53 protein-coding genes and 2 tRNA genes (1 of these 55 only partly in view) are annotated in these 56192 nt (G+C 61.6%); 26 read left to right on the top strand and 29 right to left on the bottom strand.

Annotation, left to right across the window (positions count from 1 at the left end; translation table 11 throughout):
- Genes mksF through mksB form a run of 3 tightly spaced genes read right to left on the bottom strand, consistent with a single transcriptional unit; the run spans window position 1 to window position 4797 of the window.
- Entirely contained in the window at window positions 1-2832 is a 2832-nt protein-coding gene (gene mksF, locus DM813_RS07800) for an Mks condensin complex protein MksF (RefSeq protein WP_128322827.1), read from the bottom strand.
- Window positions 2829-3530 (bottom strand): Mks condensin complex protein MksE, encoded by a 702-nt coding sequence (mksE, locus tag DM813_RS07795; RefSeq protein WP_128322826.1) that lies wholly within the window; start codon window positions 3528-3530, stop codon window positions 2829-2831. Before mksE ends, mksF begins: the two co-directional genes overlap by 4 nt.
- Window positions 3520-4797: an Mks condensin complex protein MksB gene (gene mksB / locus DM813_RS07790; protein ID WP_128322825.1), complete on the bottom strand. Its 1278-nt coding sequence runs from the start codon at window positions 4795-4797 to the stop codon at window positions 3520-3522. Before mksB ends, mksE begins: the two co-directional genes overlap by 11 nt.
- A 179-nt stretch (window positions 4798-4976) precedes the next feature.
- Here mksB and DM813_RS07785 point away from each other — a divergent pair, with 179 nt between their 5' ends.
- The 4 genes from DM813_RS07785 to DM813_RS07770 all read left to right on the top strand — a co-directional run bounded on the left by DM813_RS07785 (window position 4977) and on the right by DM813_RS07770 (window position 7582).
- Window positions 4977-5768, top strand: coding sequence for an energy transducer TonB (locus tag DM813_RS07785; protein ID WP_128322919.1), 792 nt, complete (start codon window positions 4977-4979; stop codon window positions 5766-5768).
- Window positions 5761-6213, top strand: a complete 453-nt coding sequence (gene rimI, locus DM813_RS07780; protein ID WP_128322824.1) for a ribosomal protein S18-alanine N-acetyltransferase — start codon at window positions 5761-5763, stop codon at window positions 6211-6213. The genes DM813_RS07785 and rimI overlap by 8 nt, the downstream gene beginning before the upstream one ends.
- A 47-nt stretch (window positions 6214-6260) precedes the next feature.
- Window positions 6261-6896 (top strand): carbonate dehydratase, encoded by a 636-nt coding sequence (gene can, locus DM813_RS07775; protein ID WP_128322823.1) that lies wholly within the window; start codon window positions 6261-6263, stop codon window positions 6894-6896.
- A 71-nt stretch (window positions 6897-6967) separates the two neighbouring features.
- Entirely contained in the window at window positions 6968-7582 is a 615-nt protein-coding gene (locus DM813_RS07770; protein WP_128322822.1) for a YcbK family protein, read from the top strand.
- Here DM813_RS07770 and DM813_RS07765 read toward each other — a convergent pair.
- A complete protein-coding gene (locus tag DM813_RS07765; RefSeq protein ID WP_128322821.1) occupies window positions 7570-8448 on the bottom strand; it encodes a LysR substrate-binding domain-containing protein in 879 nt (292 codons plus the stop codon). The two genes, DM813_RS07770 and DM813_RS07765, sit on opposite strands and share 13 nt — an antisense overlap.
- A 123-nt stretch (window positions 8449-8571) precedes the next feature.
- Between DM813_RS07765 and DM813_RS07760 the strand changes: the two genes are divergently transcribed.
- Window positions 8572-9189 (top strand): LysE family transporter, encoded by a 618-nt coding sequence (locus DM813_RS07760; protein ID WP_128322820.1) that lies wholly within the window; start codon window positions 8572-8574, stop codon window positions 9187-9189.
- An 83-nt stretch (window positions 9190-9272) separates the two neighbouring features.
- Here the strand turns inward: DM813_RS07760 and DM813_RS07755 are convergent.
- A tRNA-Met gene (locus DM813_RS07755) sits at window positions 9273-9349 on the bottom strand.
- Between the two features lie 124 nt (window positions 9350-9473).
- Window positions 9474-10418: a FecR family protein gene (locus tag DM813_RS07750; protein WP_128322819.1), complete on the bottom strand. Its 945-nt coding sequence runs from the start codon at window positions 10416-10418 to the stop codon at window positions 9474-9476.
- Window positions 10419-10600: 182 nt separating this feature from the next.
- Between DM813_RS07750 and DM813_RS07745 the strand changes: the two genes are divergently transcribed.
- From DM813_RS07745 to DM813_RS07735, 3 genes are all read left to right on the top strand, one after another.
- Entirely contained in the window at window positions 10601-11818 is a 1218-nt protein-coding gene (locus DM813_RS07745) for an MFS transporter (RefSeq protein WP_128322818.1), read from the top strand.
- A gap of 352 nt (window positions 11819-12170) precedes the next feature.
- On the top strand, window positions 12171-13328 hold the full coding sequence (locus DM813_RS07740; protein WP_128322817.1) for an MFS transporter: 1158 nt from the start codon (window positions 12171-12173) through the stop codon (window positions 13326-13328).
- Window positions 13329-13401: 73 nt separating this feature from the next.
- The gene (locus tag DM813_RS07735) at window positions 13402-14157 is read left to right on the top strand and encodes a FadR/GntR family transcriptional regulator (RefSeq protein ID WP_128322816.1); all 756 of its coding nucleotides are present in this window, start codon (window positions 13402-13404) and stop codon (window positions 14155-14157) included.
- Window positions 14158-14228: 71 nt separating this feature from the next.
- Here DM813_RS07735 and DM813_RS07730 read toward each other — a convergent pair whose 3' ends face one another.
- The 7 genes from DM813_RS07730 to DM813_RS07700 all read right to left on the bottom strand — a co-directional run bounded on the left by DM813_RS07730 (window position 14229) and on the right by DM813_RS07700 (window position 23597).
- Entirely contained in the window at window positions 14229-15812 is a 1584-nt protein-coding gene (locus DM813_RS07730) for an aldehyde dehydrogenase (NADP(+)) (RefSeq protein ID WP_128322815.1), read from the bottom strand.
- 107 nt (window positions 15813-15919) lie between these two features.
- Window positions 15920-17473, bottom strand: a complete 1554-nt coding sequence (gene garD / locus DM813_RS07725; protein WP_128322814.1) for a galactarate dehydratase — start codon at window positions 17471-17473, stop codon at window positions 15920-15922.
- Window positions 17474-17542: 69 nt separating this feature from the next.
- Window positions 17543-18919, bottom strand: a complete 1377-nt coding sequence (locus DM813_RS07720) for an MFS transporter (protein WP_128322813.1) — start codon at window positions 18917-18919, stop codon at window positions 17543-17545.
- A 106-nt stretch (window positions 18920-19025) separates the two neighbouring features.
- Window positions 19026-19937 carry a 5-dehydro-4-deoxyglucarate dehydratase gene (gene kdgD, locus DM813_RS07715; protein ID WP_128322812.1) on the bottom strand — a complete coding sequence of 304 codons (912 nt, stop codon included), beginning with the start codon at window positions 19935-19937 and terminating at the stop codon, window positions 19026-19028.
- 235 nt (window positions 19938-20172) lie between these two features.
- Window positions 20173-21603, bottom strand: a complete 1431-nt coding sequence (locus DM813_RS07710; RefSeq protein ID WP_128322811.1) for an aldehyde dehydrogenase family protein — start codon at window positions 21601-21603, stop codon at window positions 20173-20175.
- 13 nt (window positions 21604-21616) lie between these two features.
- Window positions 21617-23116 (bottom strand): purine-cytosine permease family protein, encoded by a 1500-nt coding sequence (locus DM813_RS07705; protein WP_128322810.1) that lies wholly within the window; start codon window positions 23114-23116, stop codon window positions 21617-21619.
- Between the two features lie 94 nt (window positions 23117-23210).
- Window positions 23211-23597 carry a nuclear transport factor 2 family protein gene (locus DM813_RS07700; protein WP_241653151.1) on the bottom strand — a complete coding sequence of 129 codons (387 nt, stop codon included), beginning with the start codon at window positions 23595-23597 and terminating at the stop codon, window positions 23211-23213.
- 231 nt (window positions 23598-23828) lie between these two features.
- On the opposite strand from DM813_RS07700, the gene metE reads away from it, so the two are divergent.
- Complete coding sequence (metE, locus tag DM813_RS07695) at window positions 23829-26117, top strand: 5-methyltetrahydropteroyltriglutamate--homocysteine S-methyltransferase (protein ID WP_128322809.1); 2289 nt, start codon at window positions 23829-23831, stop codon at window positions 26115-26117.
- Here metE and DM813_RS07690 read toward each other — a convergent pair.
- Entirely contained in the window at window positions 26080-27210 is a 1131-nt protein-coding gene (locus DM813_RS07690; RefSeq protein ID WP_128322808.1) for an LLM class flavin-dependent oxidoreductase, read from the bottom strand. The two genes, metE and DM813_RS07690, sit on opposite strands and share 38 nt — an antisense overlap.
- 293 nt (window positions 27211-27503) lie before the next feature.
- On the opposite strand from DM813_RS07690, the gene DM813_RS07685 reads away from it, so the two are divergent.
- Genes DM813_RS07685 through DM813_RS07665 form a run of 5 tightly spaced genes read left to right on the top strand, consistent with a single transcriptional unit; the run spans window position 27504 to window position 31937 of the window.
- The gene (locus DM813_RS07685; protein ID WP_128322807.1) at window positions 27504-28394 is read left to right on the top strand and encodes a transporter; all 891 of its coding nucleotides are present in this window, start codon (window positions 27504-27506) and stop codon (window positions 28392-28394) included.
- Window positions 28395-28410: 16 nt separating this feature from the next.
- A complete protein-coding gene (thiM, locus tag DM813_RS07680) occupies window positions 28411-29244 on the top strand; it encodes a hydroxyethylthiazole kinase (protein WP_128322806.1) in 834 nt (277 codons plus the stop codon).
- The gene (locus DM813_RS07675; protein WP_128322805.1) at window positions 29241-30101 is read left to right on the top strand and encodes a sulfurtransferase; all 861 of its coding nucleotides are present in this window, start codon (window positions 29241-29243) and stop codon (window positions 30099-30101) included. Before thiM ends, DM813_RS07675 begins: the two co-directional genes overlap by 4 nt.
- A gap of 35 nt (window positions 30102-30136) precedes the next feature.
- Window positions 30137-31267, top strand: a complete 1131-nt coding sequence (locus DM813_RS07670; protein WP_128322804.1) for an LLM class flavin-dependent oxidoreductase — start codon at window positions 30137-30139, stop codon at window positions 31265-31267.
- Window positions 31257-31937, top strand: coding sequence for an HAD-IA family hydrolase (locus tag DM813_RS07665; protein WP_128322803.1), 681 nt, complete (start codon window positions 31257-31259; stop codon window positions 31935-31937). Before DM813_RS07670 ends, DM813_RS07665 begins: the two co-directional genes overlap by 11 nt.
- A gap of 94 nt (window positions 31938-32031) precedes the next feature.
- Here the strand turns inward: DM813_RS07665 and DM813_RS07660 are convergent, their stop codons facing one another.
- Window positions 32032-32829, bottom strand: coding sequence for an EcsC family protein (locus tag DM813_RS07660; protein ID WP_128322802.1), 798 nt, complete (start codon window positions 32827-32829; stop codon window positions 32032-32034).
- A gap of 179 nt (window positions 32830-33008) precedes the next feature.
- On the opposite strand from DM813_RS07660, the gene DM813_RS07655 reads away from it, so the two are divergent.
- Window positions 33009-33587, top strand: coding sequence for a hypothetical protein (locus tag DM813_RS07655; protein ID WP_128322801.1), 579 nt, complete (start codon window positions 33009-33011; stop codon window positions 33585-33587).
- Between the two features lie 141 nt (window positions 33588-33728).
- On the opposite strand, the gene ychF is transcribed toward DM813_RS07655, so the two are convergent.
- From ychF to DM813_RS07615, 8 genes are all read right to left on the bottom strand, one after another.
- On the bottom strand, window positions 33729-34829 hold the full coding sequence (ychF, locus tag DM813_RS07650) for a redox-regulated ATPase YchF (protein WP_128322800.1): 1101 nt from the start codon (window positions 34827-34829) through the stop codon (window positions 33729-33731).
- Window positions 34830-34850: 21 nt separating this feature from the next.
- Window positions 34851-35435 carry an aminoacyl-tRNA hydrolase gene (gene pth / locus DM813_RS07645; protein WP_128322799.1) on the bottom strand — a complete coding sequence of 195 codons (585 nt, stop codon included), beginning with the start codon at window positions 35433-35435 and terminating at the stop codon, window positions 34851-34853.
- Window positions 35436-35512: 77 nt separating this feature from the next.
- Entirely contained in the window at window positions 35513-36112 is a 600-nt protein-coding gene (locus DM813_RS07640) for a 50S ribosomal protein L25/general stress protein Ctc (RefSeq protein WP_128322798.1), read from the bottom strand.
- Between the two features lie 138 nt (window positions 36113-36250).
- Complete coding sequence (locus DM813_RS07635; RefSeq protein WP_009405962.1) at window positions 36251-37192, bottom strand: ribose-phosphate pyrophosphokinase; 942 nt, start codon at window positions 37190-37192, stop codon at window positions 36251-36253.
- 47 nt (window positions 37193-37239) lie between these two features.
- Window positions 37240-37314 (bottom strand) — tRNA-Gln (locus DM813_RS07630).
- A gap of 34 nt (window positions 37315-37348) precedes the next feature.
- The gene (gene ispE, locus DM813_RS07625; RefSeq protein ID WP_128322797.1) at window positions 37349-38194 is read right to left on the bottom strand and encodes a 4-(cytidine 5'-diphospho)-2-C-methyl-D-erythritol kinase; all 846 of its coding nucleotides are present in this window, start codon (window positions 38192-38194) and stop codon (window positions 37349-37351) included.
- Window position 38195: 1 nt separating this feature from the next.
- Window positions 38196-38813 carry a lipoprotein insertase outer membrane protein LolB gene (gene lolB, locus DM813_RS07620; RefSeq protein WP_128322796.1) on the bottom strand — a complete coding sequence of 206 codons (618 nt, stop codon included), beginning with the start codon at window positions 38811-38813 and terminating at the stop codon, window positions 38196-38198.
- Between the two features lie 4 nt (window positions 38814-38817).
- Complete coding sequence (locus tag DM813_RS07615; protein ID WP_128322795.1) at window positions 38818-40545, bottom strand: tetratricopeptide repeat protein; 1728 nt, start codon at window positions 40543-40545, stop codon at window positions 38818-38820.
- A gap of 176 nt (window positions 40546-40721) precedes the next feature.
- Between DM813_RS07615 and hemA the strand changes: the two genes are divergently transcribed.
- The 6 genes from hemA to DM813_RS07585 all read left to right on the top strand — a co-directional run bounded on the left by hemA (window position 40722) and on the right by DM813_RS07585 (window position 46084).
- Window positions 40722-41999, top strand: a complete 1278-nt coding sequence (gene hemA, locus DM813_RS07610) for a glutamyl-tRNA reductase (protein ID WP_128322794.1) — start codon at window positions 40722-40724, stop codon at window positions 41997-41999.
- The gene (gene prfA / locus DM813_RS07605; protein WP_128322793.1) at window positions 41996-43078 is read left to right on the top strand and encodes a peptide chain release factor 1; all 1083 of its coding nucleotides are present in this window, start codon (window positions 41996-41998) and stop codon (window positions 43076-43078) included. The genes hemA and prfA overlap by 4 nt, the downstream gene beginning before the upstream one ends.
- Window positions 43079-43909 carry a peptide chain release factor N(5)-glutamine methyltransferase gene (prmC, locus tag DM813_RS07600; RefSeq protein ID WP_128322792.1) on the top strand — a complete coding sequence of 277 codons (831 nt, stop codon included), beginning with the start codon at window positions 43079-43081 and terminating at the stop codon, window positions 43907-43909. It abuts the gene before it with no gap.
- Window positions 43903-44658 carry a molybdopterin-synthase adenylyltransferase MoeB gene (locus DM813_RS07595; RefSeq protein WP_128322791.1) on the top strand — a complete coding sequence of 252 codons (756 nt, stop codon included), beginning with the start codon at window positions 43903-43905 and terminating at the stop codon, window positions 44656-44658. The genes prmC and DM813_RS07595 overlap by 7 nt, the downstream gene beginning before the upstream one ends.
- Window positions 44651-45451 carry a glutamate racemase gene (murI, locus tag DM813_RS07590; protein WP_128322790.1) on the top strand — a complete coding sequence of 267 codons (801 nt, stop codon included), beginning with the start codon at window positions 44651-44653 and terminating at the stop codon, window positions 45449-45451. Before DM813_RS07595 ends, murI begins: the two co-directional genes overlap by 8 nt.
- 114 nt (window positions 45452-45565) lie before the next feature.
- Window positions 45566-46084: an acyloxyacyl hydrolase gene (locus tag DM813_RS07585; RefSeq protein ID WP_128322789.1), complete on the top strand. Its 519-nt coding sequence runs from the start codon at window positions 45566-45568 to the stop codon at window positions 46082-46084.
- A gap of 66 nt (window positions 46085-46150) precedes the next feature.
- Here DM813_RS07585 and phrB read toward each other — a convergent pair whose 3' ends face one another.
- The 4 genes from phrB to DM813_RS07565 form a co-directional block, all read right to left on the bottom strand.
- Window positions 46151-47599, bottom strand: coding sequence for a deoxyribodipyrimidine photo-lyase (gene phrB / locus DM813_RS07580; RefSeq protein ID WP_128322788.1), 1449 nt, complete (start codon window positions 47597-47599; stop codon window positions 46151-46153).
- 25 nt (window positions 47600-47624) lie between these two features.
- Window positions 47625-48521 carry a MerR family transcriptional regulator gene (locus DM813_RS07575; protein ID WP_128322787.1) on the bottom strand — a complete coding sequence of 299 codons (897 nt, stop codon included), beginning with the start codon at window positions 48519-48521 and terminating at the stop codon, window positions 47625-47627.
- On the bottom strand, window positions 48511-49479 hold the full coding sequence (locus tag DM813_RS07570) for a YbgA family protein (protein ID WP_128322786.1): 969 nt from the start codon (window positions 49477-49479) through the stop codon (window positions 48511-48513). Before DM813_RS07570 ends, DM813_RS07575 begins: the two co-directional genes overlap by 11 nt.
- Window positions 49480-49618: 139 nt before the next feature.
- Window positions 49619-50605: an NAD(P)/FAD-dependent oxidoreductase gene (locus DM813_RS07565; protein WP_128322785.1), complete on the bottom strand. Its 987-nt coding sequence runs from the start codon at window positions 50603-50605 to the stop codon at window positions 49619-49621.
- Between the two features lie 185 nt (window positions 50606-50790).
- On the opposite strand from DM813_RS07565, the gene DM813_RS07560 reads away from it, so the two are divergent.
- Both DM813_RS07560 and hemH read left to right on the top strand, forming a co-directional pair.
- Complete coding sequence (locus tag DM813_RS07560; protein WP_128322784.1) at window positions 50791-51696, top strand: TIGR01777 family oxidoreductase; 906 nt, start codon at window positions 50791-50793, stop codon at window positions 51694-51696.
- Between the two features lie 13 nt (window positions 51697-51709).
- Complete coding sequence (hemH, locus tag DM813_RS07555; RefSeq protein ID WP_128322783.1) at window positions 51710-52726, top strand: ferrochelatase; 1017 nt, start codon at window positions 51710-51712, stop codon at window positions 52724-52726.
- 122 nt (window positions 52727-52848) lie between these two features.
- Here the strand turns inward: hemH and DM813_RS07550 are convergent, their stop codons facing one another.
- The gene (locus DM813_RS07550) at window positions 52849-54123 is read right to left on the bottom strand and encodes a uracil-xanthine permease family protein (RefSeq protein ID WP_128322782.1); all 1275 of its coding nucleotides are present in this window, start codon (window positions 54121-54123) and stop codon (window positions 52849-52851) included.
- 2 nt (window positions 54124-54125) lie between these two features.
- Window positions 54126-54764, bottom strand: coding sequence for a uracil phosphoribosyltransferase (gene upp, locus DM813_RS07545; protein WP_128322781.1), 639 nt, complete (start codon window positions 54762-54764; stop codon window positions 54126-54128).
- A gap of 163 nt (window positions 54765-54927) precedes the next feature.
- On the opposite strand from upp, the gene DM813_RS07540 reads away from it, so the two are divergent.
- The 3 genes from DM813_RS07540 to DM813_RS07530 form a co-directional block, all read left to right on the top strand.
- On the top strand, window positions 54928-55485 hold the full coding sequence (locus DM813_RS07540) for a hypoxanthine-guanine phosphoribosyltransferase (RefSeq protein ID WP_128322780.1): 558 nt from the start codon (window positions 54928-54930) through the stop codon (window positions 55483-55485).
- Between the two features lie 4 nt (window positions 55486-55489).
- Window positions 55490-55963 carry a WbuC family cupin fold metalloprotein gene (locus DM813_RS07535; protein ID WP_128322779.1) on the top strand — a complete coding sequence of 158 codons (474 nt, stop codon included), beginning with the start codon at window positions 55490-55492 and terminating at the stop codon, window positions 55961-55963.
- Window positions 55964-56068: 105 nt separating this feature from the next.
- On the top strand, window positions 56069-56192 hold the start of the coding sequence (locus DM813_RS07530; RefSeq protein ID WP_128322778.1) for a hypothetical protein. Its footprint extends 344 nt past the window's final position; the window shows 124 of its 468 coding nt (coding positions 1-124); its start codon is at window positions 56069-56071; the stop codon falls past the right edge of the window.

Here is a 56192-nt window from a genome sequence, read left to right as displayed (position 1 = left end):
TCAGACCGAAGCTTCTTCCGCTTCTTCCCGCACCACGGCCTTCTCCACATCCCGACGGCTGATGTACTTCCAGTCCGCTTCGTCGATGTAGATCCCGTTCGGCCCGCTACCGCCTTCCAGGTCGATGGCGACATGCGCCGACACCTGTGGCTTCACACTCGCCAGAATCGGCACGAAACCGAGTTGCAGGCTGGTTTCCAGCAGCGCGGCCTGGTTGCGTTCGTCGATGTCCGCCGCTTCGTCGAGGTAGTACGGCAGGCGCACACGGCCGGCCAGGTCGCGGTCCATCAGGTGCAACAACAAGTACATGTTGGTCAGCGCCTTGATGGTCATGGTGGTGCCGTTGGACGCCGCCCCGTCGATGTCGGTGTGGATGATCGGCTGACCACCGACCTTGGTGATTTCGAATGCCAGTTCGAACAGGTCCTTCAGGCCCAGCTGGTTGTGGTTGGCTGCCACCAGTCGCGCCAGGTACTCCTTGGCCTCTTCGTTCTTGTTGTCCTGTTCGGCGCTGGCGCTCAGGTCGAACACCGACAGGGTCTCGCCTTCTTCGTACTGACCTGCGCTGTGGATGATCTGGTCGATGTGCTTGAGCGCTTCCTTGTTTGGCGCCAGAACAATACGAAAGCTCTCCAGGTTGGAGACCTGGCGTTTGTTGATCTCGCGGTTGAACAGGGCCAACTGGTGCTCGAGGCTGTCGTAGTCGCTGCGGATGTTGCGCAGCGTGCGGGCGATGTCAGTCACTGCCGCGCGGCGTGCCTTGCCCAGGGTCAGGGCTTCTTCGGTACGGTGCGAGTAGGCGTTGATCAACAGTTGCAGGCGGCGTTCCATGTCGTCTTCGCTGTCGAACTTGGCCACACCCTTGAGGCGTACCTGGGCGTACAGCGCTTCGATCTGGCCGTCGACCCGCAGCAGGCCTTGCCAGCTGTCCTGGTAGTCGTTGAGCAGCGGCAGCAGGTTGTCCATGGTGTCGTCGACCGGCTCCATGAACGGGGTGCCGAACGGCAGATCGGCGGGCAGCAGCTGGCGGCGGCGCAAGGCATCGTCGAGGGTGCGCTGCTTGGCTTCCATGTCGGCGATCTGACGGCCAACCAGTTGCAGCTTGGCCGACAGTTGCTGGACGCGTTCGGTGAAGGCGTCGCTGGAGCGCTTGAGCTCGTCCTGAGCGGCTTCCATCTGCGCCAATTGTTCGAGCTTGTCGCCTTCTTCGGCAGCCAGGGTCTGGCTGCGGCGGAAGTCTTCCAGGGCCTTTTGTGCATCGAGCACCTGCTGGTACAGCGCTTCGGTCTGGGTCTTGCTGGCGGCGCGGTCAGCGGCAACCGCTTGCTGGGTCTTGAGCTGCTTGAGTTCTTTCTCCAGGCGTTCTTTCTGGTCGCGCAGGGCGGCGCGGTCGGCCAGGGCCTGCAGGGCCGGCGGCTCGATGTGCGAGAGGTCGATGGACAGGCCTGGTGCTTCGAAGCGCTCGCCCTTGAACCCGTCCAGCACCGCCTCCAGGGATTTGACCCACAGGTCGCTGTCGTCCAGCTCGATGCCGCGGTCGCCCAGCGGCAGGCTGAACAGGGCGCCGTTGAACAGACGCATAAGGCGTTCGACGTCCTGCTGCGAGAACTCTTCGCGCAGACGTGCGTAGCTGTTGTTGTCGGCGTGGTCGAGCTGCTGCTTGACCGACTTCAGGCGCTTCTCCAGGTCGCGCAGGCGTTCCTCGAGGTCTTCGGCGCTGAACTGACGGGACTGGGCCAGGGCGCCGGCCAGTTCGTCGTGGGCGTCTTTGGCGGCCAGCAGTTGCTGTTCCAGCACCTTGACGTCATCGACCAGGGCAAAGCGGTGCTTGAGCACCGACAGTTCGCCGAGCCAGCGTTGCACACCGGTGATTTCACGTTCCAGGCGCATCAGCTCCTGGGTGCCGCCTCGCTGGTCGTTCTGCAGGCTGTCCTGTTCGTTCTTGTAGTGCTCGGCCTGGATCACCAGCTCTTCCTTGCGGGCGCTGGCGTAGTCCTGCCAGGTGCCCAGCAGCGAGTCGAGCAGGGGGGAAAGGCGGTGCAGCTTGCCGCGCAGGATGTCGCGCTGGGCCACGCCGTTGGCCAGGGCCTCGACCAGCGGGCCGGCGGCCACCAGCGAGTTGTAGTCCTGCTCCATGCGCCGCACATCGCGGAACGCCTCTTCGCAGGCGGCGATGTAGTCGACGCTGCCCGAACGCAGGCTGTGCTCGAAGGCGTCGAGGAACAGCTGCTTGAGTTTCGCCGCGGTGATCTCACGCATGTGCAGGAGGTTGATGAACAGGGCGCGGAAGGTCTTCAGGCTTTGTTCGCTGGTGGAGCGCAGCGGGATCAGCGTGAGGTCCAGCGGGATCGAGGTGTGGCCACCGACCAGCAGGCGCCGCAGTTCGTCAGGCTTGAGTTCGTACGCCTTGAGGCCATTGCGTTCGAGGTTGCTGAACAGCTCTTTCTGGCGCAGGCAGGTGTCGTCTTTCTGGTAATGGGCCAGGTCCAGCTCACCTGCGTAGGCGAAGAACTGGTGACCGAAGCCGCCACCCGGGCCGCGGCCGACCACACCGATGACGTGCGGGCCATGCGGCAGGTTGACCTCGCAGAGGATGTAGCTGGTGTCGCTGGCAAAGTAGAACCGGCGCGACTGCTCCAGGCTGTACTTGCCGAAGCTCATGTCGGACATGCGCGCCAGGATCGGGAACTGCAGGGCGTTGATCGAGGCACTCTTGCCCAGGTTGTTCGCGCCATAGACCGACAGCGGGTGCTCCAGAGGGAACAGGCCAAGGCTGTAGCCGGCGGTGTTGAGCAGTGCGAAGCGGCGAATGCCGTAGCGTTCCTGGCTCATGCGTCAATCTCCTGTTGCTCTTCGGCGATGGCTCGGGCCAAGGCGTCTTCTTCGCTTTCTTCGAACGGGGTGAGGTCGAGCGGGTCGTCGGTGCGGTTCAGCTCTTCCGGGCTTTCTTCTTCGACCAGCACTGGCGTTGGCAGCGGCAGCGCGCTGTGCAGGCTGGCCGCCAGGTCGCGGTCCTGCTGGACCGACAGGCAGACGTCGAGGAAGCGGTGCATCGGCGGCAGGAAGCGGTAGATGCCATTTTCTTCATGGGCAAAGCCGAGCTGGGTCATGCGGCGCATGATCTTTTCTTCCAGCTCGTCGGCGGTTTGCACTTCGGCCTGGATGAACAGGTCGCGGTATTTCTCCAGCATCGACGGCAGTTCGTCACGACCGAGGCTGCCACCGTCAAGTACCGACATCGGGTCGCGGCCCTGGTCGGCGAGGTGCTCGACCAGGATGAAGGTGAACAGCGACAGGCGCTGGGCGGTCTTGTTGACCTGCGCAGCCGCCTGATCGGGGACGAAGTAGTAGAAACCACGGGTGTCGCAGACCAGCTCGAAGCCCAGGGCCTTGAACAGGCCGCGGTACTGGTCCTGGAAGTTCGACAGCTGGCCGTACAGCTCCGGGTCGCGGCGGCTGATATGGAAACCCTTGAACAGCTCGCGGAAGATCGGTGCGAGCTGGGACAGTTCGGAAAGATCAAGATGCATGGGCAGGGCTCACAGTAGGCTCAGGCGATGGTTCGCGGCTAGATGTCAGGGCGAAGGAGCGCAGGCTGACCTGGTGTTCGCGGGTGAGGTAGTCACGGCGCTCGAGGCGCTCGCGGGCAAAGCGTTTTTCCCGCGACAGGCGCGAGAACCAGTACAGCAACTCGTCGGTGGCGCCGTCGGGCTCCTGCTCCAGCAGCCAGACCATCAGGTCCGGCAGGGGCAGGGCGCCTTCGCAGCGCTCGAGCATTTCCTTGACCGTGCGCGGCGCCCGCGGGGCATCGCCCTTGTGGCTCTTGTGCGCCTTGGGGAATTTCGCCGGCTTGGGCTCGAAGCGGGCCAGGGCATAAACGTAGGCTTCGACCTGGCTGGCACTGCCAAGGAAGGTGCTCTGTGGCCGGGTGAACATCGGCATGGCGGCTTGCGGCACTGCGTCCAGGCCTTTGCGGCGGATCACCGAGAGCGCCAGCGCGGCGCCACGGGTCACTGCGTTGTGGCGGCGGGCTTCTTCACGCAGCGGCAGCAACAGCTCGCGGGCATGACGCAGGGTCAACTGGGCGCTGGTCTGCATTTCGAGGATCCGCGCGTGGGTGCGCAGGAGCATGTCGTCATCGACCAGGTGACCCAGGCGTGCCTGCTCGCCCAGCAGGCGCAGCAGCACGGTTTCGACCTTGCGCACGCCTTGCTCGAAGGCGCCGTCGGCGTTCACCAGTTGAATCATTGGCTCGACGTATTCATCCCAGGTCGCCAGGACTTCGGCATAGCGCTGGCGCAGGGGGATCTGCCGGTCGCTGGTCTTGGCCCGTTCGGCCACGGCCACCAGCGCCTGTTCGTCGTTGTCGAGTTTTTTCAGCACATCGCGTACGCGCATGTCGAGCAGGCGCAGCTGGCGCGCCAGGTCGTTGCCGTCGCGAATCTCGAAGGCGTCCTGGATATGCCCGGCCAAGCGCTCCAGATGGCGCAGGTAGGCTTCGATCTCGAGGCACAGGCCCAGGCGGTGCTCCCGGCGCAGGTAGGCGAGGAAGTCGTGGATCTGCGCATTGAGCTCGAAGCGGTTGGGGCTTTTTGCCACCGGTACCAGGATATCCAGGCGAATCCACACGTCGAGCAGGCTGGTAATGTCCTGGGGCGTGCTCTCCAACTGCTGGTTGGCCAGTTGCTGACGCAGTTCGGCGAGGCTCAGGGTGCCCCCGTCGAAACGCTCGCACAACGGCTCAAGCAAGGCCCAGTGTTCGGCTAGGGCGCGCAGGACGCGCTTGGGTTCGATCATTGGCGGGTCGACTCGTTGCCAAATAAAAGCGCCGATTGTACTGCATCAGGTGGCTGTCGATTCACCCCTGATCGTTTTGAGCTGCAACCGGGCGCTTTTCTGCCGATCAACAGCGGCGCGCAGCAGCGAACAACGGTAGAATGTCGACCCTGACTTATCCACAGATGGCCGATCCTTCTTTGTTAATCGAGTCCCGCCGCCGCGCTTACCTGAACGCCATGCAAGTGGTGCACTGGCTGCCGCGTACCGAACTGCCGTTCGCTGCGCCGTCGCGCCCGGAGCTGCTGCTGCCGCTGGCGCCTGTGGACGAACCGGTGTTCGATGCGCCTCCCGCGCAAGCGACGCCGGCCCCGGCCAGTGCGCCGGTAGCCCGCAGCGGTGAGCGGCCGAAGATCGAGATTCCGCGCCCTGGCAGTACCCCCAAGGTGGCGAGCAAGCCAGTGGAGGAGGCCGAAAAAGCCCCTGTGGCGGCCAAACCTGTGCCGGTTGCGCCGCCGCGCTTTGCCTTGCAGTTGCTGCGAGCCGGCAATTGCCTGCTGCTGGTGGAGCTGGCCACTGGCGAGCCGTTCCAGAGCCGCGACCCTTCCTATCTGTTGCTCAAGGACATGCTGCGCGCCGCCGGGCTGCCCGACAGCCCGCAGATCATCGGCGAGCCGGTACGCTGGCCGTTGCTGGTGCGCGGCAACCTCGACCAGGGGCCACAAGCCGCCACCGACTTTGTTCAAGGCTTTATCCAGGCGCGCCTGGAAGAAGCGCCTTGTGTCTGTCTGTGGCTGATCGGCCTGCCGGCGGTACGTTTTGCCGGTGAGGCCGATGCCCACAGTTATTACCGCGAGCTGCCGGTAGACGGCCTGGGCACTGCCTGGGCGTTGCCGGGCCTCGAATTGTTGATGGACGAGCCGCAACGCAAGGCGGACGTCTGGCAAGCCATGCGCCGGCTGATGGCGCGCTGGAAACCAAGTGATGAGTGACACGATCAGCTTCCGCCGGATGACCGAGGCGGATCTGGATGCTGTACTGAAGATCGAATATGCCGCCTTCAGCCACCCCTGGACCCGGGGCATTTTCCTCGACGGGCTCAAATCCTATGAAATCTGGCTGATGTTCGAGGGCGAGCAGCAAGTCGGCCATGGCGTGATCAACGTGATCATCGACGAGGCGCACCTGCTCAATATCACGGTCAAGCCCGAGAGCCAGGGGCGTGGGCTGGGCTTGCGCCTGCTGGAAGAACTGATGAAGCGTGCCTACGCGCTGAACGGGCGCGAGTGTTTCCTCGAGGTGCGCGCCAGCAACCAGTCGGCGTATCGCCTGTACGAGCGTTACGGTTTCAACGAGATCGGGCGTCGCCGCGATTACTACCCGGTTGCCGGTGGTCGCGAAGATGCCCTGGTCATGGCGTGTACCTTGATCGACTGAACAAGCGTCACTGTAGCCAGGCAACAAAACCCTGATGAGAAGCGACCATGCACGATCTACAAGAACTGATTGATAACAACGCGCGCTGGGCTGACTCGATCAAGCAGAAAGACCCGGACTTCTTCGCCAAACTTGCACGCCAGCAAACCCCTGAGTTCCTCTGGATTGGTTGCTCGGATGCACGGGTTCCGGCCAACGAGATCGTCGGCATGCTGCCGGGCGACCTGTTCGTTCACCGTAACGTCGCCAACGTTGTGCTGCACACCGACCTGAACTGCCTGTCGGTGATCCAGTACGCGGTGGACGTGCTCAAGGTGAAGCACATTCTGGTCACCGGACACTATGGTTGTGGCGGTGTACGGGCGTCGATGCAGGACCGTCAGCTGGGCTTGATCGATGGCTGGCTGCGCTCGATTCGCGATCTGTACTACGAGAAGCGTGACGAACTGGCAGCCCTGGAAGGCGAAGCCAAGGTCGACCGCCTCTGCGAACTCAACGTCATCCAGCAGGTGGCGAACGTCGGTCATACCAGCATTGTGCAGAACGCCTGGCACCGTGGGCAGAGCCTGTCGATCCACGGCTGCATCTATGGCATCAAGGATGGCCGCTGGAAGAGCCTGAACACCACCATCAGCGGCTTTGAACAGCTGCCACCGCAGTACCGGCTGCGTCCGCAAGACTGATGTAAGCGCCGGCTTGCCGGCGATTCATGCTTAACTCCTGATAGGCCCAAGGCAGGGAAGGAGTGAGGCTGATGGCAGCGTGGAGGGCGGTTACTGGCGTAGGGGTTCTCCTTACGCTGTTGTCCAGCGCACAGGTGTACGCCGATGAGCGTGACCTGTACCTGTTTGCCCAGTGGGCAGGCGACCATGAAACCCGAACGTTTCGCCAGATGCTGGTCGACGCGCGGCTGTACGGCATCGTGCCGATCCATCAGTTGCTGCGTTCGGCCAGTGACTGGCGCCAGTGCTCGGCGCAGCCCTTTGCGGTAGCGCCGGTCGCACAGTGGCCTGCGGTACGCTCAACTTTGCAATTGCTCAAGACCCTGACCGACCGCGGCGTGCTGCCGCGTTATGAGGTGGTCTCTGCCTATCGCAATCCAGCGCTCAACCGCTGCGCCGGAGGCGCTGTCGACAGCGCCCACACCCGGGCGTTTGCCGTCGATGTGTTGCTGCCGTCGTGGGCCGATCCCAATCCGCTGTGCCAGTTCTGGCAGACGCAAGGCAAGGCTTGGAACATGGGCCTGGGCCGTTACCCGTCGGGGCGCATTCATATCGACACGGCCGGGTTTCGCACCTGGGGTGGCGATTTCAGTGCAGGCTCATCCTTTTGCGCCTTGCCGGGCGCCGGCAGGCCTCAGAGCAAGTGAGCCAGGCAGGCTTCGGCTTGCGCGCTGACCCACGTTGCGAAGCGCTGGTAGTGCTCGTTGGCGAGCAGCGGCTGCGGGCAGATCAGGTGGTACGCCGACTGGTCCTGCACAAAGCTGCGCGGGGCGTGCAGCTGGCCGCCATCAATTTCGTCCTGAACCATCAGAAATGACGCCATTGCCACACCCAGACCGGCGGCAGCGGCCTGGATGCACAGGTAGAAATGTTCGTAATCGGCGCGGGTGGCGCCGTTGGCCGATTCGCCGGTAAGGCGCAGCCAGGTGTTCCACGCCGCTGGCCGTGAGGCGCTGTGCAGCAGGCGCATGCCCTGCAGATTGTACGTGGGCAAGGCCTGCTGTGTGCTGCACACCGGCCCCACCCATTCGTCGCAGATCTTCACGCTGTGCAGGTCGGGCCCCCAATGAAAGTCATCGCGGCGCAGGGCCAGGTCGACACCGCTGCGGGCGAAGTCGATAGGGCCGCCCGCCGCGACCAGGTGCAGCTGAATGTCCGGGTGGGCGGCATGAAACGCTGGCAGCCGGGGGATCAGCCATTTCATCGCGATGGTCGGCTCACAGGACAGCACCAGTACGTTCTCTTTGGCCTGCTGTTGCACGCGATGCACCGCGGTTTCCAGTTGTTCGAACACCGACAGGGTGGTGCCCTGCAAGGCGCGGCCCGCCGGGGTGAGGAAAATTGCGCGGTTTCGCCGCTCGAACAATTGCACGCCAAGCGACTCCTCAAGCTGGCGCACCTGGCGGCTCACGGCGCCGTGGGTGACGTTGAGCAGTTCGGCGGCGCGCACAAAGCTTTGCGTCTGGGCGGCGACGTCGAAGTAACGGAAGGCGCAAAGGGAGGGCAGCTTCATATCTGTGAGAAAAACTAGCGGATTTCGCTCACTATAAATCGCTTTTTAACCGGCATGCAGCTTTCGATAATTAGGCACTACAGAGCTATCTGTTCTTTTTCCTAGCAGATCGAGGTGCTTTACTTGAACGAACTCATTGCCGTAGCCCTATTCACGGTCCTGGCGGTCATCAGCCCGGGCGCCGACTTCGCGCTGGTCACCCGCAGCAGTTACAGCGCCGGGCGTCGCGCCGGTTTGTCTGCAGCACTGGGTATCGCGCTGGGTGTGCAGGTGCATGTGCTGTACACGGTGCTGGGTATTGCCCTGGTCATCAGCCAGACCCCGGCGCTGTTCCTGCTGATGAAGGTGCTAGGTGCGGGGTATCTGATTTACCTGGGCTACCGGTCGTTGACCAATACCACGCAGACCGCACTCACAGGCGCTGACGTCGATAGCGGAGCCGGTGTGGGTGCGGCTTTTCGTGCAGGCTTTCTGACCAATGCACTCAACCCCAAGACCATGCTGTTCGTGATCAGCGCCTATACCCAGGTGGTGCAGCCGGGCAGTGCGCTGACGACCGATTTTGCCTACGGCGCATTCATGTCCTTTGCCCATTGGCTGTGGTTCAGCCTGGTCGCGGTGTTTTTCTCTCACTCAGCGCTGCGCCGAGCCATGCTGGAGCGTCAACGGCTGGTCGATCGGGTGATTGGCGTGGCGCTCATCGGGCTCGGGCTGGCGGTGGTATTTGCCAGTGCGCGTTGAGGTGGGAATGGGGTGTGAGAGGGCGGTATAAAAACGTAGGCAAGAAAAAAGGGCTTACCTTGCGGTAAGCCCTTTTTAGTACTTGGTGGCTACACAGGGACTTGAACCCCGGACCCCAGCATTATGAATGCTATGCTCTAACCAACTGAGCTATGTAGCCAAGTGGCGCGCATTATTCGCTCGAAACGGATTGCTGTCAACACTCTTTTTCAAAAAAAATTATCGAACGATCAACCGCTTAGCCATTTCAGGGGTTCAGACGCCATTTTTCGAGGGCCGTCGTCTCAGCGAACGATGATCAGTTGTCCTGCCAGGTGGTTGGCTTTCAACTGTTGGCTGCTGATCAGGGCTTCGAACGCGGTGCTGGCCTGGTCGAGGTTGAAGCTGCCGCTGACCCGTTTTTGTCCCGCCTGGTCGTCGAGCAGCAACAGGCGTGTCCCCTGGTAGTCGGCCAGTTTCTGCAGTACTTCTCGAAGCGGCATTTCGCTGACCCGCAGTTGTCCTTCTCGCCAAGCCAGGAAGCGCTCGGCATCGACCTTTTCGACCTGATCCAGGCGGCTGCCATTGAAGGTCAGGCGCTGGCCGGCGGCGAGCAGGCGCTTGTCGCCATTGCTGCTGACCTCGACGTTGCCTTTGAGCAGGACCACTTCGTTGTGGTCGTGGCCCCGACTGACTGAAAGACGCGTACCCAGTACCTGCACCTGGGCCTCATCGATATCGACGACAAACGGCCGACCATCGCGGATAACCTCGATGTACATCTGCCCCTGGACCAGTCGCACCTTGCGCACCGGGCCGCGCAGGTCGACGTCCACGGCGCTGGCGCTATCGAGGGTCAAGCGGGAGCCGTCGGCCAACTGCACCTGCCGTCGTTCACCGGGCGCCGTTGCGACATTGCTGTTCGCCCGTTGCACCGCAGGCCACTGCGCCAGTAGCACCAGCCCACCGATCAACAGCACAGCGGCCGCTACCGCCCAACCTCGCCAGGCGCGCGCAACCGTGCGCGGCGGGGCCCGACGCGCACGGCGTGGGGGAGCCTGCAGCTGTTGCCAGAAGAGCTGGACCTCGGCAAAGGTCCGCGCGTTCGCAGGGGCCTCGAGCCAGTGTTCGAACGCCCGACGCTCGTCAGGGTTCAGGTTGTCGGCACGCAGGCGGCTGAACCAGTCGAGGGCCTGTTGTTCGCGGTCGTCTGATTCGGCAGGTTGAGCGGGAGCGGGCGATGGATTCATAGAGGATCGGTCTTGTTTCGGCGTGCAATGAGGCCGCGTCGGTGTGGTTCAATCCGAAAAGATGCTAAAGCTATTGAGAATTATTAACAAGCACGTCATCTGCACGCTTGTCGAAAAGAATAGTGCGCTTGCTAACGAATTCTGGATAATTGGATCCCAACCCACCGACGGATGTCCTAGTCATGGCTGTGAGCAGTGTCGCGTCAACTTCATCCACCCAGAGCGCCACTGCCCAGAGCAGTCCGCTGGTCATGCGGATCATTGCCGCCTGTGCCCTGGCGCACCTGATCAACGACCTGATTCAGGCGGTGCTACCGTCGATCTACCCCCTGCTCAAGGCCAACTACGGGCTGAGCTTTGCCCAAGTGGGCATGATTACTCTGACCTTCCAGATCACCGCTTCATTGCTGCAACCCTGGGTGGGCTTTTATACCGACCGCAAGCCAATGCCGAACCTGCTGCCGTTGGGCACGCTGTGCACCCTGGTGGGGATCGTCATGCTGGCGTATGTCGGCAGCTTCCCGATGATTTTGCTGGCCGCGGCGTTGGTCGGTATCGGCTCGTCGACCTTCCACCCGGAAACCTCGCGTATTGCCCGCCTGGCTTCGGGCGGACGCTACGGGCTGGCGCAGTCCTCGTTCCAGGTTGGCGGTAATGCCGGCTCGGCGCTGGGCCCGCTGCTGGCGGCGGCGATCATCATTCCGTTCGGGCAGGGCAATGTGGTCTGGTTCGGGCTGTTCGCGATCTTCGCGGTGCTGGTGACCTATGGCCTGAGCCGCTGGTACCGTGAGCACCTGAACCTGTTCAAGGCCAAAGCCGGCCAGGCGGCCACCCACGGGCTGTCGCGCGGGCGGGTTATCGGCGCCTTGGTGGTGCTGGGCCTGCTGGTATTTTCCAAATACTTCTACATGTCCAGCCTGACCAGCTATTACACCTTCTACCTGATCGAGAAGTTCGACCTGTCGGTGGGCAGCTCACAGTTGCACCTGTTCCTGTTTCTTGGCGCGGTAGCGGCGGGCACCTTCTTTGGCGGGCCGATCGGTGACCGTATCGGGCGTAAAGCGGTGATCTGGTTTTCGATTCTCGGTGTTGCCCCGTTCACCCTGGCGCTGCCTTATGCGGACCTGTTCTGGACCAGCGTCCTCAGTGTGATCATCGGCTTTATTCTGGCCTCGGCGTTCTCGGCCATCGTGGTGTATGCCCAGGAGCTGGTACCGGGCAATGTCGGCATGATCGCCGGGATATTCTTCGGCCTGATGTTCGGCTTTGGCGGTATCGGTGCGGCGTTGCTCGGCTACCTCGCTGACTTCAAGGGCATCGAGTATGTCTACAGCATTTGCTCCTATCTGCCGCTGTTCGGTCTGCTGGCCATCCTGCTACCGTCTACCGGAAAGCGCTGAGGCCTCAAGCTAGAGCTATTGACGGGTGGCATGGGTTCTCCTAGAGTGCCGCCCATTCTTTCCTGTGTAACCGACGTATGAGCCGCTTCAGCCTTACATTCGCGCAACGCCAGCCGGTCATCCTGACCCGTTGCTGCGATTGGCCGAGCGACACCGTGCTCAAGCGTCGGCGCAGCGTGCTGTTCGCCTTCACCTTCTCCCCACCCGTCCGCGCCCACTGATCAGGCTGCTGCGTGCCCGGCTTCCTGCCGTGGCCGAGCCTTTGTACATCTGAATTTTTTCGGTCGTGTTTGCGCGCGTCCGGGGCAATGTCGTCGCGATGTTGCGCCCGGGCGGCGGTTGTGGAGTGGTGATGAACAAGCGTTTTCTGGCGGGCCTGTTGTTCGCGGTGTCGGTTGTCGGTTTCAGTCTCGGTGCGAGCCTGCCCCTGGTGTCGTTGCGTCTGCTCGAGGCGGGGGCCAGTACTCTGCAGATCGGTATTCTTTCGGCCATCCCGGCAGCGGGCATGATGCTCTCGGCGTTCATGGTCGATGCCTGCTGCCGCCACCTGACCCGACGCACCATTTACCTGCTGTGCTTTGGCTTGTGCACCTTGAGCATCGGCCTGCTGGAGTGGGCGTTTTCCTCCGTCTACCTGCTCGGCCTGCTGCGCCTGGGGCTGGGGATCGGCATGGGCATCGCGATCATCCTCGGCGAATCCTGGGTCAATGAACTGAGCCCCGAGCACAACCGCGGCAAGATCATGGCGCTGTATGCCACGGCGTTCACAGGCTTCCAGATGCTTGGCCCGGCGATGCTGGCGCTGCTAGGGGCGCAGAGCATCTGGGTGACTGCGGTGGTGACCGGCTGTTATGGCCTGGCGCTGGTGTGCATCATGCTGACGGTTCCAGACGATCACGTTGAGCACGGCGAAGAAGGCGAAAAGAGCTTCTCTCTGGCCGGCTTCTTCCGCGTTGCACCTGCCTTGTGCATGGCCGTGCTGTTCTTCTCGTTCTTCGATGCGGTGGTGCTGTCGTTGATGCCGGTGTACGCCTCCAGCCATGGTTTTGCCGTGGGCGTAGCGGCGTTGATGGTGACGGTGATCCTGACCGGCGACATGCTGTTTCAGCTGCCGCTGGGCTGGTTGGCCGACCGCAGTGAGCGGACCCTGGTGCACCTGGTCTGCGGTGTGGTGGCGATGCTGATCGGCCTGGCCTTGCCCTGGCTGTTGCAGGTGCAGTGGTTGCTGTGGCCGGCACTGGTGGTGCTGGGTGCGGTGGCCGGCGGGGTTTATACCCTGGCGTTGGTGCTGATCGGGCAGCAGTTCAAAGGGCAGGACCTGGTCACCGCCAATGCCAGTGTCGGGCTATTGTGGGGTGTCGGCAGCCTGGTCGGCCCTCTGGTCAGTGGTGCAGCGATGGATGTTGCCCCGCACGGTCTGCCGATGGCGCTGGCGATCATGGCCGCACTGTTCGTGTGTTTTGCCCGCGGCGCCAATCGCAAGGCCTATCGCCTGAGGACGGCGGAATAAGCCGGGCGCATGTGATCGTACAACCAATTGCGCTATGATCCGGGTTGAAGAACATTCGGGACAAACGTTCGATATGAAAGACCAGAGCGCACTGCCACGCGCCCGCAGAAAGCCCCGTAGCCTGGCGCAGGAATTGGTGACCATCCTCACCGAACGCATCCGCGACGGGCACCTCAAGCGTGGCGACAAGCTGCCGACCGAATCGGCCATCATGGAAGAGCAAGGGGTCAGCCGCACCGTAGTGCGCGAGGCGATCTCGCGCTTGCAGGCGGCCGGCCAGGTGGAGACTCGCCACGGCATCGGCACCTTTGTGCTGGATACTCCGAGCCCGAGTGGTTTTCGCATCGACCCGGCGACCATCGTCACCCTGCGTGAAGTACTGGCGGTGCTGGAGTTACGTATCAGCCTGGAGGTCGAGTCCGCCGGCCTGGCCGCTGTGCGCCGCAGTACCGAGCAGCTGGCCGCGATGCGCGAGGCGCTCGATGCCCTTAACGACAGCGTGGCCCATGCCAGCGATGCAGTGGCGTCGGATTTCCAGTTCCACCTGCAAATCGCCATGGCCACCGGTAACCGCTACTTCACCGACATCATGACTCACCTGGGTACCAGCATCATTCCACGCACGCGGCTGAACTCGGCGCGCCTGGCCCATGATGACCAGCAACACTACATGAGCCGGCTCAGTCATGAGCATGAGGCCATCTACGAGGCCATTGCCCGCCAGGACGCCGAAGGTGCCCGTGCGGCGATGCGCCTGCACCTGACCAACAGCCGCGAGCGATTGCGCCTGGCGCATGAGCAGGCTGAAGCCCAAGAGAAGAGCGTTTGATCACCAGGCGGCGATAGGGTCAATAAAAAAGGCGCAGATCTCTCTGCGCCTTTTTGCATGCCGAGTACGCGTCAAGCGATGGCAGCTGCCGACCACTCACCATTGACCAGACGCTTGAGCCCCAGCGGATTGCTGTTGCGCAGCGCCTCAGGGAGCAAGGCCTCAGGATAGTTCTGGTAGCACACCGGACGCAGGAAACGGTCGATCGCCAAGGTGCCCACCGACGTGCCGCGGGCATCGGAGGTGGCCGGGTAAGGGCCGCCATGCACCATGGCGTCACATACCTCGACACCGGTCGGGTAACCGTTGACCAGAATGCGCCCGACCTTCTGCTCCAGCAGCGGTACCAGCCACTGATAAGCCTGGAGGTCGCCCGGCTCGCCGATCAGGGTGGCGGTCAACTGACCACGCAAGCCTTGCAGGGCCGCCTTGAGCTCGGCGTCATCACGTGCTTCGACGATGATGGTGGCGGGGCCAAAGACCTCTTCCTGCAGCAGTTCGTCGCCGCTCAGCAGTAGCGCAACGTCGGCCTTGAACAGCTGTGGGCGGGCCTGGTTGCCTTCCTGTGGTTGACCGGCGAGGTGGCTGATCCCGCTATGCCCTTGCAGGTGCTCAAGGCCTTTGCTGTAGCTGCGCAGCCCGCCGGCGTTGAGCATGGTTTGCGGCGCCTGGGCGGCCATCTGCTCTTGAAGCTGGGCCTGGAACGCGCTGAAGGCTGGCGAGCTGACGCCGAGCACCAGGCCCGGGTTGGTACAGAACTGTCCACAGCCCATGACCACCGATGCTGCCAGCTCGCGGGCGACGGTTTCGCTCCGCTGGCTCAGGGCATCCGGCAGCAGGATCACCGGGTTGATGCTCGACATCTCGGCGAATACCGGAATCGGTTGTGGACGTTCGGCAGCCATTTTACACAGGGCATTGCCGCCACTGAGCGAACCGGTGAAGCCGACGGCCTGGATTGCCGGATGTTTGACCAGGTACTCACCCACGCCAGCACCGAAAATCATGTTGAACACACCCTTGGGCATGCCGGTGCGCTCGGCGGCGCGGATTATTGCGCAGCCGACCAGGTCGGCGGTGGCCATATGCCCGCTGTGGGCCTTGAACACCACCGGGCAGCCAGCTGCCAGTGCTGCAGCGGTGTCGCCACCTGCAGTGGAAAAGGCCAGGGGGAAGTTGCTGGCGCCGAATACCGCCACCGGGCCGACGCCAATGCGCATCTGACGCAGGTCTACGCGCGGCAGGGGCTTGCGCTCGGGCAGGGCGAGGTCGATACGTGCGCCGAGAAAGTCGCCACGTTGCAGAACCTGGGCGAACAGGCGCATCTGGCCGCTGGTGCGACCGCGTTCGCCCTGGATACGGGCAGCCGGCAGGGCGGTTTCCTGGCAGACGATGGCGACAAAATCATCGCCCAGCGCATCCAGTTCGTCAGCGATGGCCAACAAAAATTCGCCGCGACGTTGCGGGCTCAGTTGCCGGTACTCGATAAAGGCCGATTCGGCGGCGCGGGCGGCGCTGTCGACTTCGTGCTCGGTGGCTTGAATGAAGGTGAAGGGCAGTGCCTGGCCCGTGCTGGCGTCGAGGCTTTTCAATGGCTGTGTACCGGCCGCGCTGCGCGTACCGGCAATGAAGTTATGACCAAGAACGGTGGGCATGGGGCTCTCCGGGTTCTGTGATTGAGGTTAGATGACGGACATCGCATGACTTTGCTGGAGCCTGTACAAATACCCCCAGCGCCGCGAGGGCGCTGGGGGGGCCGGCATCAGGTAATGGGCGCCGGGTTGAACAGGGTGATGTCGTTATGCAGTTTGTAACGTTCGGCCCAGGTCTGTTTGCGGCCGCTGGCCACGTCCAGGTAGTAGTGGAACAGCTCCCAGCCCAGTTCTTCGATGCTGGCGCGGCCAGTGGCAATGCGCCCGGCGTCGATGTCGATCAGGTCGGGCCAGCGCTCGGCCAGCTCGGTACGGGTCGAGACCTTGACCACCGGTGCCATGGCCAGCCCGTACGGCGTGCCGCGACCGGTAGTGAACACGTGCAGGTTCATCCCGGCGGCCAGTTGCAAGGTGCCGCAGACAAAGTCGCTGGCCGGGGTGGCGCAGAACACCAGGCCCTTGCTGGCCACGCGTTCGCCCGGGCCGAGTACGCCATTGATGGCGCTGCTACCGGATTTGACGATCGAACCCAGCGACTTTTCAACGATGTTGGACAGGCCGCCTTTCTTGTTCCCGGGTGTGGTGTTGGCGCTGCGGTCGGCCTCGCCGCGCTGCAGGTACTGGTCGTACCAATCCATTTCGCGGACCAGGGCGGCGGCGACTTCCGGGGTTTCGGCGCGGGAGGTGAGCATGTAGATGGCGTCACGCACTTCGGTGACTTCCGAGAACATCACCGTTGCCCCGGCGCGAATCAGCAGGTCGGAGGCATAGCCCAGGGCCGGGTTGGCGGTGATGCCGGAAAACGCATCGCTACCCCCGCACTGCATGCCTAGGATCAGCTCAGCGGCCGGGACGGTTTCGCGGCGGCGCTGGTCGAGTTTCTTCAGGCGGGTTTCGGCCAGTTCCATGATCTGCTCGACCATCTCGGCAAAGCCGTGGCTGGCGTCCTGCAGACGGTATAACCAGGGCTCGCTGAGGTCGACCGAGGCGTCGTTCTCGTGCATCACCTGGCCCGCCTGCAGCTTCTCGCAACCGAGGCTGATGACCAAGGCTTCGCCGCCCAGGTTGGGGTTGCGCGCGAGATTGCGCACGGTGCGGATCGGAATGTAGGCATCGCGGGCATTGATGGCCACGCCGCAGCCATAGCTGTGGGTCAGGGCCACCACGTCGTCGACATGCGGGTACTTGGGCAGCAGCTCGTCGCGAATGCGTTTGACGGCATGGTCGAGTACGCCGGTTACGCATTGCACGGTGGTGGTGATGCCGAGGATGTTGCGGGTACCGACCGTACCGTCGGCATTGCGGTAGCCTTCGAACGTGTAGCCCTCCAGTGGCGGCAGGGGCGCGGGGACGGCGTCGGACATCGGCAGGCTGTCCAGCGGCGGTGCCGAGGGCATGGCCAGTTGGGTTTCCTTTACCCAGCTGCCTTGTGCCAGGTCTTGCAGCGCGTAGCCGATTACCTGGCCATAGCGCACCACCTGCTCGCCCTTGGCGATGTTCACCAGGGCGACCTTGTGGCTCTGGGGGATACCTTCGGTCACCGTCAGGCCGTCGGCAAAGCGGCTGCCTTCAGCGACACCCTGATCATTCACCACGACAACAACGTTGTCCTGTTCGTGCAGGCGCACGTAGCGGGGTGAATCGGCGTGTTCGATCATGTGCATGGGGTGGCCCTTCTTGTGCTTTGTTCAGGCTGATCAGCACGCCTGCGGCCGGGGCCGCAGGCGTTTTACTCAACGGCGGGATTCGGCAAGTGCGGCAGCGCCAGGCTGTGTGTGCTCATTGCCGTTCTTGTTGGCATCTTCGCGCAATTCGATACGCTTGATCGGACCGACGATCACCAGGTAGCTGAACACCGCGACCAGGGCGTTGGCACCGACATACACCAGTGCCCATTTGAACGAGCCGGTGGCGCTGATGATGTAGCCGATGATGATCGGCGTGGTGATCGAGGCGATGTTGCCGAAGGTGTTGAACATGCCGCCGGACAGGCCGGCGATCTGCTTCGGCGATGTGTCGGAAACCACCGCCCAGCCCAGCGCACCGAGGCCTTTGCCAAAGAAGGCCAGGGCCATGATGCCCACCACCATCCATTCGGCATCGACATAGTTGCAGATGATCATCGAGGTCGACAGCAGCAGGCCGATGACGATCGGCGCCTTGCGGGCGAAAGTCAGCGAGTTGCCGCGACGCAGCAGGTGGTCGGAGATGATCCCGCCGAGGACGCCGCCGACAAAGCCGCAGATAGCCGGCAGCGAGGCGATGAAGCCGGCCTTGAGGATCGACATGCCGCGCTCCTGCACCAGATACACCGGGAACCAGGTCAGGAAGAAGTAGGTGATGGCGTTGATGCAGTACTGGCCCAGGTAGATGCCGAGCATCATGCGGCTGCTGAGCAGCTGCTTGATGTAGCCCCATTTCGGGCCGCTGCTGCCGGCCTGGCGCGGTTTGTCCATGTCGACCAGGCCGCCGTTCTGCTCGATGTGCTCAAGCTCGGCGGCACTGATCATCGGGTGTTCTTTGGGGTTGTAGATCAACTTCATCCAGGCGATGGAGAACAGGATGCCGAGCACGCCCATGACGATGAACACGTGTTCCCAGCCCCAGGCGTGGACAATCCAGCCCATCAACGGGGCGAACAGCACGGTGGCGAAGTATTGCGCGGAGTTGAAAATGGCCGATGCGGTGCCGCGTTCAGCGGTGGGAAACCACGCCGCTACGATGCGTGCATTACCGGGGAAGGACGGGGCTTCGGCGAAGCCGACCAGAAAGCGCAGCATGAACAGCGCAATGATTGCATTGGCCACCGGCAGGTAGCCGACAAAGCCTTGCAGGACGGTGAAGGCCGACCAGGTGAAGATGCTCAGTGCGTAGATTTTTTTCGAGCCGAAGCGGTCGAGCAGCCAGCCTCCGGGAATCTGCCCGAGGACATAGGCCCAGCCGAATGCGGAGAAAATATAGCCAAGGGTGATGGCATCGATGCCCAGGTCCTTCTGCAAGCTCGAGCCTGCGATGGAGATGGTCGCGCGGTCGGCATAGTTGATCGTGGTCACGACAAACAGCATGAACAGGATCAGGTAGCGTACATGCGTCTTTTTGGTCGCTTGCATGCAGGTGTACTCCCACTAATTATTTTTGTGCGGGGTTCTGTTTTTGGGGAGCCGAAGGGGCAGGCTTCGGCTCCGGCGACCTGTGGTCGCGTGGGTGCGTCAGGCGTTATTGCGCACCCTGCTTGTCCATCAGTGCCGCGAGCATTTCGTACTCGTCTGGCGTCAGGTCGGTGAGCGGCGTGCGTACCGGGCCTGCGTCGTAACCGGCGATCTTCGCCCCTGCCTTGACGATGCTGACGGCGTAGCCTGCCTTGCGGTTACGGATGTCCAGGTACGGCAGGAAGAAGTCGTCGATGATCTTGGCCACGGTGGCGTGATCGTCGCGGGCGATGGCGTGGTAGAAGTCCATCGCGGTTTTCGGGATGAAGTTGAACACCGCCGACGAGTACACCGGCACGCCCAGGGCCTTGTACGCCGCGGCATAGACTTCTGCAGTCGGCAGGCCTCCCAGGTACGAGAAGCGCTCACCCAGGCGGCGACGGATCGACACCATCAGCTCGATATCACCCAGGCCATCCTTGTAGCCGATCAGGTTCGGGCAGCGCTCGGCCAATTGCTCCAGCTGCACGGCATTGAGGCGGCAGACGTTGCGATTGTAAACCACCACGCCGATATCCACCGACTTGCACACCGCTTCAACGTGAGCGGCGACGCCGTCCTGGCTGGCTTCGGTCAGGTAATGCGGCAGTAGCAGCAGGCCTTTGGCGCCCAGGCGCTGGGCTTCCTGAGCATATTCGATGGCCTGGCGGGTCGAACCGCCGACGCCGGCGAGGATCGGTACGCTGGTGGCGCAGGTGTCGACGGCGGTCTTGATGATTTCCGAGTATTCACTGGCAGCCAGGGAGAAAAACTCGCCCGTGCCGCCAGCGGCGAACAGGGCGCTGGCGCCGTACGGGGCCAGCCATTCCAGGCGCTTGATGTAACCGGCGCGATTGAAGTCGCCTTGCGCATTGAAGTCGGTAACCGGAAACGACAGCAGGCCGTGGGAGAGGATGGATTTCAGTTCTTGTGGATTCATTGTTGTAGAACACCCTGTAAGACACATTGGAAGACGCAGCGGTACTCGAGTAGAGATACGTTATCGTACAACTTAAAAAGTGACTAGCCCCGCTTGTCCTCTTTTTTAGTGGGCGGGATATTTCCAGGGGGGCGAAGGTGTGTTCGAAAAGCTGCAGGGCGCATTGTAGGCTGCGCCAGCTTCCGATGTGGGAGCTGGCGAAGCCTGCGATCGAGCGCGTAGCGGTGGCAGGTGTTTAGCCGAGGCAGCGCGTTACATGTTTCACCGACTGGTACGACGACAACCCCCAAGGCCCGAGCTCGCGGCCGATACCGCTGCCTTTGGTGCCACCCCACGAGGTTTCGACGAACACCGCCTGGATCGAGTTGATCCAGACATGACCGACTTCCAGGGCATCGGCGACGCGCTCGGCGCGCACCAGGTCGCTGGAACAGACGGTGGCCACCAGGCCGAAACGGCTGTCGTTGGCCAGCGAAATCGCCTCTTCTTCGCTGCTGAAGCGACGGCTGCACAGTACCGGGCCAAAGATTTCCTCGGTCCACAGGCGGCTATCGGTCGGCACATCGGTGTACAGCGTCGGGCTGACGAACCAGCCTTCACGGTCCACAACCTGGCCGCCGGTGAGGCAGTGCAGGCCTTCTTCGCGAGCCACGTCGAAGTAACCGGCGACTTTGTGCCACTGCGCCTGACTGGTCAGCGGGCCCATGTCGACTTCTTCGGTCAGTGGATTACCCACGCGGAATTTTTCCAGTGCTGCTTGCAGGCGTGGCAACAGGATATCGGCAATGCCGCCCTGGACCAGCAGGCGCGAGGTCGCCGAACACATCTGCCCGGCATTCCAGGTGATGCCGGCGACGATCCAATCCACGGCCTGATCCGGGTCGCAGTCATCGAATACCAGGATCGCCGACTTGCCACCCAGTTCCAGGGTCACAGGGCGACAGTGCTCTGCAGCGCTACGCATGACCTGGCTGCCAACGCCATTGCTGCCGGTAAAGGACAGCTTGTCCAGGCCGTTATGGTTGCTCAGCGCAGCGCCGGTTTCGGCTTTGCCGTTGACGATGTTGAGCACGCCGGCAGGCAAGCCCAGGGCGTCGGCGATCTGGCCGTAGGCCTGCTCGATCAGTGGCGTGACCTCGGACGGCTTGAGTACCACGGTGCAACCTGCGGCCAGCGCCGGAGCGAGTTTCCAGGCACTGGTCACCAGCGGGAAGTTCCACGGCACGATCAGGCCGACCACGCCGACCGGCTCAAGGCGGGTGCGGGCACTGAAGCCTGGCGCGGCCAGTGCTACATCGCGGTTTTTCTGTGGCAACTGCTCGGCAAGATCGGCGTAGTAGTTGAAGGTGGCGATGGCATCATCCAGGTCGATCTCAACCTCGTGACGCGGCTTGCCGTTGTTCTGCATCTGCAGCGCAATCAGCGCTTCGCGGCGTTGCCCCAGTTGCGTGGCAAAGCCACGCAGGCAGGTGGCACGCTCGGCCGCACTGGTGCGCTTCCAGGCTGGCAGCGCCTGACGGGCAGCGGCCACGGCCTGGTCGACTTGAGCGGTACTGGCCGAGATGAGCTCGGCAAAGGGTTGGCCCAGCGACGGGTCAAAGACGGCAATGCAATCGCTGCCTTGGCCTTCGACCCAGCGGCCGTCGATGTAATGAGGAGTGGTCATGGCATAGCTCCGGTCAGGCCATCTCGGCAGTGCTCAGCGGCACGCTCGAGGCGCTTTTGCAGCGCACCCAGCGTGGACCGCGAGGGCCGTAGACACCAGCAGGTTCAGGGAAAAGGTTGAGCAGGGTCAGGTACAGCGCGCCGGCCAGGCCGAGGGTCACCGGCAGGCTCAGGTCGATGCCGCCGGCCAGGTCGCCCAGCGGGCCGACAAACTGCCCGGGCAGGTTGACGAAGCACAGGCCGACCACCGCGCTCGGGATCCAGGCGCCCATGCCACGCCAGTTCCAGCCGTGCTGGAACCAGTAGTGGCCGCCGCGTTCGCCGCGGGTGAACACTTGCAGGTCATCGGCGTGGTAAAAGCCACGGCGGGTGATCAGGCCGAGAATCATGATCACCATCCACGGGCTGGTGCAGGTAATGATCAGCACGGCGAAGGTGGACACGCTCTGCACCAGGTTGAAGGTGAAACGGCCAATGAAGATGAAGGCGATGGCCGCGACACCGATCAGCACCGTCGCGCTGGCGCGGCTGAGCAGGCGCGGGAACACGCTGGACATGTCCAGGCCGGTGCCATACAGCGCGGTGGTGCCGGTGGACATACCGCCGATGACGGCAATCAGGCATACCGGCAGGAAGAACCAGGTCGGCGAAATGGCCAGCAGGCCGCCGACATAGTTGTTCGCCTCGATGTACTGCGGTGCCTGGGTGGCCACCAGGGTGGCGGTGCACAGGCCGAACAGGAACGGAATCAGGGTACCGGCCTGGGCCGCAATGACCGCCAGCATGATCCGCGACTTGGGGGTTTGCCGCGGGATGTAGCGCGACCAGTCACCGAGGAAGGCACCGAACGAGACCGGGTTGCTCATGGCCAGAATGGCGGCGCCCATGAAGGCTGCCCAGAAGCCCGGCTGGCCGAGGTTGACGCTGCCGGCGAAGCGGGTGTCGAACGGGCCGGCAAACGCGACGATGCCCAGCAGGAACAGCAGGCTCGAGGCAGAGACGGCGACCTTGTTGACCCACAGCATGAAGCGAAAGCCGTAGATGCAGACGATCAGTACCAGGATGGCGAACAGTCCGTAGGCCAGGCCCAGGGTCAGGTCGGTTTCGGGCAGGCCGACCAGGCGCTTGGCGCCGCCGACCAGGGCGTCACCGGAACTCCACACCGACAGCGAGAAGAACGCCACAGCGGTCAGCAACGAAAGGAACGAGCCGACGATGCGCCCGTGCACGCCAAAGTGCGCACCGGACGACACCGCGTTGTTGGTGCCGTTGAGGGCACCGAACAGGCCCATCGGGGCGAGGATCAAGGCGCCGACCGCGACGCCGAGAATGATCGACCACAGGCCCGCCTCGAAAGACAGCCCGAACAATACCGGGAAGCTGCCCAGTACAGCGGTGGCGAATGTGTTGGCGCCGCCGAAGATCAGGCGGAACAGGTCGGTTGGGGTAGCGTGGCGTTGATCGTCAGGGATCTGTTCCACACCGTTGGTTTCGATACCACTCGATTGCGTCATCGTAGGGCTCCAAGCGCTATTGTTGTCGGCCGTCGCTCAGGCGCGGACCATTTTTTGGGTGCGTTGGCAGTAGCGGCAATGCCGCTGAAAAAGGTTAAGCGGGGCTGACGACCGACAGGTGCTCGTGGCAGGCCAGCCAGCGTTCGCCTTCGCGGCGGAAAACAATGGTTTCCCGTTCTTCGAGTTGGTGTTCTTCACCCGCCAGGCGAATGTGGGTGGCGACGTCGTGCATGAAGATCGCTACATCACCCTGCAGGCTGACCTGGGCGTTGCTGGAGCGGCAGCCGAGCACGGCGAAGCCTTCGGCCTGCCATTGCTGCCAGACCTGCTCATAGGCGTGGCGCGAGAGCAGCGGCTCGGGGAGGGTATGGAAGAGGAAGCTGGCGTCTTCGCTGAAACAGGCGAAGTAGCGCGCGGTGTCGTTGCTGGCAAACGCGTCGACGAGATCGGCGGCGGCTTGGCGCACCTGATTCTGGAGAATTGGGTCCACGAGGGGGCCTCACGGTTATTGTGATTATCGTGGCGCGATTCTGGTGAGGGCCAGCGGCGGGAAGAATCGCTGACTGCAAATAATCAGTTCAGAAATTTCTGAACCAATCGCCGAGGCGCTGTGCATCATGAGGAATATTTGAGTTGATCTAAAAAATAATGAGTTTGTCTCACTATCGCGACCTGCCGACAATGGCTCCATTAAACGAATTGGAGTTTTGTCATGGCATTGGCCCATTCCCTTGGATTCCCGCGCATTGGCCGCGATCGCGAACTGAAGAAAGCCCAAGAGGCGTTCTGGAAGGGCGAACTCAATGAATCGGGCCTGCGTGCGGTGGGCAGTGAACTGCGCAAAACGCACTGGGCACTGCAGAAACAGGCCGGGATCGAGCTGTTGCCGGTGGGCGATTTCGCCTGGTACGACCAGGTGTTGACCCATTCGCTGATGTTCGGCGTGATCCCTGAGCGCTTCCGTCCACACGACGGCAACGCCACCCTGCAAACGCTGTTCGGCATGGCGCGTGGCGTCAGCGACAGCTGTTGCGGTGGTGCCCATGCGCAGGAAATGACCAAGTGGTTCGACACCAACTACCACTACCTGGTACCGGAATTCAGCGCCGACCAGCAGTTCCAGCTGGGCTGGGAGCAACTGTTTGAAGAGGTTGCAGAGGCCCAGGCATTGGGCCACACGGTCAAGCCGGTGATCATCGGACCGCTGACCTACCTGTGGTTGGGCAAAGCCAAAGGCGTGGCATTCGACAAACTCGAACTGCTCGATCGTCTGTTGCCGCTGTATGGCCAGATCTTCCAGCGCCTGGCAGCCCAAGGCGTCGAGTGGGTGCAGATCGACGAGCCGATCCTGGTGCTCGACCTGCCGCAGGAATGGAAGAATGCCTTCGAGCGTGCCTACAACCAGATCCAGCGCGACCCACTGAAGAAGCTGCTGGCCACCTACTTTGGCGGCCTGGAAGAGAATCTGGGTCTGGCGGCCAACCTGCCAGTGGACGGCTTGCACATCGACCTGGTGCGTGCCCCTGATCAGTACCCGACCATCCTCGATCGCCTGCCGGCCTACAAGATTCTGTCGCTGGGGCTGGTCAACGGTCGTAACGTCTGGCGCTGCGACCTGGAAAAAGCCCTGGAGGTGCTTCAGCACGCCAACGAGCGGCTGGGCGAGCGCCTGTGGGTTGCGCCTTCCTGCTCACTACTGCATAGCCCGGTGGACCTGGGGCGTGAAGACAAGCTGGATGCCGAGCTCAAAAGCTGGCTGGCCTTTGCCGTACAGAAATGCGAAGAGGTTGCCATCCTCGCCCGCGCTGTAAACGAGCCGGAAGCGCAACCGGTGCTGGAGGCCCTGGGCCAGAGCCGTGCGGTGCAAGCCAGCCGTGCTGCCTCGACGCGTATCCACAAACCGCCAGTGCAGGCGCGTGTTGCGGCCATCACCGCCGGTGACAGCCAGCGCCACTCGGCGTTTGCCAGCCGTATCGCCACGCAGCGCGCGGGGCTGGACCTGCCGCTGTTCCCGACCACCACCATCGGCTCGTTCCCGCAAACCGCGGCAATCCGGCTGGCACGTCAGTCGTACAAGCAAGGCAAGCTGACTGAAGCTGAATACACCGAGGCGATGCACAGCGAAATCCGCCACGCCGTTGAAATCCAGGAGCGCCTCGGCCTGGACGTGCTGGTACACGGTGAAGCAGAACGCAACGACATGGTCGAGTACTTCGCCGAGCAGCTGGACGGGTACCTGTTCACCCGCTTTGGCTGGGTCCAGAGCTATGGTTCACGCTGTGTAAAACCCGCAGTGATCTTCGGCGACCTGAGCCGCCCGAAAGCCATGACCGTGGAATGGATCCGCTATGCCCAGGGCCTGACTGACAAAGTCATGAAGGGCATGCTCACGGGCCCGGTGACCATGCTGATGTGGTCGTTCCCGCGGGAAGACGTGAGCCGTGAGGTGCAGGCTCGCCAGTTGGCGCTGGCCATTCGTGATGAAGTGGTCGATCTGGAGGCGGCGGGTATCAGGATCGTGCAGATCGACGAAGCCGCTTTCCGTGAAGGCCTGCCCCTGCGCCAGGCGCAATGGCAGCCTTACCTGGACTGGGCCACCGAGGTGTTTCGCCTGTGCGCCTCTGGTGTGCGTGACGAAACCCAGATCCACACGCACATGTGCTACAGCGAGTTCAACGATGTCATCGAGGCCATTGCTGCGATGGATGCCGACGTCATCACCATTGAAACCTCGCGTTCGGACATGGAGTTGCTGGAGGCGTTCGAGGCGTTCGCCTACCCGAACGAAATCGGCCCGGGGGTCTACGACATCCACTCGCCACGGGTTCCGGATGTCGCGCAAATGGCTGATCTGTTGCGCAAAGCCACCCAGCGCATCCCCGCCGAGCGCTTGTGGGTCAACCCCGACTGCGGCCTGAAAACCCGCGGCTGGCCGGAAACCGAAGCGGCCCTGGTGCACATGGTCAATGCTGCTCGGCAACTGCGCAAAGAGTGGGCGTGAGCTCGGGTAGCAACCAGGTCGCGGTTTGACGCGCTTCGTCAATCAAGGGCCAGCCGGAGAGGATCAGGGCGCTGAGGCCAAGGTCGGCCTGATAGCCGCGGATCTGTTCGGCAATCTGCGTGCCGCTGCCGACGAAGTAGGTGGCAGAGGAGCCGTTACCGAAGATGTCCAGCGGCGCCCAGGCGGTGATGCCTGCATATAAATGGCCCTCGAGGTGCAACGCCTCGAGGCTGGGCAGGCGCCCCTTGCGCAAACTCTCCAGCCAGCCCTGACGGCGTGCATCCGGAGCCTGGAAACTAGTGAAGTCCTGGCGCCCCGCAGTACGCCGCAAAATGGTCTCGTTGAGCTTGTCGCGCAGCACATCGACGCCCGTGGTTTCGAACATGCCGTAGAAGCATTCCAGCGCTTCGGCGCAGCTTTGGCGCACGGTGACGCTGGCCAGGGCGCCCATGCCCTTGAGCGCCCGGCCGTGAATTGCGGCAGCAAGCCGGGCGTTGTCGAACTTGGGTTTGAGCACCGCCGTCTCGCGCATCATCGTCAGGTAGACATCCGCCAGCTCCGCCGTGTGGGCAACCCCGGCGGGGGAGTCGCCGGTGCCCCATAACTCCACCCCGTCTTCTTGCGAAGGCGTCAGGTGCAACGGCGTATTGGGAAACCAGGAGTGCGACCCTTGCTTGTATGAAAAACAGAATTTGCGCCAGTAGTCGATGCCCAGGGTGTAACGCTCTGCATGCGGCGTGGTGATCCCATAGGCGCGCATGATGTTGTCGCGGCCATTGATCAGGTTGAGCAACAACCGGCCGCCGCTGAGCGTGTCGAACGAGAGCATCTGCTGGGCCAGCAACTTGGGCGGCGTCATGCGCGCGTAGGTGGCAACGAGGAACTTGATGCGCCGGGTATGGCTGGCGGCGAAGGCGGCGCTCACCAGGGGATCGTTCGGCCAGGTGGCAACCATCGCGCCATAGAACCCGCAGGCTTCGATGGTTTTGGCCAGCGTTACGTAGCGTTCGCTGTCGAGGTCGAGCAGGCCGTCCGGGCACCAGGGAAAACGGCCGTCGGCGAAACTCAGGTACCAGAGGACTTTAATGGACATGGGAAAACATCAACTGAAGACGAGCCAGCAAAGCATACTGCCAGGTGCTTGATTATTTCTAGAATGTTGTAATTTATTATTTATTATTCCTTAAATGAATAACAGGCTGTAATCGCGATCTAAGCCTCTGCCGCTTATGTCTATTTAGATATGACGCAACAGTATTTTGGCTATAAGCACTTCTCCAGTAGCCTTTCCTTCGCAGCCTACTGTTACCCCTGATGGCCCTCTATCAGCCAGGACACAGCGACTGATCTCTCTGACCATCCTGTGTGCAACCAATAAGGACTGATATGGCCAAGCTACCTAAGGCCGGGGCGGCGTTCGCCCTGATAATTGCGGGAGGTGCCACTGCTTCAGGTGCCTTCGCTGCCGAAGCGGACCCGGGCGACTACGTGGCGGCACCGCCGGGGACCGACCTGGGGCTGCTGTATTATCAGCACAGTTCCGCCGATACCTACCGTGACGAACATGGCAATAAAGTGGCCGGGCACTCACGCTTTCGTTCGGACATCGGCATCTTCCGTTACGTGCATTTCGCCGAGCTGTGGGGCTACACCATCGATCCACAAGTCGTCGTGCCGTTCGGCCGCATCGATGATGCGCGCCTGGCGGGGGCCTCGATACGGGGCAACAGCGGTGTCGGCGATCCGCAGATCACTGCGACGCTGTGGCTTGTGAACGACCCGGCGCAAAAGCGCTGGTTCGGCATTTCACCCTTCGTGGTCGTGCCACTGGGTACCTACGATAAACATGAAGTGTTCAACCTGGGGGAGAATCGCTGGAAGGGGATCCTGCAGGCCGGTTACGTACAAGGGCTGGGCGAGCATTTCAGCTGGGACTGGATCGGCGACGTCACCTGGTATGGCCGCAACAACGAAGGTGGCGATGGCAGCCAGACCCTGAAGCAACAGCAGTCGTACCAGATGATCAACTGGCTGAGCTACCACATTGATGGTCGCTCGCGAGTGTCCGCTGGCTACTCGACGGTGCATGGCGGCAAGCAGGAGCTGGATGGCGTCGATACCGGCAGCCGTACACGGGTCGATCAATGGCGTGCGCTGTACGCCACTCAGGTCGGCGCGGCCAGTCAGTTCCAGGTCGCGCTGGCCAAGGACCTCAATGTGCGCGGCGGCTTCGAACGCGACTACCAGCTCAACTTCCGTATTGCCCACAGTTTCTAGTTTGAGAACACCTGCCATGACTGATCTTCATCTACTCGATGCCGTCGTTTCCGCCCATGGCGCCCTGCGCCAGAAGAAGCCGCTGGTTCAATGCCTGACCAATGCCGTTTCCAGTAACTTCATGGCCAACATCCTGCTGGCGGCCGGTGCCGCGCCGGCGATGGTCGACAACCCCGAGGAGGCCGCTGCCTTCGTTGCGGTGGCCGATGCCGTGCTGGTCAATCTCGGCACCCCTACGGCGGCACAGGTCGAGGCAATGCGCCTGGCGGTCGAGGCCGCGCAGCGCATTGGTCGGCCCTGGGTACTCGACCCGATCGGCGCAGGTGGCCTGGCCTGGCGCGGCGGTGTGGCGGCAGGGCTGCTGTCGTTCAAACCGGCAGTGATCCGTGGCAATGCCTCGGAAATAATCGGCCTGGCCGGGCTGGGCGGTGGCAACCGTGGCTTTGACAGTTCCAGCGACCCGGCTGATTCGGTGCCGGCGGCGCGTGAGTTGCTCGTGCATACCTCAGCCGTCTCGGCGTCCGGGCCGATCGATCATGTCGTGGGCGTCGACGGGCAGGGCAGCACGCAGTTGATCAAGGTCGCAGGCGGCAGTGCGCTGTTGCCTCGGGTCACCGCTACCGGCTGTTCCCTGGGAGCGCTGGTGGCTGCTTACACGGCTGTCGCAGCCACGCCATTGCTGGCTCTGGTTGCTGCGCATGTGCACTTTGCTGTGGCCGCTGAGCTGGCTGAGGAGCGGGCCAAGGGACCCGGTTCCTTCGCTGTGGCCTTCGTCGATGCGCTTGATCAGGTGGACGCTGAGGTTATTCGTGAGCGGGCCCGTATTACCCGCAGTGCCCTGTCAGCGTGAGCCTGCCCACGCCGCTTTATCCGCTGGTTTCGGTCGCCAGCCTGGCGGCCGATCCGCAACGCTACCGAATTCTCGAGGTCGCTGCGCGCAAGGCTGGAGATGTACCGCAGGCCGTGTCGGCACGCGAGGCATTTAGCCAGGGGCATATCCCCGGCAGCGCATTCGCCGACCTCTGTCAGGACTTCTCCGATCCGCACTCACCCTGGCCCTATCAGCGGCCCGGCGCGCAGGCGTTCAGCCGTGCAGCACAGGCTGCCGGCATTCGTCAGGACCAGTCCATCGTGGTCTACGACCGCAGCGATGGCATCTGGGCGGCGCGCCTGTGGTGGTTGTTCAGGGCGTACGGGCACCGGCGGGTGCAGGTGCTGGACGGCGGCCTGCAGGCTTGGTGTGCGGCCGGACTGCCGCTGGATCAGGCGCAGGACGCCATGGCTCCGGGAGACTTTGAGGCACGGGCAGACGACGAGGCGGCATTTGTCGACCGCGAACAGGTGCTGGCAGTTGTTAACGGGGAGCGCAGGGCGCAGTTGCTGAACGTATTGCGGCGGCCGGTGTTTACCGGTGCCGAACAGCGTTACGCCCGCGCCGGACACATCCCCGGCAGCCTGCATGTGGCCCACGGCACGCTACTGGATGCGCAATCGGGCCTGCTGTTGCCGGCTGCCGTTCTGCGCGAGCGCTTTGCGCTGCTCAATCCGCACGTTCCGGTCATCACCTATTGCGGCAGCGGCATTACCGCCGCCGGCACGGCGCTGGCGCTGGCCGTGGCCGGCCGTGAAGACGTCGCCGTGTACGACGGTTCACTGGTCGAGTGGTCTGCCGACCCGACACTTGCGTTGGTCACTTCAAGCGACTGACCCACCCCTTATTTTCAGATGGAGTAGAGACAAACATGGCGATCAAGGCACTGTGGTACCTGAGCATGGCGGACGGCAACTACCCGTGGATGCCGGAAGGCTTTTTCGGCGTTGACCTGGCGCGCTACCGGCGCCTGGCGCAGACCATCGACCAAGGCGGGTTCTACGGCGCCCTGGTGGCGACCTGGCCGAACGATCCGCTGGTGTCTGCCAGTTCCGTCGCCGGCTTCACCGAGCGCATGAAGTTCCTGGTAGCGGAATACGCCGGAATGACCTCGCCCAAGTTGCTGGCGGAGCAGGCGCTGACCTTCGAGGCCTACTACGGTGACCGCCTGCTGTTCAACCACATCAACGGCCGCGACGAGCGCGCCCGCACCTACGCCATCGCTACCAGCGCCGATGATCGTTACCAGCTGGGCGAGGAATACTGGAAAGCGTTCCAGGCGGCGTACCTCGCCGGCAACCCTTCGCTGTTCCCCAATACCCGCTTCGGCCTTGAGCCGAAAAGCACCGGTGGCATTCCGCTCTGGGGGACTGGCGAGTCGAGTGCGGGCGTGGTGCATGCCGGCAAGGTGGTCGATGTCTACCTGCTAATGCTGCGGGAGGTCGAGGTCATGAGCGAGAAGTTCGGCCGCGCGGTGGCCAGCGCAGCCGGACAGGGGCGCACGTTCGCCGACCTCGGTGCCTTGGCCAGTGTGACTGTGCGTGCCAACGAAGCCGAGGCGCAGAAGCACTTCTACCGGATGTTCGAACAGACCGGCGTGGAACTCCTCAAGGCAAAACTCGACGAGGTGATCGGCCGCCGCACCCAGGGTGAATCCAGCCTGGCGAATTTCACTGCGCCGGATGCCCAGCGCCAGGAGTGGGTCGACTACCTGCGCCAGGACAAGCTGCCGCCACTGGAGTCTTTGCGCCTTGAGCACAACCTCTACGCCGGTATGACCGCCTGGTCTTCGCTGGACATCTTCGGCAGCGGCTCGTCGGCGGCTTACCTGGTGGGCGACCCGGACGCCATCGCCGGCAACATCGAGCTTTACCACCAGCGCAGCGGCCTGTCGGCACTGATCCTCTCGGGCTGGCCATTGATCGAAGAGGCCCAGCACGTGGCGGACCTGTTGCTGCCGCGTCTGGCGGAAATCGGTGGGGGCGACGCGGGTGAAGAATGAACGCTGGGCACATGAGGTCGGGGGACTGCTGTTCGACCTCGATGGAACCCTGGTCTGCTCCCTGCAGTTGATCGAGCGTGTACTGGGTGGCTGGGCGAGGAAAGTGGGGCAGGATCCGGCAGCGCTGATCGCGGCCAGTCATGGTCGCCGTACGCAGGACATTGTCTGTCGTTACTGTCCTGCTGACAGGGATCCGCTGCGTGAGCGTGCCGAGCTGGATGCACAGTTTGCCGAGTCGCTGGAGGGTGTTGAAGCTATTGCAGGCGCCGCGGCTTTCATCGAGTCCCTGGGGGCTCTGCCATGGGGCATTGTGACCTCCGCGGAACGCGCGCTGACCGAGCGTCGCCTGCGGGCGGTCGGTCTGCCGATACCGCGCGTGCTGGTCGCTGCCGAGGACGTTGCCCAGGGCAAGCCGGACCCGGCTGGTTACCGGCTTGGCGCCGAGTTGCTCGGCATCCCGCCGGCGCAATTGCTGGTGTTTGAAGACGCCCCTGCCGGTATTGCCGCTGCGCAGGCGGCGGGGATGCGCGTGCTGGTGGTGGGTGAGCAGGACCCGAGTGGCTCGGGGTTGGCGTGCCTGCGCGACTACGCTCAGGTAGAGGTGGCGTTGATGCCTGGGGAATCCAGGCGGGCCATGCTGGCTTTGCGTCGGACGGCAAAGCAGGCGTAGTTTAACTTGCCAGATACAGAACCCCTCCTGAGGCGCAACACCTCAAGGGGGTATCTGTGCAGAGGAATCGCGCGGCGCCTGGTGTGCCAGGCGCTTAGCCCATCTTTGGCAGTGAGTCGTAAGCTTGCTTTACAATGTCTCTGCCATACTTTCTTTCAAGTCGCCTGACGGTGAAATGCCCTTTGGCCATGTCTTGAAAGTGATCCATGAATATGGTGTTGATAATAGCTCCGCCAGCAGCGCCAATTGCCGGTACTGCCTGTGCAGCTAATTTCTCTGTGATTTGTATGCTGAATCGCTCGGCAACACTTGCGATCAGCTTTATTAGTACTGGCGCACTTTCGTCTGCCAGTTTCTTTTTTAGTATGAATTCAGATGCTTCCGCTACGGTTCTTGCGAGCGCGGTCCGCACCGCATAGTAGGCGCTCTCTGCGCAATCATCATCCACGCTCTCGCCCCCAAGAGCGAAGACAGTGAGGCACGCTTGCTTGGTTTCCAGGTCTGAAATGGATTCGCCCTCACTTCTCGCAATGTCTGCGATGGATCGCAACATTATAGAGGTGGAAATCGGCAGCTCAATTGCCAAGGCAGCGACGCCAAAAAAACCACCGACGCCACCAGAAATGGCTACGCCAAGCTTGTGCCATATATTAGAAGACTCTTCACCCGGGACATCTTTCATTGTCAGCGTTGCCATGTCCGAGGCTTTGAGTAAAGCGCTTTGAACTACATCGCCAATATTTTTATTCCAGTCCTTCGGTAGAAGCTCAAAGCCTTTTTCAATCGGGGCGCCTAACATATTTGTAATCTTAACGGCGACGCCTGGGTTTTCCAGTAGGCTCTTTGCAGTTTGAAGGCTTTTCTGATCGACTTCCGATATTGTCACAGACATGCTCAATCTCTGGATTGGCTACACAGGGCGTGCAGGTGTGAGGTACGTTAAGTGGCTCCAAAATGATATCATGCAATATTTAATGATGAAAAATAGTTTGATTTTGGTTTAAGTTTTACTCGCTTGTAGATTCGCTATTGCCTTGGGTGGGGTTTAATCTTTCAGTCGGATGTATAACGATGTCAAAAATATCTAGAATCAGAGAGTTTATTTCCCTGTCCGCTGGGTCTTTGGGGGAGGCAATTCAGCATTATTGGCCGGTTATAAATTACGAGAAAAATGGGTTGCAAGAGTCGAATTTGACCATTCACTTTGCGGCGCATGCCATGGGGGCTGGTTTACACGCTTATCCAGAAGCTTCTAACGGAAATTATACTGACGGTCATAGTCGGGTAGATCTGCTTGTTCGCGGTTTGTTGGATCAAGACTATGTGACGATATTAATTGAATCGAAGAAGTTGTTTTCTGCCGAGAAAGCACAAGATATTTGTAGGGATTATGCAAAAATCAAAGCGTTCGAGTTTGTCAGGCGAACGAATGAAGAAACCAGTAAGAGCGAATCAACCGCCTATGGGGTCTTGTTAGCTATTACTTCTCGTGAAAGCAATGCAGCGTGGTGGCAAGAACCCTATCTGTATGATGACGGTGCTTGGGATAATCTCGGGACGATTCTCAAAGGTGCTGGCGATAGAGGTGTTTTTGAAGTGTCAGGGTTGCAGCATCAGTATATTTTGTATGCCATATACGCGCTTGACTGAGCCACGTTCTGGCAACTCAGATGTGCTGTCGTCGGTTTCCACTGGAAGAAAACAGTCGGCCCTTGAATGCAAAACCCCCGTATCGCGTGACGATGACGGGGGTTGAGGTCTATCAAGCGCCGTGGCGTTCCACGGCAACCATCAGACGTTAAAGCGGAAGTGCATCACGTCGCCGTCTTTGACGATGTAATCCTTGCCTTCCAGACGCCATTTACCGGCTTCTTTCGCGCCGCCTTCACCGTTGTATTTGATGAAGTCGTCATAGGCGACGACTTCGGCACGGATGAAGCCTTTTTCGAAGTCGGTGTGAATCACGCCGGCTGCCTGCGGTGCAGTGGCGCCAACACGTACGGTCCAGGCGCGGACTTCCTGCACGCCGGCAGTGAAGTAGGTCTGCAGGTTCAGCAGCGAGTAACCGGCACGGATGACGCGGTTCAGGCCAGGCTCTTCGAGGCCCAGGGCTTCGAGGAACATGTCTTTCTCTTCACCTTCGTCGAGCTCGGCGATTTCAGCTTCGATCTTGTTGCACACCGGCACCACGATCGCGCCTTCTTCTTCGGCGATGGCCCGTACCACGTCCAGGTGCGGGTTGTTGTCGAAGCCGTCTTCGGCAACGTTGGCGATGTACATCACAGGCTTGCTGGTCAGCAGGTGGAAGCCACGGATCACCGCCTTCTCGTCGTCGGCCATGTTCTTCATCAGGCTGCGCGCAGGCTTGCCTTCGGTGAAGTGCGGGATCAGCTTCTCGAGGATGGCTTTCTGTGCCAGGGCATCCTTGTCACCGCCCTTGGCGTTACGCGCAACCTTCTGCAGTTGTTTCTCGCAGCTGTCGAGGTCGGCGAAGATCAGTTCGAGGTCGATGATCTCGATGTCGCGCTTGGGGTCGACGCTGTTGGAGACGTGAATCACGTTCTCGTCTTCAAAGCAGCGCACCACGTGGGCGATGGCATCGGTTTCACGAATGTTGGCCAGGAACTTGTTACCCAGGCCTTCGCCTTTCGACGCACCGGCCACCAGGCCTGCGATGTCGACGAATTCCATGGTGGTCGGCAAGATCTTGTTCGGCTTGACGATGGCCGCCAGCGCATCCAGGCGCGGATCAGGCATCGGCACGATGCCGCTGTTCGGCTCGATGGTGCAGAAGGGGAAGTTCTCCGCAGCAATACCGGACTTGGTCAGGGCGTTGAACAGGGTGGACTTGCCGACGTTGGGCAGACCGACGATGCCGCAATTGAAACCCATGGTGAATCCCTCTTCGTGGAGTCAAGCCTTCTGGCTGTGCAGCTCTCTCATCGCACGCGTCCAATCACCGGCGAGGATATCCGGCAGCACGCCGAGGGCAAAATCGATACTGGCGTCCAGCTTTTCCTGTTCGGCGCGCGGCGCCTTGCCCAGGACAAAACCGGAGACCCTGCTGCTGTCACCCGGGTGGCCAATGCCAAGCCGCAGACGGTGAAAGTCGTTCTTGTTGCCGAGCTGCGCAATGATGTCGCGCAGACCGTTGTGCCCGCCATGGCCGCCACCTTTCTTGAGTTTGGCGACGCCCGGGGGCAGGTCGAGTTCGTCGTGGGCCACCAGGATGGCATCTGGCTCGATACGGAAAAAATTGGCCAGTGCAGCAACGGCCTGGCCGCTGCGGTTCATGTAGGTGGTCGGAATCAGCAGACGAACGTCGTTGCCCTGATGGCTGAACTTAGCCGTCAGGCCGAAATACTTGCGGTCAGGCGTCAAGGTGACGCGCTGGGCGCTGGCGATGCGTTCTACGAAAAGAGCCCCTGCGTTATGCCGGGTCTGTTCGTATTCGGGGCCGGGGTTTCCCAGGCCGACGATCAGTTGAATGGCGGTCACGTCAGGGGCTCTTCCTTGGAGTTGGGGGTTACAGTGCGCGGCACTGTAACCCGATCAACGCCGGCGTGCCGAGTGGATTACTCAGCAGCGCCTTCTGCAGCTTCAGGCGCAACACGCGGAGCGTGAACGTTGGCAACTGCTTTGTCATCACCGTGGGCCAGAGCAACGAACTCAACGCCTTTCGGAGCTTTGAGGTCCGACAGGTGAATGATGGTGCCGACTTCGGCTTTAGCCAGGTCAACTTCGATGAACTCAGGCAGGTCTTTGGCTTCGCAGGAAACTTCGATCTCGGCCACTACGTGGGAGATTTCGCCGCCTTTCTTGACCGGTGCTTCTTCGTTGATGAAGTGCACAGGAACGATAGCGGTCAGTTTCTGGCCAGCAACAACGCGAACGAAGTCAGCGTGCATGATGAACTGCTTGGCTGGGTGACGCTGCATGGCTTTAACAACGACGCTTTCTTTCTTGCCGTCGATGTTCAGCTCGATTACGTGGCTGAAGGCAGCTTCGTTTTCGAACAGCTTGGCAACTTCTTTAGCCAGCATGGTGATCGAAACTGGCTCTTTGTCACCGCCGTAAACTACAGCAGGAACGGAAGAGGCGAGACGACGCAGGCGGCGGCTCGCACCTTTCCCCAGGTCGGTACGCGCTTGGGCGTTCAGGATGAAATCAGTCATTTTGTATCTCCAAAATAGCCATCTCCCGCAGGCGTTTGCGACCAGCGCCAAACGGGATGGGCAAAAAAGCCCCGCCCCAACAACGGGTGTTGGGGCGGGGCGCTTTACGTCAACGTGTGAATCGCGAGGGCAGGGCCCTCAGCGGAACATCGCGCTGATCGATTCTTCATTGCTGATGCGGCGAACCGCTTCAGCAACAACCGGTGCAATATCCAGTTGACGGATACGGTCACAGGCTTGTGCAGCTGCGGACAGCGGGATGGTGTTGGTAACCACCAGCTCGTCCAGCACGGAGTTCTCGATATTCTCGATCGCCCGACCCGACAGGACAGGGTGCGTGCAGTAGGCGTAAACCTTGGCAGCGCCGTGTTCTTTCAGGGCCTTGGCCGCATGGCACAGGGTGCCGGCGGTGTCGACCATGTCGTCGACGAGAATACAGGTACGTCCTTCGACGTCGCCGATGATATGCATCACTTCGGAGTGATTGGCCTTTTCACGGCGTTTGTCGATGATACCCAGATCGACACCCAGGGACTTGGCAACAGCACGTGCACGCACGACGCCGCCGATGTCCGGGGACACGATCATGAGGTTCTCGAAACGCTGGTCTTCGATGTCATCCACCAGAACGGGGGAGCCGTAGATGTTATCTACCGGAATATCGAAGAAACCCTGGATTTGGTCAGCGTGCAGATCGACAGTGAGAACACGGTCGATACCGACGACGGTGAGCATGTCAGCGACAACTTTGGCGCTGATAGCTACACGCGCCGAACGCGGACGGCGATCCTGGCGGGCATATCCGAAGTAAGGAATCACGGCAGTGATTCGGGACGCTGAGGAGCGGCGGAAGGCATCAGCCATCACTACCAGTTCCATCAGATTATCGTTGGTTGGCGCGCAAGTCGGCTGAATAATGAAAACGTCTTTACCGCGAACATTTTCATTGATCTCAGTGCTGATTTCGCCGTCGGAGAACTTACCGACAGAAACGTCACCGAGAGGGATATGCAGCTGACGTACGACACGCCGAGCCAGATCGGGGTTAGCGTTCCCCGTAAAGACCATCATCTTGGACACGCGCAGTACCTGAAGGCTGAGGGTATACCTGGATGAGTATAGGAAAATGGCAGGGGCGGCTGGATTCGAACCAACGCATGGCAGGATCAAAACCTGCTGCCTTACCGCTTGGCGACGCCCCTGTATCTGTTGCTGCGAGTACCTTGTACTCGATTCCTAGTGCAGGCTCTGAAGCTTACGATGCAACATCGAAATGTTGCTTCCTTTTGCTACAAACCCCGTCTGGGTATCTGCAAGAAGGGCCAAAACTTTATCAGCTTCAGCTTTGCTTGGGAAGGCCCCAAACACACAACTTCCAGTTCCGGTGAGTCTAGCTTCAGTGAATTTGTTTAGCAAATTCAGTGAGTTACGTACTTCTGGGTAACTCTGCTCTACTACCGGTTGGCAGTCATTACGACTGTTTCCCTTGGGAACGGGGCGCATCTTAAGGGGCAAGGAATCACGTGTCAACTGCGGATGTGAAAAAATTTCTGCTGTACTTACAAATACTTGTGGCACCAGCACCACATACCAGGGTTCTTCCGGGTTGGCAGGGGTGAGGATTTCTCCGACACCTTCGGCGAAAGCCGCATGGCCGCGTACGAATACCGGCACGTCGGCGCCCAGGCTCAGGCCCAGCTCGGCCAGCTGGTCTTCGCTGCATCGGGTGTTCCACAGGTAATCAAGGCCGAGCAGGGTGGTGGCCGCGTCCGAGCTGCCACCGCCAATGCCGCCGCCCATGGGCAGGACTTTCTTCAACCAGATATCGGCGCCTTTGCTGCAGCCGGCCAGGGCTTGCAGTTTGCGCGCGGCTTTGACGATCAGGTTGCTGTCGTGGGGAACGCCGTCGATTGCGGTGTGCAGGCGGATTTCGCCGTCTTCGCGCACGGCAAATGACAGTTCATCGCCGTGGTCGAGAAACTGGAACAAGGTTTCCAGCAGGTGGTAGCCGTCGGCGCGGCGCCCCAGAATGTGCAGCATCAGGTTGAGTTTGGCCGGTGCGGGCAGGGTCAGCGTAGTCATGTCAGTGCCCCAGCTGGCGGGGCTGCCAGTCCTTGACCACCAGGGTCACGTCGAGATTCTGGCCGTGCAGCTTGAGGCGCTCGGGCAGCCAGTAGCCATTCTGCTCGGTATAGCTCAGGTACTCGACGTTCCAGCCATCCTGCTTGAGCGCGGACAGGCGACTATCACTGCCCAGGGTCAGCTGGCTTTTACTGTCGGGTGCCGGCAGGCCGCGCACCCACCAGACCAGGTGCGATACCGGCAGTTCCCAACCGAGCTGTTCTGCAAGCAGGGCTTCCGGGCTTTTCGCCTCGTAACGGCCCTGATTGGCGACTTCCAGCACGACGCCGCCCGGCCGCCCGGTCAGGCGTGCCGCGCCACGGCCCAGTGGGCCGGACAGGCGAATGTCGTAATAGTCCTGGCGCTGCAACCAGAACAGCGTGCCGCTGCCGGAGTCTTTCGGTGCGCGGATGCCGACTTTGCCGTTGATCTGCCAGCCGTCGAGGGTACTCAACTGCTGTTTATGCTCGCGCCACAGTTGTGGGCTGCCCTGGCCCTGAAGGGCCTCGCGGGAGCCGAAGCCGGCGCAACCTGCGAGCAGGGCGATCAGGGTGAAGGTAATGCAGTGGCGCAAAAACATAGGCTTAAAGAGTCTCGGATCCGGTCAGGCGCAGGACGGTCTTGCGCAGGATGGGGCTGTCGGGCTGGGTCTCGAAGGCCTTGGCCCAGATCTGGCGTGCTTCGCGGCGTTTGCCGTTGGCCCAGAGTACTTCACCCAGGTGGGCAGCGACTTCGTGATCGGGGAAGCGTTCCAGGGCCTGGCGCAGCAGGCGCTCGGCTTCATCGAGGTTGCCCATGCGGTAGTTGACCCAGCCCAGGCTGTCGAGCACGGCGGGATCATCCGGGTTGATCTGGTGGGCTTTTTCGATCAGCGACTTGGCTTCGGCGTAGCGCGTGGTGCGGTCGGCCAGGGTGTAGCCCAGGGCGTTGAGGGCCATGGCGTTTTCCGGCTCGCGGGCGATGATGCTGCGCAGGTCCTTTTCCATCTGGGCCAGGTCGTTGCGCTTCTCGGCCATCATGGCGCGGGTGTAGAGCAGGCTGTTGTCGTCAGGGTATTGCTTGAGGGCTTGCTCCAGCACCTGCAACGCCTGGGCGTCCTTGTCGTTGTTACCCAGCGCTTCCGCTTCGATCAGGTACAGCTGGATGGCGTAGTCGGGCTGGGTGTCACGGGCCAGTGCCAGGCGGCGCGAAGCTTCGCTGCTGCGGCCATTGGCAACGAGGATGTCGGCCTGGCGCAGCTGGGCGGGCAGGTAGTCGTTGCCCGGGCCGACCATGGCGTATTCGTCCAGGGCCGCCTGGGGCTGATTGCGTTCTTCGTGGATGCGGCCCAGGTTCAGGTGCGCCGAGTCGACGTGGCTGTCACGTTCGATCAGCTCCTGCAGATAGCCGGCAGCCTCTTCCCAGTTCTTGGTTTCCAGGCAGATGAGGGCCAGCGAGTAACGCAGCTCGTCATCTTCCGGGTATTGCTGGACCAGGCTGGAGAACTCGACCTTTGCGTCGTCGAGGCGGTCCTGTTCCACCAGAGTGCGGGCGTAGGTCAGGCGCAGGCGCTTGTCGTCCGGGTTCTGGCGGATGGTTTTCTGCAGCAGCGGCAGCGCCTCGTTACCACGTCCTACGCTTTGCAGCAGGCGGGCGCGCAGCAGCACCGGGGCGATCTCGCCTTCCTCGGGGGGATGATTCTCAAGCAGGGTAAGTGCTTCGTTGGCATTGCCGTCCTGTTGCAGCAGTAATGCCTTGCCGAACACCAGCTGGCCGTTGTCCGGGTATTTATGCAGCAGCCGGTCGAAGCTCTTCTGCAGGCCGTCACGGGTTTCCTGATCGGTTTCGGCAGCCGACAAGGCGAGGAAGTCGAAATGGGTGTCGCCCTGGCCTTGCAGCACTTTCTCCATGTACACCATGGAGTCATCGTAACGGCCGCCGCGCGCCAGCTGGATGGCTGCGGCGCGTTGGGCGTCGAGGTTGTCCGGATCGTTTTTTGCCCAGAGCAGCGAGGTGTCGAGGGCGGCCTGGTCGGCGCCAACGTATTCGGCAATGCGGTAGGCGCGCTCGGAAATGCCAGGATCCTGGGTCTTGATTGCCTCGCTGACATAATTGTCGAGGGCAATGTCGAAGCGATTGCGCTGGCCGGCCAGTTCGGCAGCCAACAGGTTGTACACGGTGTCCTGGCTGAACGATCCATAGACCACGGGTTTGTCCGCCTGCTTTTGCGTGGCATCAGCGGCAGGTGCCTGATCATCGGTAGAGCCGGGGGCCAGGGTCTGACAGCCCTGGAGCAGGGCAAGGGCAAGGAGCAACGCGTAGGATCTATTCATAATCAGGATTTGGGCGGCTTACCAGCGGTCGGATCATCATGACACAAGCGCCGGGGCAAACCCATAAGGGAAGCGCTCGGTAGGGGTAGACTATAGAGACAATAGCGAGCGGTGGTTGTTCTGAAACCTGCGAAGTAGGACAATTATCGGCTTCTCGTCATAATCAGCGACCTTGCATGGCCTTTCTTGCCCTCGGTATCAACCATAAGACTGCCTCGGTAGACGTACGCGAGCGCGTGGCGTTTACCCCTGAGCAGCTGGTGGACGCCTTGCAGCAGCTCTGCCGACTGACCGCCAGCCGCGAAGCCGCCATCCTTTCGACCTGCAACCGCAGCGAGCTCTATATAGAGCAGGACCACCTGGCCGCGGAGAGCATCCTGCGCTGGCTGGCCGAATACCATCAGTTGAGCCTCGACGAACTGCGTGCCAGTGCCTACGTCCATGAAGACCATGATGCCGTCCGGCACATGATGCGCGTGGCCTCGGGGCTCGATTCGCTGGTGCTCGGCGAGCCGCAGATTCTCGGCCAGATGAAGTCGGCCTACGCCGTTGCCCGCGAAGCCGGGACCATCGGGCCGCTGCTCGGGCGCCTGTTTCAGGCAACGTTCAGTGCCGCCAAACAGGTGCGTACCGACACCGCCATTGGTGAAAACCCGGTGTCGGTCGCGTTTGCGGCGGTCAGCCTGGCCAAACAGATCTTCAGCGACCTGGGGCGTAGCCAGGCGTTGCTGATCGGTGCCGGCGAAACCATCACCCTGGTGGCGCGGCACCTGCACGAGCAGGGCGTTCGGCGCATAGTCGTGGCCAACCGGACCCTGGAGCGGGCCAGTACCCTGGCCGAACAGTTCGGTGCGCATGCTGTACTGCTGGCCGATATTCCACAGGAACTGGTCAACAGCGACATCGTCATCAGCTCCACCGCCAGCCAGTTGCCGATCCTGGGCAAGGGCGCGGTGGAGAGCGCGTTGAAACAACGCCGGCACAAGCCGATCTTCATGGTCGATATCGCCGTGCCTCGGGACATCGAGCCTGAAGTCGGTGAACTGGACGACGTTTACCTCTACACCGTTGACGACCTGCACGATGTCGTCGCCGAAAACCTCAAAAGTCGTCAGGGTGCAGCCCAGGCCGCTGAAGAACTGGTCTCGGTGGGCGCCGAAGACTTCATGGCACGCCTGCGCGAGCTGGCGGCGGTCGATGTGCTCAAGGCTTACCGTCAGCAGAGCGAACGCTTGCGTGACGAAGAATTGCAAAAGGCCCAGCGCCTGCTCGCCAACGGCAGCAGTGCCGAAGAGGTGCTGGTGCAACTGGCTCGCGGGCTGACCAACAAATTGCTGCATGCACCCAGTGTGCAACTGAAAAAGCTCTCTGCCGAAGGCCGCCTCGATGCGCTGGCCATGGCCCAGGAACTCTTTGCCCTCAATGAGGGTTCGACGGATAAAACCCCGCAATGAAAGCGTCGCTGCTCAATAAGCTGGACACCCTCCAGGACCGTTTCGAGGAATTGACCGCCCTGCTGGGCGATGCTGAAGTCATTTCCGACCAGACCCGCTTTCGCGCCTATTCGCGCGAATATGCCGAGGTCGAGCCCGTCGCTGCGACCTATGCCCAGTGGCGCAAGGTGCAGGATGACCTGGCCGGCGCCCAGGCGCTGCTCAAGGACAGTGACCCGGACCTACGGGAAATGGCCGTTGAGGAAGTGCGCGAGGCCAAGGAACAACTGGCGGAGCTGGAGAACCAGCTGCAACGCATGCTGTTGCCCAAGGATCCCAACGATGGCCGCAACGTCTTTCTGGAAATTCGTGCAGGCACCGGCGGTGACGAAGCGGCGATTTTTTCCGGCGATCTGTTCCGCATGTACTCGCGGTATGCCGAGCGACGTGGCTGGCGCCTGGAAATTCTCTCGGAGAACGAAGGCGAGCACGGCGGCTACAAGGAAATCATCGCCCGGATCGAGGGCGACCATGTCTATGGCAAACTGAAGTTCGAATCCGGTGCCCACCGCGTGCAGCGTGTGCCGGAAACCGAATCCCAGGGCCGTATCCACACCTCGGCATGCACCGTAGCGGTGCTGCCTGAGCCGGATGAACAGGTCGCCATCGAGATCAACCCGGCGGACTTGCGCGTGGACACCTACCGCGCTTCCGGTGCCGGTGGACAGCACGTCAACAAGACCGACTCGGCCATTCGGATTACCCACTTGCCTACCGGCATCGTGGTGGAGTGCCAGGAAGAACGTTCCCAGCACAAGAACCGCGCCCGCGCCATGTCGTGGTTGTCGGCCAAGCTCAACGACATGCAGACCAGCGCTGCCCAGAACGCAATCGCCAGCGAGCGCAAGCTGCTGGTGGGCTCGGGCGACCGCTCCGAGCGCATTCGTACCTACAACTATCCACAGGGGCGGGTGACCGATCACCGTATCAACCTGACCCTGTATTCCCTGGATGATGTTCTGGCCGGTGGGGTCGAAGCGGTGATCGAACCGCTGCTGGCCGAGTACCAGGCTGATCAACTGGCTGCACTGGGTGAGTAAATGACGATTATTGCCAGTCTGCTTCGCGCTGCGGAGCTACCGGATTCGCCCACCGCGCGCCTGGATGTGGAGTTGCTGCTGGCTGCCGCCATCGGCAAGTCGCGCAGTTACCTGCACACCTGGCCCGAGCGGATTGTCAGCAGCGAAGCGGCGCTGACGTTCGCCGGCTACCTGCAGCGTCGCCGCAGCGGTGAACCGGTTGCTTACATCCTCGGGCAGCAAGGGTTCTGGAACCTGGACCTGGAAGTGGCGCCGCATACGCTGATCCCGCGGCCTGACACCGAATTGCTGGTCGAGACGGCCATGGCACTGCTGCCGGCTACCCCGGTGCGCGTGCTGGATCTGGGTACAGGCACGGGGGCGATTGCCCTGGCGTTGGCCAGTGAGCGGGCGCAGTGGCAGGTCACAGCCGTCGATCGCGTACTTGAGGCTGTAGCCCTTGCCGAGCGCAATCGCCAGCGCTTGCAACTGGACAATGTTCAAGTGCTCAGCAGTCACTGGTTTGATTCGCTGCAGGGCGAGCGTTATGAGCTGATCATCAGCAACCCACCCTATATTGCCGCCGACGACCCGCATCTGGTCGCTGGCGATGTGCGCTTTGAGCCAAGCAGCGCCCTGGTTGCCGGTGCCGATGGTCTTGATGACTTGCGCACCATCATCAGTCAGGCGCCTGCGCATCTGCAGCCTGGCGGCTGGTTGCTGCTTGAGCATGGTTACGATCAGGCCGCCGCCGTGCGCGAGTTGCTGGCCCAGCACGATTTCGAGCAGATCGAAAGTCGTGTCGATTACGGTGGCCATGAGCGCATCAGCCTGGGGCGACTGTCGTGCTGAGTGATCAGGAGCTGTTGCGCTACAGCCGGCAGATCCTTCTGGCTCAGGTTGATATCGACGGGCAGTTGCGCCTGAAGGACAGCCGCGTATTGATCGTCGGCCTGGGTGGCTTGGGCTCGCCGGTGGCGCTGTACCTGGCTGCAGCAGGCGTGGGCGAATTGCACCTGGCCGATTTCGACACGGTCGACCTGACCAACCTGCAACGTCAGGTGCTGCACGACACCGACTCGGTCGGCCTGAGCAAGGTCGATTCAGCGTTGAAGCGATTGCACGCGATCAATCCTGAAATACGCCTGGTGGCCCATCGCAGTGCGCTGGATGAAGACTCCCTGGCTGCTGCGGTGCAGGCCGTGGACCTGGTGCTCGACTGCACCGACAATTTCTCTACACGTGAAGCGGTCAACGCCGCCTGCGTGACCTCGGGCAAGCCGCTGGTCAGTGGCGCCGCCATCCGCCTGGAAGGGCAGCTGTCGGTGTTCGATCCGCGCCGCCCTGAAAGCCCCTGTTATCACTGCCTCTATGGGCACGGCAGCGATGCCGAGCTGACCTGTAGCGAAGCCGGCGTGGTTGGTCCGCTGGTGGGGTTGGTCGGCAGCCTGCAAGCCCTTGAAGCTCTCAAGCTGCTGGCCGGATTTGGTGAACCTATGGTGGGCCGGTTGTTGCTGATCGATGCGGCGGGCAGCCGTTTTCGCGAGTTGCGGGTCAAGCGCGACCCAGGCTGCAGCGTGTGTGGGCAGCACGATGCGTGATCAGCCCGCTGCGCCGGTGGGTGTCTTTGACTCCGGTGTCGGTGGGTTGTCGGTGCTGGCTGAAATTCAGCGCTTGTTGCCTGACGAGTCACTGCTGTATGTCGCCGACTGTGGGCATATTCCTTACGGTGAAAAGTCCCCGGCATTCATCCGTGAGCGCTGCCGCCTGGTAGCCGAATTCTTTCGCGCACAAGGTGCCAAGGCCATGGTGCTGGCCTGTAACACCGCAACCGTGGCTGCGGTAGCTGACTTGCGTGAGCTGTACCCGGACTGGCCGCTGGTGGGAATGGAGCCGGCGGTAAAGCCCGCCGCTGCCGCAACACGCAGTGGCGTGGTCGGGGTGCTGGCCACCACCGGGACGCTGCAGAGCGCCAAGTTTGCAGCCCTGCTGGATCGCTTTGCCAGCGATGTGCAGGTGGTAACCCAGCCGTGCCCCGGGCTGGTCGAGTGTATCGAGGCTGGGGACCTGGGCAGCCCGACCTTGCGTGATTTGCTTCAGGGCTACGTCAAACCGCTGCTCGATGCCGGTTGCGACACCTTGATTCTGGGTTGCACGCATTACCCCTTCCTCAAGCCGCTGCTGGCGCAAATGGTGCCGCCGTCCATTGCCATTATCGATACCGGTGCAGCAGTCGCCCGCCAGTTGCAACGGCTGCTCGGTGAACGGCAGTTACTGGCCAGCGGCCCTGCGCGCGACACGCAGTTCTGGACCAGCGCCAGTCCCGAACATTTGCGAAAGATCCTGCCAATGTTGTGGAATAAATCTGACAGTGTGCGAAGCTTTACAGTGTAAAAAACGCAATAAGCACTGATCTTTTGATGAACTAAAGCCGCGCTGCCGATTTCTATAATTTTGTCCATCGAGACAGAAGCACTAACAACAGCATTAGGAAAAAGGACGTTTCTCATGAAGAAACTGCTTTGTTTGGCTGCCGTTGCAGCCGTGACCCTGGGGCAATCGTTTACCACTCAAGCGGCAGATATTTCTTTATCAGTGGGGCAAACCGGCGACTCGACCATGACTTACCGTCTGGGTCTGCAGTCGAACTGGGACGCCAGTTGGTGGCAAACCAGCACGGGCCGTCTCACGGGTTACTGGGATGCGGGCTACACCTATTGGGTCGGCGACGACACGGCAAGCAACAACAGCCTTTCCTTCGCCCCGGTCTTTGTCTACGAGTTTGCCGGCGAGTCGGTCAAACCCTACGTCGAGGCGGGTATTGGCGTGGCGGCGTTTTCCAGTACTGAACTTGAAGACAACAAGCTGGGTTCGTCTTTCCAGTTTGAAGACCGCATCGGTTTCGGCCTGCGTTTCGCCGGCGGCCATGAGATCGGCGTGCGTGCCATCCATTACTCCAATGCCGGGCTTACAACTCCCAATGATGGTGTAGAAAGTTACGCGATCCACTACCGCATGCCGTTGTAAGCCTGAGTTGGCCCTGCAGAGTGTGCAGGGCTGAGGTGACGTATTCGGGAGGCGCCAGTAATGGTGTCACTCGTCAACGTCAGCCCCCTGAAACTGCCGTGTGGATAAGTTCTTGAAGGCACTCAAGGCACGTTGGCGGCTACTGCCGAGATCCACTATGGGTGGAGGGTAATCATTATTGGCAAACAGCCCGCCCGAAGGCGTCGGGCTGTGAATGTTTTTTTCATCGGCCCAGTCCAGTTCGGGTATCCATTGTTTGATAAAGCGGCCCTTGCTGTCGAAGCGCTGCGACTGGCTGATCGGGTTGAAAATCCGGAAATAGGGCGCCGCATCGGTTCCGGTTGAAGCGCTCCACTGCCAGCCGCCGTTGTTGGCGGCCAGGTCGCCGTCGATCAGGTGACGCATGAAGAAACGCTCGCCTTCACGCCAGTCGATCAGCAGGTTCTTGGTCAGGAACATCGCCACCACCATGCGCAAGCGGTTGTGCATCCAGCCGGTGGCAAGTAGCTGGCGCATGGCGGCATCGATGATCGGAATGCCTGTGCGGCCTTCCTGCCAGGCTTTCAAATCTTCCGGGGCGTGGCGCCAGGGCAGGGCCTCGGTCTCCTGGCGGAATGCGCGGTGGCGCGATACGCGTGGATAACCGTTGAGGATGTGCTTGTAGAAATCGCGCCAGAGCAGCTCATTGATCCAGGTCACCAGGCCGCTGTTGCCACTGTCGAACTCACCCTGGTTGTAGGCCAGCGCCCGGAGCAGGCATTGGCGAGGAGAAATTACTCCCGCTGCGAGGTAGGGGGACAGCTGGCTGGTGCCGGCGATGGCAGGAAAATCCCGCTGCAGCTGGTAATCCTCTGCCGCTTCATCGACAAACCGAGCCAGGCGTTCATGGGCCTGGGCTTCACCGGCAGGCCAAAGCGCGCGCAGGCTGGTCGGTGGCGGTTCGAAGCCTGCTACCCGGGAGGGCACGGCATCGCTGCCGATCGACAGGGGCGACTGCGCCGCGATCGCCGGCTGAAGGTTGGGCAGGCCCAGGTGCAAGCGTTCGTAACACACCTTGCGAAACTGGGTGAACACCTGGAAGTAACCGCCGCTGCGGGTCAGAATGCTGCCGGGTTTGAACAGCAGCTGGTCAAAGTGACGGTGCACCGCAATGCCCGCGCTGTTCAGTACTTGCTCCACAGCTTGATCCCGGCTGCTTTCGTTGACGCCGTACTCTTCATTCAGGTGCAGCGCCTGAACCTGATGTTCCTGAGAGATTTTCAGTAGCACCGCCGGGGCTTGGTCCCAGGTGTCGGCCTGGCGCACGAGCAAGGGGATGTTCAGTGCAGCAAGGCGCTCTTTCAGAGCGGCCAGGTTGCGCAACCAGAAATCGACTTTGCATGGAGCATCATCATGGTTGAGCCATTGCCGGGCACTGATCAGCCAGACGGCCACGGTTGGCCCCTGGGTGCAGGCGGCCGACAGCGCAGTGTTATCGTCAATGCGCAGGTCGCTGCGCAGCCAGATCAGTTGCATGGTGTTTCCCGTTTAATGAGCGAGTTCAAGGCGCGCGGTCGCGTACCAGGTTCAGCTGATGCAACCCCTGCAGCACTTGCTGCGGCGTCTCAAAGAGGTGGAGTTCGGCCGGTGGCCACCCTTCAATAGTTTCCCGGTGGATACTGATGACACTGCCACTGAGCAGTATCGGTAGGTCGATGGCGGCCAGGCTGCGCTGCAGGTGGTGCAGGTCGACTGTGCGGCTGATGCTAATCAGCAAGGCCCGTGGCTGTATGCGCGCCACCGCGACGGCCAGTTCATTGACGGGTAGTACCCAGTCCAGCACCTCGACCGGTAAGCCGGCATCGCTCGCCAGCCAGGCGCATAGCCACAGGTGCGGGTCAAAGGCCAAGGGTGTGGCGTTCAGCAGCAGCAGGGGCGGGCCGCTGAACTGATGGTTGTTGTGGTAAGTACGGGCGCCAAGTTTGCTGCGGAGCCAGGAGTGGAAAAACACCTGTTCCAGGCGAGCGGCGAGCTGCCCTTGCCAGCGCACTTCCAGGGTGTTGAACAGCGGCATGAACAGGTGCTCGCACAAGGTCGCTACCGGGTAGAGCGATATGGCCTGATTCAACAACTGGTCGAGGCGACGCTGCGCCAGGTCGCTGATGGCTTCGAGCAACTGCTGACGCAGTCTTGTCCAGTCGCTACCGGAAGATGTCGCAGGTTCGCCGGGGGTGCTATCGAGCAACGCGCCGACCTGGCCAACCGCAACGCCGTGGTTCAGCCAGCGCAGAATCTGCCGGATACGTTCGATGTCTTCCTGACTGTAAAGCCGGTGCCCTTTGCCGGTGCGCTGCGGAACAACCAGGCCGTAGCGCCGTTCCCAGGCACGCAGGGTCACCGGGTTGACCCCGGTCAGTCGCGTCACCTCGCGGATCGGCAGCATTAGCTCAGATTGCATTGCGCAGGCTCAGGTTTTCCGGGTGCGGTTGCAGGTACACCTGCTGCAGCACGTAGGGGTCGGGATGGCTGCGCAAGTGATGCTTGAGCAACGTCAGCGGCACCACCAGTGGCACGATACCGGCGTGGTACTGGTTGATCAGGTGGCGGATTTCCTGGCGGTCCCCTTGGCTCAAGGTGTGGCGCAGATACCCACTCAAGTGCAGCAGTACATTGCTGTGGTTGCCGCGGCTGGCGCAGCGGCGCAAGGCCTGCATCAACTGGCTGAAATAGCGAGGGCCAAGGGTTTGCGGATCATCTTCGCGGGTCATGCTGCCCAGCAGTTTGCCCAGCGTCTTGTACTGCTGCGGATTGTTGGCCATCAATTGGTACTTGTAGCGGGCATGGAAGGCTACCAGTGCACCACGGCTCAGACCCTCGGCCTGAAGTTGCTGCCAGTCAGCGTAGGCATACACCCGGGTGATGAAATTCTCCCGCAGCACCGGGTCGCACAGTCGGCCGTCTTCCTCGACGGGCAGGTCCGGGCGTTGCTGGCAAAACGCAGCGGCATACAGGCCCCGGCCACCTTCGTGGGCCGGGTAGCCGTTAGCCTGGTAGACCTTGACCCGTTCAAGTCCGCAGGAGGGCGACTTGTGCATGAAGATGTAGCCGCAGATATCGCTGAGGTCAGTAGCCATCTGTTGCCCGTAGGCACGTAGCGGTCCGGAAAGATCCAGGCCCGGGTCGTGGCTTGCGACAGCGTGCGGATCAGCAGGGTCGCCTGTCAGCCGGATGGGCGCGCGTGGTATGCCGAGGCCGATGGCCACTTCCGGGCAGACCGGGACAAATTCGAAATACTGCTGCAGCACCTCGTTGCACAGGCGCGACGCTTTGTGGCCACCGTTGTAACGCACCTCGGCACCCATCAAGCAGGCGCTGATAGCGATTCTGGGTTTGCAGGCGGTGTGCGAAGCGTCCATGGAAGCGACCCTGATTAAAGTTGTACAAGGTTAAATAGTTGTACAACTTAATCGTAGGGCTGATCTTGTACATTGGCAATAATTTTGTACAAGTGTTGTGTGAGTCGCAGCGATGAAGGCGGCAGGTGTTTCCTGGCGGTCACTCCAAGTGTTCGAGCAGCCGCCGCGCGGCTTCCTGGCCGCTGAGCCAGGCGCCTTCAACCCGGCCAGACAAACACCAGTCGCCACAGGCGTACAGGCCCAGGTCGGCATCGGCGAGCGCGCCCCATTCGTGATGGCTGGCCGGACGGGCGTACAGCCAGCGATGGGCCAGGGAGAAGTTCGGCGCCGGAACCACGCAACCGACCAGCTCGGCGAAGTCGCCCCAGAGTTGCTCGATCACCGCCTCCTTGCTCAGGTCGATGTGCTGCTTGCTCCAGCTGGAAGTGGCATGCAGCACCCAGGTATCCATGTGCGAGTCACGGCCAGGCTTGCTGCGATTGCGTGCCAGCCAGTCAAGCGAGCTGTCCTGCACGAAGCAGCCCTGCATCGGCGTCTCCAGTGGGGTGTCGAAGGCCAGTGCAATGGCCCACGTAGGGTCCATTTGCACGCTGGCGGCAGTGGCGGCAAGTTTCGGTGTGGCGGCCAGCAGCTGCGCAGCCTGGGGCGCAGGTACGGCCACGACCACGCGACTGTAGGGGCCATGGCTGCAACCGTCGGTATCCTGCAGGTGCCAGAAGTGCTGGCCACGGTAGACTTCGGCGATACGGCAACTGAAGTTGACTGTTACATCTTTGAGCAGGCCGCGGGTGATGGCGCTCATGCGCGGTACGCCAACCCAGCGGGTTTGCTCATCCGGGGAAGGGCTGAGAATGCCGTTCTGATAGTTGTACAGCTGAGGCTTCCATTCGGCGACCCATCCCGCCGTGACCCATTGCTGCACCTGATCGACAAAGCGTCGGTCGCGCGCGGTGAAGTACTGCGCACCGAGGTCCAGGGCTCCCGCATCGCTGCGTTTGCTGGCCATGCGTCCCCCGCTACCATGGCCCTTGTCGAACAGGTGCACAGTCTGCCCGGCTTTTTGCAGTGCCTGGGCGGCAGACAGTCCGGCAATACCGGCACCGATGATGGCAATAGGTACGGTCATGATGGCCTCTTCGAACCTTATGGTTGCAGACTACGCTGCCGGGCAAACCTGTACAACTTGCTTCTTATGTATAAGATGATTCCGTTCAGTGTTTCAGGTTGACCTATGTTTATCCGAGGGTGTTCGGTCAAAAAAGTGCCTTGATCTTAAAAATAGACCAGGCCGCGCCATGTGAGGACACAGCCATGCATATATTGCTGACCGGCGGTACGGGATTGATAGGCCAACAGCTGTGTCAGCACTGGTTGGCGCAAGGGCATCGCTTGACGGTCTGGAGTCGTCGACCTGAACAAGTGCCGAAATTGTGCGGTGTCGGTGTTCAAGGCATCGGCCAGCTTGAGGCTTTGAGCGACGATGATCCGGTGGACGCAGTGATCAATCTGGCCGGCGCACCGATCGCCGATCGCCCCTGGAGTACACGGCGTCGCGCGGTGCTGTGGGCGAGCCGTATCACCCTCACCGAGCAGTTGCTGGCCTGGCTGGAGCAGCGGCAACAGCGTCCTGAAGTGCTGATTTCCGGTTCTGCGGTCGGCTGGTATGGCGATGCCGGCGAGCGTGAACTTACCGAGGCTTCACAGCCGGTCAAAGAGGACTTTGCCAGTCAGCTGTGTATCGCCTGGGAGGAGACTGCCCAGCGTGCCCAGGCCCTGGGCATTCGCGTGGTGCTGGTTCGCACTGGCCTGGTGCTTTCCAGTGAGGGCGGCTTTTTGTCACGCCTGCGTTTGCCCTTCAAGCTTGGGCTTGGCGGGCCTATCGGCGATGGTCGGCAGTGGATGCCGTGGATTCATATTCACGACCAGATCGCGTTGATTGATTTTCTCTTGCAGCACAAGGATGCCAGCGGTCCTTATAATGCCTGCGCCCCCGAGCCTGTGCGCAACCGTGAGTTCGCCAGGCGGCTGGGTCGCACCTTGCATCGCCCGGCCTTCATGCCCTTGCCGGCTTTGGTGTTGAAGGCCGGGCTGGGCGAGCTGTCGACCCTGTTGCTGGGCGGGCAGCGTGCACGACCGGTGCGTTTGCTTGCTGCAGGTTTCACCTTTCGCTTCAATGATCTGCAATCGGCGCTGGACGAGTTGTCCAGGCGCCTCTGAAATAGGACGTTGCATGACCGATCACGCTCTGCTGCTGGTCAACCTGGGATCGCCGGCCTCCACTTCGGTGGCCGATGTACGCCGTTACCTCAATCAGTTTCTGATGGACCCGTATGTCATCGACCTGCCGTGGCCGGTTCGACGTCTGTTGGTCTCGCTGATCCTGATCAAGCGCCCGGAGCAATCGGCCCATGCCTATGCGTCGATCTGGTGGGATGACGGCTCGCCGCTGGTGGTCCTTACGCGTCGTTTGCAGGCTGCCATGCGTGAACACTGGACGCATGGTCCGGTAGAAATCGCCATGCGTTATGGCGAGCCTTCTCTGCCGACGGTTTTGCAGCGCCTCGCTGCACAAGGTGTGCGCAAGGTGACCCTGGCACCGCTTTATCCGCAGTTTGCCGATAGCACCGTGACAACGGTGGTCGAGCAGGCCAGGCAGGTGATTGCCGGGCAGCAGCTGCCGCTGGACCTGGCAGTGTTGCAGCCCTTCTACGATCAGCCAGCCTACATTGATGCCCTGGTGGAAAGCGCCCGGCCGTACCTTGAGCAGGATTACGACCATTTGCTGATGAGCTTCCATGGCTTGCCGGAGCGGCACCTGAAAAAGCTCGATCCCACCGGCAGCCATGACTTCCAGGCCGAAGATTGCTGCAAGGACGCCTCGCCCGAGATGCTTGCGGTGTGTTATCGCGGGCAATGCCTGCGTACCGCCCAGGCATTTGCGCGGCAGTTGGGTATTGCCGATGGCAAGTGGTCGGTATCGTTCCAGTCACGTCTGGGCAAAGCCAAGTGGATTGAGCCCTACACCGAGACGCGTCTGGACGAGTTGGGTAAGGCGGGCGTGAAGAAGCTGCTGGTCATGTGCCCGGCATTTGTCGCCGACTGTATCGAGACGCTTGAGGAGATCGGCGACCGTGGCCGCGAACAGTTCATTGCGGCGGGCGGGGAGGAGTTGCTGCTGGTGCCGTGTCTGAATGACCACCCGCAATGGGCGCAGGCGTTGGCCGGGATGTGTGAAAAAGCGCAGTAAGCGCGTTCTTGTAGGAGCGGATTTATCCGCGATGGACGACAGCGTCGTCCCAACTCCGCATAAGGCCGCTAACGCAGCCTTTTGCGGCGGTCCGGCGTCCCGGTAAATCCGCTCCTACACGATCAAGGCTGCTGATCGTCGAGTGCTTTCTTCTTCCAGCCGTCGTTGCCTGGCAGCAGCAGGTTCAGCGCAATGGCAACCACGGCACACAGGGCGATGCCCTTCAGGCCCCAATCGTCCGGGCCGGTACCACTGCCGACCAGCACACCGCCGATACCGAACACCAGCGTGACCGACACGATCACCAGGTTGCGGGCTTCGCTCAGGTCGATCTTGTGGCGGATCATGGTGTTCATCCCCACCGCTGCAATCGAGCCGAACAACAGGCAGAGGATCCCGCCCATTACCGGTACCGGGATGCTTTGCAGCAGGGCGCCGAACTTGCCGATGAACGCCAGGGTGATGGCAAAGATTGCCGCCCAGGTCATGATCTTCGGGTTGTAGTTCTTGGTCAGCATCACCGCGCCGGTTACTTCTGCGTAGGTGGTGTTGGGCGGGCCGCCAAACAGGCCGGCGGTGGTGGTGGCGATGCCATCCCCGAGCAAGGTGCGGTGCAGGCCAGGCTTTTTCAGGTAGTCGCGACCGGTCACGCTGCCCACGGCGATGACGCCGCCGATGTGCTCAATGGCCGGGGCCAGGGCAACCGGCACAATGAACAGGATCGCTTGCCAGTTGAACGCCGGTGCCGTGAAGTGCGGCAGGGCCAGCCAGGGCGCGGCGGCGATTTTCGCGGTATCGACCACACCGAAGTAGAATGACAGGCCAAAACCCACCAGCACGCCAGCAATAATCGGCACCAGGCGGAAGATGCCTTTGCCGAACACGGCGACAATCAGGGTGGTCAGCAGCGCGGGCATGGAAATCATCATCGCGGTGCCGTACGGTAACAGCTCGGTGCCGTCGCCGGCCTTGCCCATGGCCATGTTGGCCGCAATCGGTGCCATGGCCAGGCCAATCGAGATGATCACCGGGCCGATCACCACTGGCGGCAGCAGGCGGTCGATGAAACCGGTGCCTTTGATTTTTACCGCAAGCCCCAGGAAGGTGTAGACGAAACCGGCGGCCATTACCCCGCCCATGGTTTCGGCCAGCCCGAACTGGCCCTTGGCAAGAATGATCGGGGTGATGAAGGCAAAACTCGAAGCGAGGAACACCGGTACCTGACGGCCGGTGACTACCTGAAACAGCAGAGTTCCCAAACCTGCGGTAAACAGCGCGACATTCGGGTCGAGGCCGGTAATCAGCGGCATCAGCACCAGTGCGCCAAACGCCACGAAGAGCATTTGCGCACCGGAGACGACCTGGCGCCAGAGCGGGTCGTTGAACTCATCCTGCATGGTCAGGCGTCCTTCTGCTTGGTACCGAAGATTTTGTCGCCGGCATCGCCCAGGCCCGGAATGATGTAACCGTGTTCGTTCAGGCGTTCATCGATCGAGGCGGTGTAGATCTTCACGTCCGGGTGGGCTTTCTCGACCACGGCAATGCCTTCCGGCGCGGCGACCAGCACCATGGCGCGGATGTCTTTGCAGCCGGCTTTCTTCAGCAGGTCGATGGTGGCGACCATCGAGCCACCGGTGGCCAGCATCGGGTCGATGATCAGCGCCAGGCGCTCGTCGATTTCCGGGGCGAGCTTTTCCAGGTAAGTATGAGCTTCGAGGGTTTCCTCGTTACGGGCAACACCGACGGCGCTGACCTTGGCACCTGGAATCAGGCTGAGCACGCCGTCGAGCATGCCGATGCCGGCACGCAGGATCGGTACTACAGTAATCTTCTTGCCGGCGATTTTCTCGACCTGGACTTTGCCGCACCAGCCTTCAATTTCGTAGCTCTCCAGAGGCAGGTCCTGGGTGGCTTCATAGGTCAGAAGCGTGCCGACTTCCTGGGCGAGTTCGCGAAAATTCTTGGTGCTGATATCGGCACGGCGCATGAGGCCGAGCTTGTGACGGATCAGCGGGTGGCGGATCTCGAGGGTAGGCATAGCGGAAGGCTCCGGGGCGGGCAAAAAAACCGCGCTAGATTAATCTATTCAGCGGCGTGTGTCCTATAGGCATTCTGGACGTTAGTCCATAAATGCTTGATCTGGCGTCGCTGGATGCGTACCTTTGCCCGCTTTTCTTAAATGCTGCCCCCTGGAGAGCGCCATGTCCGCTGATCTCGAGCATATCCGTCAAGTCATGCGAGAGGCTGACTGCCTGTACAACGAAGCCGAAGTTGAGGCCGCCATCGCTCGCGTTGGCGCACAGATCAGCGACGTTCTCGCCGAGAGCAACCCGGTGGTGTTCTGTGTGATGAACGGTGGTCTGATCTTCGCGGGCAAGCTGCTTACGCACCTGCAGTTCCCGCTGGAAGCGTCGTACCTGCACGCTACCCGCTACCGCAATCAGACCAGCGGTGGTGACCTGTTCTGGAAGGCCAAGCCTGAAGTTTCGTTCATCGACCGTGACGTGCTGATCATTGACGACATCCTCGACGAAGGGCACACCCTGAGCGCGATCGTCGACTTCTGTACGCACGCCGGCGCTCGCGCTGTACACACGGCCGTACTGATCGACAAGGATCACGACCGCAAGGCCAGCGCCGACCTCAAGGCCGACTTCTGCGGGCTGAGCTGTGTTGACCGTTATGTCTTCGGTTACGGTATGGACTACAAGGGCTACTGGCGCAATGCCAACGGCATCTTCGCCGTCAAAGGGCTCTGAAGTCATGCGCCAGCCCGGATTTCTCGATCAGTCGCTGTTTTCCGAGCTGGCGGCCAAGGCGGCAGCCAGCCCGCGCGGGCGACAGAATCATAACTTTCATGACATGGAAGAGCCCTGCCACCGTATGGCGTTGGGCATGCAGCCTTGCACCTATGTGCCGCCACACCGGCACCTTGCGAGCGACAAGGCCGAATGCCTGATCGTGCTCAAGGGGAGCTTGGGCCTGCTGATCTTCGATGAGCAGGGGCAGGTGGTCGACAAGCGCTTGCTGACAGCCGGTGGCGACTGCCTGGGGGCGGACCTTGCGCCGGGTATCTTTCATGCTGTGGTGGTGCTGGAAGCGGACACCATCATGTTTGAATGCAAGGCTGGCCCGTATCGCCCGGTAGATGAGGGTGAGTACGCCAGCTGGGCACCGCGCGAGGGCGAGCCGGGCATGGCTGAGTATCATGCCTGGATGCGCGCGCAATTCGACTGAATGCTCCTGTCGCTGACAGGCCGGCGCCCCGGCTATCGGTGCCTGGCCTGGCTGGCGCTGCCGCCATCTCATGCTAGAGTGCCGGGCCGACACAAGGAGCCTGTCATGCGCGCACTTCTTCCCCTGTTACTGGTCCTCAGCCTGCCCGTTTCTGCGGCGCCGCTGCACAGTCAGTTCCTTCCGCCCGACGACCTGGCCCTGCGTCAGGAAACCCCGGAATCCCAGCAGT

Source organism: Pseudomonas alkylphenolica (assembly GCF_004025535.1).
Taxonomy (GTDB): domain Bacteria; phylum Pseudomonadota; class Gammaproteobacteria; order Pseudomonadales; family Pseudomonadaceae; genus Aquipseudomonas; species Aquipseudomonas alkylphenolica_A.
The sequence above is the reverse complement of the archived record's forward strand: the minus strand, read 5'-3'. Positions and strand labels throughout refer to the sequence as shown.

What these genes read in the sequence shown, in the direction of transcription:
- garD (WP_128322814.1), bottom strand. Translation starts at nt 17,473, where the DNA reads ATGCACATGATCGAACACGCCGATTCACCCCGCTACGTGCGCCTGCAC.
- thiM (WP_128322806.1), top strand. Translation starts at nt 28,411, where the DNA reads ATGACTGATCTTCATCTACTCGATGCCGTCGTTTCCGCCCATGGCGCC.
- DM813_RS07730 (WP_128322815.1), bottom strand. Translation starts at nt 15,812, where the DNA reads ATGCCCACCGTTCTTGGTCATAACTTCATTGCCGGTACGCGCAGCGCG.
- ispE (WP_128322797.1), bottom strand. Translation starts at nt 38,194, where the DNA reads ATGACTACGCTGACCCTGCCCGCACCGGCCAAACTCAACCTGATGCTG.
- DM813_RS07655 (WP_128322801.1), top strand. Translation starts at nt 33,009, where the DNA reads ATGTCAAAAATATCTAGAATCAGAGAGTTTATTTCCCTGTCCGCTGGG.
- mksE (WP_128322826.1), bottom strand. Translation starts at nt 3,530, where the DNA reads ATGCATCTTGATCTTTCCGAACTGTCCCAGCTCGCACCGATCTTCCGC.
- DM813_RS07660 (WP_128322802.1), bottom strand. Translation starts at nt 32,829, where the DNA reads ATGTCTGTGACAATATCGGAAGTCGATCAGAAAAGCCTTCAAACTGCA.
- DM813_RS07705 (WP_128322810.1), bottom strand. Translation starts at nt 23,116, where the DNA reads ATGACGCAATCGAGTGGTATCGAAACCAACGGTGTGGAACAGATCCCT.
- phrB (WP_128322788.1), bottom strand. Translation starts at nt 47,599, where the DNA reads ATGCAACTGATCTGGCTGCGCAGCGACCTGCGCATTGACGATAACACT.
- upp (WP_128322781.1), bottom strand. Translation starts at nt 54,764, where the DNA reads ATGCCTACCCTCGAGATCCGCCACCCGCTGATCCGTCACAAGCTCGGC.
- DM813_RS07585 (WP_128322789.1), top strand. Translation starts at nt 45,566, where the DNA reads ATGAAGAAACTGCTTTGTTTGGCTGCCGTTGCAGCCGTGACCCTGGGG.
- DM813_RS07740 (WP_128322817.1), top strand. Translation starts at nt 12,171, where the DNA reads ATGAACAAGCGTTTTCTGGCGGGCCTGTTGTTCGCGGTGTCGGTTGTC.
- DM813_RS07765 (WP_128322821.1), bottom strand. Translation starts at nt 8,448, where the DNA reads ATGAAGCTGCCCTCCCTTTGCGCCTTCCGTTACTTCGACGTCGCCGCC.
- DM813_RS07550 (WP_128322782.1), bottom strand. Translation starts at nt 54,123, where the DNA reads ATGCAGGATGAGTTCAACGACCCGCTCTGGCGCCAGGTCGTCTCCGGT.
- rimI (WP_128322824.1), top strand. Translation starts at nt 5,761, where the DNA reads ATGAGTGACACGATCAGCTTCCGCCGGATGACCGAGGCGGATCTGGAT.
- DM813_RS07575 (WP_128322787.1), bottom strand. Translation starts at nt 48,521, where the DNA reads ATGCAATCTGAGCTAATGCTGCCGATCCGCGAGGTGACGCGACTGACC.
- ychF (WP_128322800.1), bottom strand. Translation starts at nt 34,829, where the DNA reads ATGGGTTTCAATTGCGGCATCGTCGGTCTGCCCAACGTCGGCAAGTCC.
- metE (WP_128322809.1), top strand. Translation starts at nt 23,829, where the DNA reads ATGGCATTGGCCCATTCCCTTGGATTCCCGCGCATTGGCCGCGATCGC.
- can (WP_128322823.1), top strand. Translation starts at nt 6,261, where the DNA reads ATGCACGATCTACAAGAACTGATTGATAACAACGCGCGCTGGGCTGAC.
- DM813_RS07535 (WP_128322779.1), top strand. Translation starts at nt 55,490, where the DNA reads ATGCGCCAGCCCGGATTTCTCGATCAGTCGCTGTTTTCCGAGCTGGCG.
- DM813_RS07640 (WP_128322798.1), bottom strand. Translation starts at nt 36,112, where the DNA reads ATGACTGATTTCATCCTGAACGCCCAAGCGCGTACCGACCTGGGGAAA.
- prfA (WP_128322793.1), top strand. Translation starts at nt 41,996, where the DNA reads ATGAAAGCGTCGCTGCTCAATAAGCTGGACACCCTCCAGGACCGTTTC.
- mksB (WP_128322825.1), bottom strand. Translation starts at nt 4,797, where the DNA reads ATGATCGAACCCAAGCGCGTCCTGCGCGCCCTAGCCGAACACTGGGCC.
- kdgD (WP_128322812.1), bottom strand. Translation starts at nt 19,937, where the DNA reads ATGAATCCACAAGAACTGAAATCCATCCTCTCCCACGGCCTGCTGTCG.
- DM813_RS07560 (WP_128322784.1), top strand. Translation starts at nt 50,791, where the DNA reads ATGCATATATTGCTGACCGGCGGTACGGGATTGATAGGCCAACAGCTG.
- hemH (WP_128322783.1), top strand. Translation starts at nt 51,710, where the DNA reads ATGACCGATCACGCTCTGCTGCTGGTCAACCTGGGATCGCCGGCCTCC.
- prmC (WP_128322792.1), top strand. Translation starts at nt 43,079, where the DNA reads ATGACGATTATTGCCAGTCTGCTTCGCGCTGCGGAGCTACCGGATTCG.
- DM813_RS07540 (WP_128322780.1), top strand. Translation starts at nt 54,928, where the DNA reads ATGTCCGCTGATCTCGAGCATATCCGTCAAGTCATGCGAGAGGCTGAC.
- DM813_RS07685 (WP_128322807.1), top strand. Translation starts at nt 27,504, where the DNA reads ATGGCCAAGCTACCTAAGGCCGGGGCGGCGTTCGCCCTGATAATTGCG.
- DM813_RS07735 (WP_128322816.1), top strand. Translation starts at nt 13,402, where the DNA reads ATGAAAGACCAGAGCGCACTGCCACGCGCCCGCAGAAAGCCCCGTAGC.
- DM813_RS07745 (WP_128322818.1), top strand. Translation starts at nt 10,601, where the DNA reads ATGGCTGTGAGCAGTGTCGCGTCAACTTCATCCACCCAGAGCGCCACT.
- DM813_RS07770 (WP_128322822.1), top strand. Translation starts at nt 6,968, where the DNA reads ATGGCAGCGTGGAGGGCGGTTACTGGCGTAGGGGTTCTCCTTACGCTG.
- DM813_RS07615 (WP_128322795.1), bottom strand. Translation starts at nt 40,545, where the DNA reads ATGAATAGATCCTACGCGTTGCTCCTTGCCCTTGCCCTGCTCCAGGGC.
- murI (WP_128322790.1), top strand. Translation starts at nt 44,651, where the DNA reads ATGCGTGATCAGCCCGCTGCGCCGGTGGGTGTCTTTGACTCCGGTGTC.
- mksF (WP_128322827.1), bottom strand. Translation starts at nt 2,832, where the DNA reads ATGAGCCAGGAACGCTACGGCATTCGCCGCTTCGCACTGCTCAACACC.
- DM813_RS07720 (WP_128322813.1), bottom strand. Translation starts at nt 18,919, where the DNA reads ATGCAAGCGACCAAAAAGACGCATGTACGCTACCTGATCCTGTTCATG.
- DM813_RS07565 (WP_128322785.1), bottom strand. Translation starts at nt 50,605, where the DNA reads ATGACCGTACCTATTGCCATCATCGGTGCCGGTATTGCCGGACTGTCT.
- hemA (WP_128322794.1), top strand. Translation starts at nt 40,722, where the DNA reads ATGGCCTTTCTTGCCCTCGGTATCAACCATAAGACTGCCTCGGTAGAC.
- lolB (WP_128322796.1), bottom strand. Translation starts at nt 38,813, where the DNA reads ATGTTTTTGCGCCACTGCATTACCTTCACCCTGATCGCCCTGCTCGCA.
- DM813_RS07710 (WP_128322811.1), bottom strand. Translation starts at nt 21,603, where the DNA reads ATGACCACTCCTCATTACATCGACGGCCGCTGGGTCGAAGGCCAAGGC.
- DM813_RS07750 (WP_128322819.1), bottom strand. Translation starts at nt 10,418, where the DNA reads ATGAATCCATCGCCCGCTCCCGCTCAACCTGCCGAATCAGACGACCGC.
- DM813_RS07690 (WP_128322808.1), bottom strand. Translation starts at nt 27,210, where the DNA reads ATGTCCATTAAAGTCCTCTGGTACCTGAGTTTCGCCGACGGCCGTTTT.
- DM813_RS07570 (WP_128322786.1), bottom strand. Translation starts at nt 49,479, where the DNA reads ATGGACGCTTCGCACACCGCCTGCAAACCCAGAATCGCTATCAGCGCC.
- DM813_RS07670 (WP_128322804.1), top strand. Translation starts at nt 30,137, where the DNA reads ATGGCGATCAAGGCACTGTGGTACCTGAGCATGGCGGACGGCAACTAC.